The 45937-nt window shown below is 71.7% G+C and carries 32 protein-coding genes and 1 riboswitch; of the genes, 16 read left to right on the forward strand and 16 right to left on the reverse strand.

The features are described 5' to 3' along the window. Nucleotides 1–145: 145 nt before the first annotated feature. The 5 genes from AB0M29_RS38400 to AB0M29_RS38420 form a co-directional block, all read right to left on the reverse strand. Entirely contained in the window at nucleotides 146–1168 is a 1023-nt protein-coding gene (locus tag AB0M29_RS38400) for a dipeptide ABC transporter ATP-binding protein (protein ID WP_365391475.1), read from the reverse strand. A 44-nt stretch (nucleotides 1169–1212) separates the two neighbouring features. Further along, nucleotides 1213–2256, reverse strand: coding sequence for an ABC transporter ATP-binding protein (locus AB0M29_RS38405; RefSeq protein ID WP_365391476.1), 1044 nt, complete (start codon nucleotides 2254–2256; stop codon nucleotides 1213–1215). A 59-nt stretch (nucleotides 2257–2315) separates the two neighbouring features. Continuing rightward, nucleotides 2316–3329 (reverse strand): ABC transporter permease, encoded by a 1014-nt coding sequence (locus tag AB0M29_RS38410; RefSeq protein WP_365391448.1) that lies wholly within the window; start codon nucleotides 3327–3329, stop codon nucleotides 2316–2318. A 102-nt stretch (nucleotides 3330–3431) separates the two neighbouring features. Beyond that, nucleotides 3432–5204, reverse strand: a complete 1773-nt coding sequence (locus AB0M29_RS38415; protein WP_365391449.1) for an ABC transporter substrate-binding protein — start codon at nucleotides 5202–5204, stop codon at nucleotides 3432–3434. 70 nt (nucleotides 5205–5274) lie between these two features. Beyond that, a complete protein-coding gene (locus AB0M29_RS38420; protein WP_365391450.1) occupies nucleotides 5275–6273 on the reverse strand; it encodes an ABC transporter permease in 999 nt (332 codons plus the stop codon). A 291-nt stretch (nucleotides 6274–6564) separates the two neighbouring features. Here AB0M29_RS38420 and AB0M29_RS38425 point away from each other — a divergent pair, with 291 nt between their 5' ends. Beyond that, the gene (locus tag AB0M29_RS38425; protein ID WP_365391451.1) at nucleotides 6565–8133 is read left to right on the forward strand and encodes a DUF885 family protein; all 1569 of its coding nucleotides are present in this window, start codon (nucleotides 6565–6567) and stop codon (nucleotides 8131–8133) included. Here AB0M29_RS38425 and AB0M29_RS38430 read toward each other — a convergent pair. Both AB0M29_RS38430 and AB0M29_RS38435 read right to left on the reverse strand, forming a co-directional pair. Continuing rightward, entirely contained in the window at nucleotides 8122–8847 is a 726-nt protein-coding gene (locus AB0M29_RS38430) for an enhanced serine sensitivity protein SseB C-terminal domain-containing protein (protein WP_365391477.1), read from the reverse strand. The two genes, AB0M29_RS38425 and AB0M29_RS38430, sit on opposite strands and share 12 nt — an antisense overlap. A 191-nt stretch (nucleotides 8848–9038) precedes the next feature. Beyond that, complete coding sequence (locus AB0M29_RS38435) at nucleotides 9039–9800, reverse strand: enhanced serine sensitivity protein SseB (protein WP_365391452.1); 762 nt, start codon at nucleotides 9798–9800, stop codon at nucleotides 9039–9041. 116 nt (nucleotides 9801–9916) lie between these two features. Further along, nucleotides 9917–10016: riboswitch (glycine riboswitch) on the forward strand. A 180-nt stretch (nucleotides 10017–10196) separates the two neighbouring features. On the opposite strand from AB0M29_RS38435, the gene gcvT reads away from it, so the two are divergent. From gcvT to AB0M29_RS38455, 4 genes are all read left to right on the forward strand, one after another. Beyond that, nucleotides 10197–11324: a glycine cleavage system aminomethyltransferase GcvT gene (gcvT, locus tag AB0M29_RS38440; RefSeq protein WP_365391453.1), complete on the forward strand. Its 1128-nt coding sequence runs from the start codon at nucleotides 10197–10199 to the stop codon at nucleotides 11322–11324. Nucleotides 11325–11432: 108 nt separating this feature from the next. Further along, nucleotides 11433–11813 carry a glycine cleavage system protein GcvH gene (gene gcvH, locus AB0M29_RS38445; RefSeq protein ID WP_365391454.1) on the forward strand — a complete coding sequence of 127 codons (381 nt, stop codon included), beginning with the start codon at nucleotides 11433–11435 and terminating at the stop codon, nucleotides 11811–11813. 10 nt (nucleotides 11814–11823) lie between these two features. Next, complete coding sequence (glyA, locus tag AB0M29_RS38450) at nucleotides 11824–13104, forward strand: serine hydroxymethyltransferase (RefSeq protein ID WP_365391455.1); 1281 nt, start codon at nucleotides 11824–11826, stop codon at nucleotides 13102–13104. A gap of 103 nt (nucleotides 13105–13207) precedes the next feature. After that, a complete protein-coding gene (locus AB0M29_RS38455; protein ID WP_365391456.1) occupies nucleotides 13208–14590 on the forward strand; it encodes an L-serine ammonia-lyase in 1383 nt (460 codons plus the stop codon). Between the two features lie 68 nt (nucleotides 14591–14658). On the opposite strand, the gene AB0M29_RS38460 is transcribed toward AB0M29_RS38455, so the two are convergent. Further along, nucleotides 14659–16413: a ricin-type beta-trefoil lectin domain protein gene (locus tag AB0M29_RS38460; protein ID WP_365391457.1), complete on the reverse strand. Its 1755-nt coding sequence runs from the start codon at nucleotides 16411–16413 to the stop codon at nucleotides 14659–14661. Nucleotides 16414–16768: 355 nt separating this feature from the next. Between AB0M29_RS38460 and AB0M29_RS38465 the strand changes: the two genes are divergently transcribed. The 3 genes from AB0M29_RS38465 (at nucleotide 16769) to AB0M29_RS38475 (ending at nucleotide 21893) form a co-directional block, all read left to right on the forward strand. Further along, nucleotides 16769–17578: a DeoR/GlpR family DNA-binding transcription regulator gene (locus AB0M29_RS38465; protein WP_365391458.1), complete on the forward strand. Its 810-nt coding sequence runs from the start codon at nucleotides 16769–16771 to the stop codon at nucleotides 17576–17578. A 180-nt stretch (nucleotides 17579–17758) separates the two neighbouring features. Then, entirely contained in the window at nucleotides 17759–20266 is a 2508-nt protein-coding gene (locus AB0M29_RS38470; RefSeq protein WP_365391459.1) for an endonuclease/exonuclease/phosphatase family protein, read from the forward strand. 190 nt (nucleotides 20267–20456) lie between these two features. After that, nucleotides 20457–21893 (forward strand): discoidin domain-containing protein, encoded by a 1437-nt coding sequence (locus AB0M29_RS38475; protein ID WP_365391460.1) that lies wholly within the window; start codon nucleotides 20457–20459, stop codon nucleotides 21891–21893. A 147-nt stretch (nucleotides 21894–22040) separates the two neighbouring features. Here the strand turns inward: AB0M29_RS38475 and AB0M29_RS38480 are convergent, their stop codons facing one another. The 3 genes from AB0M29_RS38480 to AB0M29_RS38490 all read right to left on the reverse strand — a co-directional run bounded on the left by AB0M29_RS38480 (nucleotide 22041) and on the right by AB0M29_RS38490 (nucleotide 25972). Beyond that, a complete protein-coding gene (locus AB0M29_RS38480; RefSeq protein WP_365391461.1) occupies nucleotides 22041–22619 on the reverse strand; it encodes a GNAT family N-acetyltransferase in 579 nt (192 codons plus the stop codon). Next, the gene (locus tag AB0M29_RS38485) at nucleotides 22609–24966 is read right to left on the reverse strand and encodes a penicillin acylase family protein (RefSeq protein WP_365391462.1); all 2358 of its coding nucleotides are present in this window, start codon (nucleotides 24964–24966) and stop codon (nucleotides 22609–22611) included. Before AB0M29_RS38485 ends, AB0M29_RS38480 begins: the two co-directional genes overlap by 11 nt. 79 nt (nucleotides 24967–25045) lie before the next feature. After that, on the reverse strand, nucleotides 25046–25972 hold the full coding sequence (locus AB0M29_RS38490) for an NADP-dependent oxidoreductase (RefSeq protein WP_365391463.1): 927 nt from the start codon (nucleotides 25970–25972) through the stop codon (nucleotides 25046–25048). A 160-nt stretch (nucleotides 25973–26132) separates the two neighbouring features. On the opposite strand from AB0M29_RS38490, the gene AB0M29_RS38495 reads away from it, so the two are divergent. After that, the gene (locus AB0M29_RS38495) at nucleotides 26133–27452 is read left to right on the forward strand and encodes a LuxR C-terminal-related transcriptional regulator (RefSeq protein ID WP_365391464.1); all 1320 of its coding nucleotides are present in this window, start codon (nucleotides 26133–26135) and stop codon (nucleotides 27450–27452) included. 25 nt (nucleotides 27453–27477) lie between these two features. Here the strand turns inward: AB0M29_RS38495 and AB0M29_RS38500 are convergent, their stop codons facing one another. From AB0M29_RS38500 to AB0M29_RS38520, 5 genes are all read right to left on the reverse strand, one after another. Next, nucleotides 27478–27924 (reverse strand): hypothetical protein, encoded by a 447-nt coding sequence (locus AB0M29_RS38500; RefSeq protein WP_365391465.1) that lies wholly within the window; start codon nucleotides 27922–27924, stop codon nucleotides 27478–27480. Between the two features lie 482 nt (nucleotides 27925–28406). Then, nucleotides 28407–28901 (reverse strand): ATP-binding protein, encoded by a 495-nt coding sequence (locus AB0M29_RS38505; protein ID WP_365391466.1) that lies wholly within the window; start codon nucleotides 28899–28901, stop codon nucleotides 28407–28409. A gap of 264 nt (nucleotides 28902–29165) precedes the next feature. Beyond that, nucleotides 29166–29933, reverse strand: coding sequence for an enoyl-CoA hydratase-related protein (locus AB0M29_RS38510; protein ID WP_365391467.1), 768 nt, complete (start codon nucleotides 29931–29933; stop codon nucleotides 29166–29168). A gap of 223 nt (nucleotides 29934–30156) precedes the next feature. Next, a complete protein-coding gene (locus tag AB0M29_RS38515) occupies nucleotides 30157–31383 on the reverse strand; it encodes an Ig-like domain-containing protein (RefSeq protein ID WP_365391468.1) in 1227 nt (408 codons plus the stop codon). Nucleotides 31384–31923: 540 nt separating this feature from the next. Continuing rightward, nucleotides 31924–33114 (reverse strand): Ig-like domain-containing protein, encoded by a 1191-nt coding sequence (locus AB0M29_RS38520; RefSeq protein WP_365391469.1) that lies wholly within the window; start codon nucleotides 33112–33114, stop codon nucleotides 31924–31926. Nucleotides 33115–33430: 316 nt separating this feature from the next. On the opposite strand from AB0M29_RS38520, the gene glgX reads away from it, so the two are divergent. The 7 genes from glgX (at nucleotide 33431) to AB0M29_RS38555 (ending at nucleotide 45909) form a co-directional block, all read left to right on the forward strand. After that, the gene (gene glgX / locus AB0M29_RS38525) at nucleotides 33431–35611 is read left to right on the forward strand and encodes a glycogen debranching protein GlgX (RefSeq protein ID WP_365391478.1); all 2181 of its coding nucleotides are present in this window, start codon (nucleotides 33431–33433) and stop codon (nucleotides 35609–35611) included. A gap of 122 nt (nucleotides 35612–35733) precedes the next feature. Then, the gene (locus tag AB0M29_RS38530) at nucleotides 35734–37026 is read left to right on the forward strand and encodes an MFS transporter (RefSeq protein ID WP_365391470.1); all 1293 of its coding nucleotides are present in this window, start codon (nucleotides 35734–35736) and stop codon (nucleotides 37024–37026) included. Between the two features lie 63 nt (nucleotides 37027–37089). After that, nucleotides 37090–38967, forward strand: a complete 1878-nt coding sequence (locus tag AB0M29_RS38535; protein ID WP_365391471.1) for an ABC transporter ATP-binding protein — start codon at nucleotides 37090–37092, stop codon at nucleotides 38965–38967. Next, a complete protein-coding gene (locus AB0M29_RS38540) occupies nucleotides 38964–40850 on the forward strand; it encodes an ABC transporter ATP-binding protein (RefSeq protein WP_365391472.1) in 1887 nt (628 codons plus the stop codon). The genes AB0M29_RS38535 and AB0M29_RS38540 overlap by 4 nt, the downstream gene beginning before the upstream one ends. 391 nt (nucleotides 40851–41241) lie before the next feature. Continuing rightward, entirely contained in the window at nucleotides 41242–43650 is a 2409-nt protein-coding gene (locus AB0M29_RS38545; protein WP_365391473.1) for a M4 family metallopeptidase, read from the forward strand. Nucleotides 43651–43976: 326 nt separating this feature from the next. Next, entirely contained in the window at nucleotides 43977–44180 is a 204-nt protein-coding gene (locus tag AB0M29_RS38550; protein ID WP_365391474.1) for a cold-shock protein, read from the forward strand. A gap of 97 nt (nucleotides 44181–44277) precedes the next feature. Further along, nucleotides 44278–45909, forward strand: coding sequence for a DEAD/DEAH box helicase (locus AB0M29_RS38555; RefSeq protein ID WP_365391479.1), 1632 nt, complete (start codon nucleotides 44278–44280; stop codon nucleotides 45907–45909). Nucleotides 45910–45937 lie beyond the last annotated feature (28 nt).

Genomic DNA, 45937 nt, shown 5'->3' on the forward strand with positions numbered 1-45937 from the left:
GGGACGCGCTGGAGCGGAAGGTCGCCGACGGCACCGCGCTGCCGGCCGACGTGGCCGCGCACGGCCGTGCCGCCCGTACCGCGGCCGGTGAGCTGGGCGGGGGCATAGGGGACCACACGGGAGAGCCGCCCCGAAGGGCGCGCCCTCAGGCCGCGTCGGCGTTCTCCGGGTGGTGGCACGCCACCTGGTGCCCGGTCGCCAGCGCCGTGAGCTTGGGCTCCTCCGTCTTGCACACCTCGGTCGCCTTCCAGCACCGGGTGTGGAAGCGGCAGCCCTTCGGCGGCGCGATGGGCGACGGCACGTCACCGGTGAGCAGGATGCGCTCACGCGACTGGCGCCGCTTGGGGTCGGGCACCGGCACCGCGGACATCAGCGCGTTGGTGTACGGGTGGAACGGCTTGGTGTAGACCGACTCGCGGTCACCGATCTCCACCACCTTGCCCAGGTACATCACCGCGATACGGTCCGAGACGTGCCGGATGACCGACAGGTCGTGCGCGATGATCACATAGGTGAGGCCGAGCTCCGACTGGAGGTCGTCCAGCAGGTTGACCACCTGGGCCTGGATCGACACGTCCAGCGCCGAGACCGGCTCGTCCGCGACGATCAGCTTCGGCTTGAGCGCCAGCGCGCGGGCGATGCCGATGCGCTGCCGCTGGCCGCCGGAGAACTCGTGCGGATAGCGGTTGTAGTGCTCGGGGCTGAGGCCCACCAGCTCCAGGAGGTTCTGCACCTCCTTCTTCACCCCGTTCTCGGTCTGCACGTTCTGCAGCTTGAACGGGGCGCCGACGATGGTGCCGATGGTGTGCCGCGGGTTCAGCGACGAGAACGGGTCCTGGAAGATCATCTGGACGTCACGCCGCATCGGGCGCATCGCCCCGGTGCTCAGGTGGGTGATGTCCCGGCCCTCGAACTCGATCGAACCGCCGGTCGGCTCCAGCAGCCGGGTGATCAGCCGGCCCATGGTGGACTTGCCGCAGCCCGACTCGCCGACCACACCGAGCGTCTCGCCGGCCGCGACCTCGAAGTCGATCCCGTCGACGGCCTGGACGGCGCCGACCTGGCGGCGCAGCAGCCCCTTGGTGATCGGGAAGTGCTTGACCAGCCCGGTCACCTTCAGCAGCGGCTCGCCTGATGCCTGGTGCGGCACCTTGACGTTCTTCTCCAGCGAGGTACTCGCCGACGTTTCGCTCACGGCTTCGTCCTGGCCCTTCACAGCTTCGGCTCTATCTCTTCGGTCCAGATCCGGTTCCGGTCGTCCTCGCTCAGGTGGCAGGCGGCGACATGGCCGGGGGCCACCTCGTGCAGCGCGGGGACGAGCGTCTCGGAGGAGCCGCCGGTCAGCGTGGCGTACGGGCAGCGCGGGTGGAAGGCGCAGCCGGACGGCACGTTGATGAGGCTGGGCGGGGAGCCCTTGACCGGGTTCAGCCGGTCGGTGCGCTCCCGGTCCATCCGCGGCATGGAGCCCAGCAGGCCCCAGGTGTACGGGTGCCGCGGCTCGGTGAAGAGCTTCTGCGCCTCGCCGCGCTCCACGCAGCGGCCCGCGTACATCACCAGCAGGTCGTCGGCGACCTCGGCGACCACGCCGAGGTCGTGCGTGATCATGATGACCGCCGAGCCGAACTCCTTCTGCAGGTCCCGGATGAGGTCCAGGATCTGCGCCTGCACGGTCACGTCGAGCGCCGTGGTGGGCTCGTCCGCGATCAGCAGTTCGGGGTTGTTGACCAGGGACATCGCGATCATCGCGCGCTGCCGCATACCGCCGGAGAACTGGTGCGGGTAGTCGTAGAAGCGCTTGCTGGGCTCGGGGATGCCGACCCGGTCGAGCATCTCGACCGCGCGCGCCGCGGCGACCTTCTTGGGCACCTTGTGGTGCACCCGGTACGCCTCGACGATCTGCGAACCGACGGTGAAGTACGGGTGCATCGCCGACAGCGGGTCCTGGAAGATCATCGCCATCTTGCGGCCCCGCAGGGTCCGTACGTGGTCGGGGGCGGCGTGGACGAGTTCCTCGCCGTCGAGCCAGACCTCGCCGGAGATCTTCGCGCGGGCCGTGCGGTGCAGGCCCATGATGCCCAGCGACGTCACCGACTTGCCGGAGCCCGACTCGCCGACGATGCCGAGGGTACGGCCGCGCTTGAGGTCGAAGCTGAGGCCGTCGACGGACTTGACCAGACCGTCGTCGGTCTCGAAGTGGATCTTCAGGTCACGTACCGAGAGGAAGGCGTCGGTCTGCGCCGCGGGCGCGTCGAGCACCGGCTCGCCGACGGCCTCCTTGACGAGGCTCGCCTTCTCGGGCGTGTTGTCGGCCGTGCTCACGAGAACCTCACCCGGGGGTCGATGGCGGCGTACACGAGGTCCACCAGGAGATTGCTGACGACGATGAAGAACGCGGCGACGAGCGTCACGCCCAGCACGATCGGCAGGTCGTTGTCCTGGACCCCGGCGATGGCGTAGGCACCGATTCCCTTGAACGAGAAGACGTTCTCCGTGATGACCGCGCCGCCGAGGAGCAGGCCGAAGTCCATACCGAAGATCGTCACGATCGGGGTCAGCGCGGCACGCAGCGCGTGCTTGCCGACGACATTGCGTTCCCGCAGGCCCTTGGCTCTGGCGGTACGGATGTAGTCCTCGTTCATCGTCTCCAGCATGCCTGCCCGGGTGAGCCGGGCGTACAGCGCCGAATAGAGGAAGGCGAGGGAACACCATGGCAGGAGGAGGTTCCATGCCCAGTCCGCCGGGTTCTGGGTGAACGGCACATAGTTCACGCCGTTGCTCCACACCGGCCAGGTCACGGTGAACACGCTCAGCGCCAGGATGCCGGTGAAGAAGATCGGCAGGGAGACACCGGTCAGGGCCACCGTCATGGACAGGCGGTCGAAGATCGTGCCCCGCTTGAGCGCGGAGACCACACCGATGGCGACACCGCTGATCAGCCAGATCACCGCGGCACCGATGGCCATCGAGAAGGTGACCGGGATGCGGTCCTTCAGCTGGGGCCACACCTCGACGTGGGACTTGAAGGAGTAACCGAAGCAGGGCGCGTTGCAGTGGGTCGCGTCGGGCCCGAACTTGTAGTCGGCGCCGACGAAGAGCGCCTTGAGGAAGTGCCAGTACTGCTCGTACAGCGGCAGGTCGAACCCGAGGTTCTTCTTGACCGCCAGGATTGATGCCGGGTTGGCGTCCTTGCCCACGTACTGGGTCGCCAACTGAGTCGTGGTCTGCCCGCCCAGGCGGGGGACCAGGAAGAAGATCGCGAAGGTGACTGCGCTGACGACCAGCAGCAGGATCACCGCGGCGAACACGCGTCGAATGATGTACGCAGCCACAACCGTGCGGCGTTCGGGCCCGCCGGGCCGGGGGTCACCCGGCCCGGCGGGACACCGAAGCCTTCACCTGCCTTCCGCTTACTTGGTGGAGGAGCCCGTCAACTACTTGGAGGAGCCCATCAGCAGGTAGTCGTACATACCCAGGTACGCCTGCGTCACCGTGACGTTGGTCGCCGAGGCCGGACGGTAGAGAAGGTTCTTGCGGTACAGCAGCGGCACCACCGAAGCGTTCTCCAGCACCATCTTGTCGATGTCGCCCCAGGCCTTGGTACGGGCCGTGGCGTCGGTGTTGGCGATCGCGTCGGACAGGGCCTTGTTGATGCCCGGGTCGTTCAGCTCCATCAGGTTGTTGCCACCCGAGGGCTTGATCGCGCTGCCGTCGACGATCTGGTCGAGGAAGCCGTAGCCGGTCGGCCAGTCGGCGCCCCACGCCATCATCATCAGGCCCAGCTTGTGGTCGTGCACGTAGCTCGGCACACCCACGTAGTTGGAGAAGTACTTACCGGCCGGGAAGGTCTTGATGTCGGCGTTGATGCCGACCTTCTTCAGCGACTGCTGGATGGCGGTGGCCATCGCGACCTCGGACGGACGGTCGGTACGCGCGGTCAGCGTGGTGCTGAAGCCGCCCGGCTTGCCGCACGCGGTGAGCGCGGCCTTCGCCTTGGTGGCGTCGCCCTTGTTGTCCGCGGACGGGTACAGGTCGAACTTGCTGTAGCCGTTGACCGACGGCGGGAGCAGCGTCGAGGCGATGTCGCCCTTGACGGCGCCACCGGCCGCGTCCTGCACCGAGGACTTGTCGATCGCCCACTGGACGGCCTTGCGGCAGTCCGGGTTGTTGAACGGAGGAACGTTGACGTTCATCGCCAGGTACGAGGTCGCACCGGCGATGGAGTTGTCGCTGCTCTTCTTGTTCTTGGCGCTGGTGAGGATCTTCGGCTGGGTCTGCGGCTGCACACCGGCACCGGCGGCGTCGACAGTGGTGTTGTCGGCGAGCAGGTTGTTGTCGATGGTCAGCGGGTTGACCTTGAACTTCATGACGTACTTGTCCGGCAGCGCGGTACGGACCGGGTCCGTGGACTTGTCCCACTGCGGGTTGCGGACCAGCGTGGCGCCCGAGCCCTCGGTGTACGAGGAGAACATGTAGGGGCCGGTCGACTGGATGTGCTGGACGTACGTCGCGCCGGTGTCCTTCGCGGCCGGCACGGGGGCCGTCTGCGAGAACGTGGCGAGGTAGTCGAAGTCAGCGAAGGGCTTCGCCAGGTGGAAGACGATGGTGGAGTCGTCCGGGGTCTCGATGGACGCGAGCCCGTTGGGGTTCTTGTCCTTGTACGGACCCTGGTACTTGTCGCCACCCGCGAGGTAGGCCTTGAAGTACGTCGGGCCGTTGGCCATGACCTCGGGCGCGAAGTTGCTGCGCTCGATCGCGTACTTGACGTCCTTGGACGTCACCGGGGTGCCGTCCTGGAACTTGACGCCCTTGCGGAGCGTGTAGGTCCAGGTCTTGGCGTCCGGGCTGGCCTTGCCCAGGCCCGTCGCCAGGTCGGGGACCAGGGTCAGGCCGTCCTTGCCCGCGGCGGGCTTGAAGGTCAGCAGGGTGCGACCGTAGAGGCGGGAGACGTTCTGCACCCAGCCGTAGTACGTGTTGCCCGGGTCCAGGGAGTCCGGCACGTCGGAGTCCTCCATCGTGACCGTCCCCCCCTTCTTGGTGGACGCGTTCACGATGCTGGTGAGCGCCGCGTCGGTGCCGGAGGCGGAGCTGCCGCCCTTCGACCCGCTGCCCTTCGAGTTGTCACTGCTGCTGCTGTTGCAGGCGGATGCTCCCAAGGCGAGTGCCGTGGCAAGCGCCAGCGCCGCTGTCGCTTTTCTGCTGTTCATGCCGAGGAAAGCCCCCTCGTTCGATGGATTGTGCATTAAAGAAAGCGGACTGCGCTGATGGCGCCGCTGGTCACTTGCTGCGGGGGTCGAGGGCGTCTCGCAGCCCGTCGCCCAGCAGGTTGAACGCCAGGACCGTGACGAAGATGGCGATGCCCGGTACGAACATGTACTGGGGATCGGCCTGGAATACGTCGACGGCGCTGGTGAGCATGTTGCCCCAGGAGGCCTGGGGCGGAGAGATACCGACCCCGAGGAAGCTGAGCGCCGCCTCGAAGAGGATGTTGGTCGGGATCAGGAGCGTGGAGTACACGAGGATCGGTGCCACGAGGTTGGGCAGCAGCTCGCGGAAGAGGATGAACGGTCCGCGGGCGCCCAGGCTGCGGGCGGCCTCCACGAACTCGCGCTCCCGGAGGCTGAGCGTCTGGCCTCGGACGATGCGGCCCATGTACGGCCAGTTGAAGAAGCCGATCACGAAGATCAGCACGCAGATCCGCAGCGGCAGCCCGTTGAGGCCGAAGGCGCCGTCCTGCAGGGACGCGGAGATGGAGATCGCGAAGAGCAGCAGCGGGAACGCCAGGAAGGTGTCCATCAGCCGGCTGATAACGCTGTCGACCCAGCCGCCGTAGTACCCGGCGATGATGCCGAGGACGGTGCCGATCACGTTGGAGAGGATCGTCGCGCCGGTGGCGACCACCAGCGAGATCCAGGAGCCCTCGATCGTGCGGGCGAGCAGGTCCCGGCCGAACTGCGGATCCACACCCAGCGGGTGGTGCCAGCTCATGCCGCCCCAGCCGCCCTTGGGGGCCAGCAGTTCGGGGTTGACCAGGTCCTGGTGGAAGTTGTTCGGGTCGAGCCCGAAGATCGACTCGATGGGCTTGGCGAGCACCGCGAGCAGCACCAGGAGGATCACGACGATCCCGCCGGCCACAGCGACCTTGTCACGTTTGAAGCGCATCCAGGCGATCTGACCGAGGGATCTGCCCTCGATCTCTTTCCGCCCGACCCCGGTGAGGATGGCTTCCGGCTGTGCCTCGGCCTGCCCGCTGGTGGTCTCTATCGGTGCGGTCATGGTGTAGCTGACCCCTCTCGCCGGCGGGTAACCGGCGCGCGCCCGCCGCTGTAGCGGCTTTACTCATCAGTAATGCTGCTGTTCAAGATCTTGAACAGCGAAGGAAGGTAGTGCGGTTGGTGCCAGGTGCTGCAGGTGACGCGGGTAGCGCTCGGAAGCGCAAGCCCTCTGCCGGTGGATTCTTCTGTGATTTCGCGATCACCCGCCAGCCCTCACAGCGAAGGGATGCATAACTGTGATGTGGTGATTCATCTACCGTTACCGACCCGTACCTCGCGGTACGGTCGGACGGTGAACGAGCGGCTGCGCGCGGTATGCGACCTGATGATGCCCATAGTGCGGGAGATGGCGGGGCGCCACGAGTACGACGGCCGGGTGCAGGACCTGTCGCCGGACGGCGTCCGCCGGTCGCTGGCGGCGATGGCTCACGCACGGCGGTCCGGGGGCCGGCTGGAGAGCCCGCACGACGACCGGCACCTCACGGTCTTCGAGGACGCGCTGCGGGTGCAGTACGCCGATCTGGAGCTGCACAGGCGCGACCCGTACCCGCATCTGTCGAACCTCGAACTCGCCTGCTACGACCGGGAGTACGCCTCCGGCAAGGAGCGGGCCAAGGCGCGCCGCAAGCATCTGGCGCAGTGGCCGGAAGCGGTCGAGGGGGCGCTCACCTCGCTGGACCGGGTGAGCGCGCCGGTGGCCGGGGCGCTGCTGGGCGCGGTCCGCGGGCTCGCCGCCGGTCTCGACCCGGCGCAGGGTCCGGAGGCCGCCGCGGCGCTGGCCGCGCACGCCCGGCTGGTCACCCATGTCGAGCGGGCCGCGGAGACCGGCGACCCCGATCCGCGGCTCGGCGGGAAGGCGCTGGCGTCCCTGATGGGCAGTCAGGAAGGGCTGCGGGTGGACCTGTCGGCGCTGGCCGCGGAGGCCCAGCGGGAGCGGGACCGGCTGACCGAGCTGCTGGCCGATTCCTGTCGTGCGTTCGACCCGCACCGCACGGTCGACGAGCTGATCCCCGCACTGCTGGCCGATCACCCGGAGGCCGACGAGGTGATCCCGGAGGCGGCCCGGCTGACCGACGAGGTGATCGCCTTCACCCGGTCCCGCAAACTGGTGCCGTACCTGGACGGGGACTGCCTGGTGGGCCCGGCGCCGCCGTCCCGCCGCTGGGCGATGGCGATGATGAGCTGGGCCGCGCCCGCCGAGGCGGACGCCGCGTCCTGGTACCACGTGACCCCGCCCGAGCCGGACTGGCCCGAGGACGAGCGCGAGGAGTGGCTGTCGGTTTTCAGCCGTACGAGCCTGCCCTCGATCACCGTCCACGAGGTGGCTCCCGGCCACTTCGCGCACGGCCGGGCGCTGCGCCGGGCCGCCACCCCGGTGCGCCGGGTGCTGCACGGGCTGTCCTTCTGCGAGGGCTGGGCGCACTACGTGGAGGAGGTCTGCCTGGAGGAGGGCTTCCGGTCGCGTGACCCGCGCTTCGCGATCGGTGTCGCCCTGGAGGCGCTGGTCCGGGTCACCCGGCTGACGTGCGCGATCGGGCTGCACACCGGGGCGATGGATCTGGAGGAGGCCACCCAGCTCTTCATCCGGGACGCGCACCTGGCGCGGGCGGGCGCCGCCTCGGAGGCCCGCCGCGGCACCTTCGACGCGGGCTACGGCCGCTACACCTGGGGGAAGCTGGAGATCATGCGGCTGCGCGAACGCGCCCGCCGCTCCTGGGGAAAGGACTTCTCCCTCCCCCGCTTCCACACCGCGCTGCTCTCACTGGGCAGTCCGCCGCTCGGGCTGATGGACGCCGCGCTCACCGCCGCGACCCCCGACCCGCGCAAGAAGAAGCACCGCCACCACGGCTCAGCGGGCTGACCCCTGCGGGCCCCAGCCCGCGCCGCCGCCGTACGCCTCGCGGTCGAAGAAGGGCTGGCCGTTGGCGCGCATCCACATGGCGACCGGGTCGTAGCCGTCGGCCATGGCGACCGTGGAGACGGCCAGGCCCTCGGGGACACCGCCGACGGCCTGCTGCATCATCAGCCGGACCGACTCGACGGCCTGCGGCGAGGCGTCGTAGACCTCGACCCCGATGGCCAGGTACGGCTCCCCCACGGCGGGCTGCACCCAGGCACGGCGCAGCGCCCGTACCGCGGGGGTGCGGTGGGCGGCCTGGGCCAGGAGCGCGTAGAACTGCGGGATCTGCAGGGACGGTTCGCCGATCTGCAGCGGTCCCGCGGGCAGCAGGTCCAGGCCGCCCGCGATCCGCCGCAGGTCGAGCCAGGGGATGCCGACGCCGCCGCCGTGGGCGTGCGGATTGAGCCACAGGCCCCAGCGGTCGGGGAACAGTGTCAGGGCGATGTCGCGGCCGGAGACCACCTCGTGGTCACGGGTCCAGCCGCTGGCGGCCAGCTCCCGCGGGGAGGTGACGCAGGGCGCGTAGCCGTGGCCGCCGATCTCCAGGTTGCCGTACTGGGCGTCGGGCGAGCCCGGCGTGCCGTGCCAGAGCAGCATCCACACCTGGCCGTCGGCCAGCGACGCGAGCAGGTTCTCGTATGCGTCGAACCGGCCGGGAGCCACCTGGAGGAGCATCTGCTCCAGGTGTCCGGCCGCCGCCGCACCGCCTTGCGCGCCCGCGATCACGTGGGACCGCTCCTTCCCCTGTTTCGGTCTGCTCGTCCGGTCCGTCCGGTCCGTGCCGTCCGTCCGGCGCACACGGGTGCGCCGGACGCCATCAAAGCAGGTCGTGTGTGCGTGGCGCAGCGGCGTCCACGCCCGGGTGCTCAGCCGTGTCCGCCGTCGCGGGCGAAGAACGGCGCCACGGTCTCCAGCATCCAGTCGGCGACCGGGTCCTGTGCCACGTCCAGCAGGATCAGATGCACCTGCCACGGGCACGGCACGGCGCCGAGCGCGCGGCCGATGGCGTCCATGGCGGCCGCCCGGTCGGCCTCCTGCCATCGGTCCAGCTCCACCCCGACGAAGAGCGCGGGTGCGTCCTCCTCGACGACGGCCAGCGCGCGGCGGGCGGTGAGCACCACGGGGGTGACGGCGAACTCGCCGGCCGCGGCGGCCAGGAAGTCCACCGGCTCCTCGTGGTGCTCGGGCTCCCACAGCCGGACCCGGGCGCCGGTCGGGCGGGCGCCGGGGTCGCCGCCGGCGCCGCGGTCCCGGCACAGGTCGGCCACGGCGGCGGGCGGCAGCGGCACGCCCACGGCGCCGCCGGGGTTCACGGCGATGCCGACCAGCGGGGGCAGCCCGCGGGCGAACTCATGGACCGGCGCGACGGCGCAGGGCATCCCGTCGGCCGCCTTCCGGAACTGGTGCTCGGAGCTGAAGACCGGCACATAGGGCGCGCCCTCCAGCTCCACGGTGGGCAGGTCGAAGCCGGGCTGGTGCGGCGCGGCGCCGTTCGGCAGCGGCACCCACACCCGGGAGCGGCCGAGCACCTCCAGCAGCCGCGGGGTGGCCGAGGGGTTGCCGAGGCTCGCGGTGAGCACCTCTTCCAGCTCGTTGGCCGGCCATACGTACGCCGCCGGATTGTCCATGTCCACCCTTGTCCCACCCTTGTGCCACAGCCCTGCCCGGAAACCCTAGCGGGCCGGGGGCCCGCCGCCCCGGCGATCGTGCAATGATGAGCGCCACAACTTGCATACCGGCCGTTGGAGGCCGCGCGGGAGAGTCCAGGCCCCCTGACCGGGGCCGGGCGCCGAAGGAGCAAGTCCTCCCTTGAATCTCTCAGGCACAGATACCGCGCGGGCGAGGCAGATCTGAAAAGCGGACGGACCCTGCGGGGGCCGTCCCACCCAAGGTGCAAGCCGCGGCCCGCGAGGGTCACGGTGAACCTCTCAGGTTCCGATGACAGATGGGGAGGCCAGGGCCCGCGGGCTCTGGCCACGCCACATCCGTCCTGTGCCGTCACTTCAGCATCTGGAGCCCCGCCGATGAGCCAGCCCCATCCTCCCCGCCGTACCGCGCTGGACGCCCTGCACCGCGCGCTGGGCGCGACCATGACCGACTTCGCGGGCTGGGACATGCCGCTGCGGTACGCCAGCGAGCGCGACGAGCACCTGGCGGTCCGCACCCGCGCCGGCCTGTTCGACCTCTCACACATGGGCGAGATCACCGTCACGGGACCGCAGGCCGGTGAGGCGCTGGACTACGCGCTGGTCGGCCATCTGTCAGCGCTCGCCGTGGGCCGGGCCCGCTACACGATGATCTGCGCGGCCGACGGCGGCATCCTGGACGACCTGATCGTGTACCGGCTCGCCGAGCAGGAGTACATGATCGTCGCGAACGCCTCCAACGCCCAGGTGGTGCTGGACGCCGTCACCGAGCGGGCCGCCGGTTTCGCGGGCGCCGAGGTGCGCGACGACCGGGACGCGTACGCGCTGATCGCCGTCCAGGGCCCGGAGGCGCCCGGCATCCTGAAGTCGCTGACCGACGCCGACCTGGACGGGCTGAAGTACTACGCGGGCCTGCCCGGGACGGTCGCCGGGGTGCCCGCGCTGATCGCGCGTACCGGCTACACCGGCGAGGACGGCTTCGAGCTGTTCTCGGCGCCCGCCGACGCCGAGAAGCTGTGGCAGGCGATCACCGAGGCGGGCGCGGACGCGGGCCTGGTGCCGTGCGGTCTGTCCTGCCGTGACACGCTCCGCCTGGAGGCGGGCATGCCGCTGTACGGGCACGAGCTGACCACCGCGCTGACGCCGTTCGACGCCGGTCTCGGCCGGGTGGTGAAGTTCGACAAGCCCGGTGACTTCGTCGGCCGCGAGGCGCTGGCGGCGGCGGCCGAGAAGGCCGCGGCGGTCCCGCCGCGCAAGCTCGTCGGGCTGATCGCCGAGGGCCGCCGGGTGCCGCGCGCGGGCCACCCGGTGACCGACGCCGAGGGCGCGGTCATCGGCGAGGTCACCTCCGGCGCGCCGTCCCCGACCCTGGGGGTGCCGCTGGCGATGGCGTACGTGGACGCCGCGCACGCCGCGCCCGGCTCGGCGGGGGTGGCGGTCGACATCCGCGGCACCCACGAGCCGCACCGGGTGGTCGCCCTGCCGTTCTACAAGCGTGAGCGCTGACCCGCGCGGCCGCGCAGGTCAGCCCACCGACCCACCGCTTCCCGTACGACCCACCGCCTGCCGTCGCCCGGCGCGCGAGCACCCCTTCACATCCGGGAGAATTCCGTCATGAGCATCAACCCTGAGAACCTGCGTTACAGCAAGGAGCACGAGTGGCTCTCCGCCGCCACGGACGGGGTCGCGACGGTGGGCATCACCTCGCACGCCGCCGACGCGCTGGGCGACGTGGTCTTCGTGCAGCTCCCCACGGTGGGCGACACGGTGGCCGCGGGTGAGACCTGCGGCGAGCTGGAGTCCACCAAGTCCGTCAGCGACCTCTACTCCCCGGTCTCCGGTGAGGTCACCGAGATCAACCAGGACGTCGCCGACGACCCGGCCCTGGTGAACACCGCCGCCTTCGAGGGCGGCTGGCTGTTCAAGGTGCGGGTCTCCGAGGACCCGGCGGACCTGCTCTCCGCCGCCGAATACGACGCGTTCATCGAGGGCTGAGGAGATTCCCGTGTCGCTGCTCGACCAGTCCCTGCACGAGTTCGACCCGGACGTCGCCGCCGCCGTCGACGCCGAGCTGCACCGGCAGCAGTCCACCCTCGAGATGATCGCGTCGGAGAACTTCGCTCCGGTCTCGGTCCTGGAGGCGCAGGGCTCGGTGCTGACCAACAAGTACGCCGAGGGCTACCCCGGGCGCCGCTACTACGGCGGCTGCGAGCACGTCGACGTGATCGAGCAGCTCGCCATCGACCGGGTGAAGGCGCTCTTCGGCGCGGAGGCGGCGAACGTCCAGCCGCACTCGGGCGCGCAGGCCAACGCGGCCGCGATGTTCGCCCTGCTCAACCCGGGTGACACCATCCTGGGCCTGAGCCTGGCGCACGGCGGCCACCTCACCCACGGCATGAAGATCAACTTCTCCGGCAAGCTCTACAAGGTCGCCGCCTACCACGTCGACGAGCAGACCAACCTGGTCGACATGGCCGAGGTCGAGCGGCTGGCCAAGGAGCACCGCCCGAAGCTGATCGTGGCGGGCTGGTCGGCGTACCCGCGGCAGCTCGACTTCGCCGAGTTCCGCCGGATCGCGGACGAGGTCGGCGCCTACCTGATGGTCGACATGGCGCACTTCGCGGGCCTGGTCGCGGCCGGGCTGCACCCCTCCCCCGTGCCGTACGCGGACGTGGTCACCACCACGACCCACAAGACGCTGGGCGGCCCGCGCGGCGGTGTGATCCTGTCCAAGGCCGAGCTGGCGAAGAAGATCAACTCCGCGGTCTTCCCCGGCCAGCAGGGCGGCCCGCTGGAGCATGTGATCGCCGGAAAGGCGGTGGCGTTCAAGGCCGCGGCCACCGACGACTTCAAGGACCGCCAGGCGCGTACGCTGGAAGGCGCGAAGATCCTGGCCGAGCGCCTGGTCCAGCCGGACCTGGCCGAGGTGGGCGTCTCCGTACTGTCCGGCGGCACGGACGTGCACCTGGTCCTGGTCGACCTGCGTGACTCCGCGCTCGACGGGCAGCAGGCCGAGGACCGGCTGCACGAGGTCGGCATCACCGTCAACCGCAACGCCATCCCGAACGACCCGCGGCCCCCGATGGTCACCTCGGGTCTGCGGATCGGCACCCCGGCGCTGGCCACCCGCGGCTTCGGCCCGGACGACTTCCGCGAGGTCGCGGATGTCATCGCCACCGCTCTGAAGGCCCCGTCGCCGTTCAGCGACGGCGACCGCACCGCGCTGCGCGACCGTGTCTCGGCACTGGCCGCGAAGCACCCGCTGTACCCCGGGCTGAGCAAGTAGCCCTGGACCCGCACCACCGGGCGGGGCCGCCGCGCACCGGCGGCCCCGCCCGACACACCCCGGCGGACAAGGGCGTCCGCATCAAGCGAGGAGTGCGTTACCCGTGGCCATTTCGGTCTTCGATCTGTTCTCGATCGGCATAGGCCCGTCGAGCTCGCACACCGTGGGCCCGATGCGGGCCGCCGGGATCTTCGTCCACCGGCTGAAGAACGAGGGTCTGCTGACCCATACCGCCTCGGTGCGTGCCGAGCTGTTCGGTTCGCTGGGCGCGACCGGGCACGGGCACGGCACGCCGAAGGCGGTGCTGCTGGGGTTGTCGGGGCGTTCACCGCGGACGGTGGATGTGGAGGCCGCCGACGACGAGGTGGCCGCGATCCACGCCTCGGGCCGGCTGTCTCTGCTGGGGGCGCACGAGATCGCCTTCGACCCGGCGACGCAGCTGGTGCTGCACCGGCGCAAGTCGCTGCCCTACCACGCCAACGGGATGATGCTCTTCGCCTACGACGCCGACGGCGGTGTGCTGCTGGAGAAGACGTACTACTCGGTCGGCGGCGGCTTCGTGGTGGACGAGGAGGCGGTCGGCGAGGACCGGATCAAGCTCGACGACACCGTGCTGCGCCACCCGTTCCGCACCGGCGACGAACTCCTGCGCCTGTCGCACGAGACGGGGCTGTCGATCTCGGCGCTGATGCTGGAGAACGAGAAGGCCTGGCGCGGTGAGGCCGAGATCCGGGCCGGGCTGCTGGAGATCTGGCAGACCATGCAGGGCTGCGTGCAGCGCGGGATGTCGCGCGAGGGCATCCTGCCCGGCGGGCTGAAGGTCCGCCGCCGCGCCGCCCAGTCCGCCCGCCAGCTGCGCGCCGAGGGTGACCCGACCGCGCACGCCATGGAGTGGGTGACCCTGTACGCGATGGCGGTCAACGAGGAGAACGCCGCGGGCGGCCGGGTGGTGACCGCGCCGACGAACGGGGCGGCCGGGATCATTCCGGCGGTGCTGCACTACTACCTGAACTTCGTCGCGCACCGCTCCACGCAGGCCGAGCAGGAGGACGCCATCGTGCGCTACCTGCTGGCGGCGGGGGCGATCGGGATGCTGTTCAAGGAGAACGCCTCCATCTCGGGTGCGGAGGTGGGCTGCCAGGGCGAGGTCGGCTCGGCGTGCTCGATGGCCGCCGGCGGTCTGGCGGAGGTGCTGGGCGGCTCGGTGGAGCAGGTGGAGAACGCCGCCGAGATCGGGATGGAGCACAACCTCGGCCTGACCTGCGACCCGGTGGGCGGTCTGGTGCAGATCCCGTGCATCGAGCGCAACGGCATGGCGGCGGTCAAGGCGATCACCGCGGCGAAGATGGCGATGCGCGGCGACGGCCGCCACCACGTCTCCCTGGACAAGGTCATCAAGACCATGAAGGAGACCGGCGCCGACATGAAGATCAAGTACAAGGAGACCGCACGCGGCGGCCTCGCCGTCAACGTCATCGAATGCTGAGGCCGTAGACCGCGCCGCCCCGCTTCCCAGGTGTCGGGAGGCGGGGCGGCGGCGTTCCCGGTCGGGCGTCAGTTGGGCAGCGACCAGACCTGGTTGACCTGGAGGTTTCCGCAGCCCCAGATCTCCAGCGGGGTGGTGTCGGCCGAGCCGCCGCCCTGGACGTCGAGGCAGAGCCCGGTGGAGGTGCGCAGGGTGCCGTCGGCGGTGGGGGTCCACGCCTGCGTGGCGGCGCCCGAGCAGGTGGCGAGGGTGGCGCGGGTGCCGGCCGTGGTGCCGTCGGCGGTCAGGCACTTGCCCAGTGACCGCACCGTACGGTCGGAGCCCAGGGTCCAGCGCTGGTTGGCCGTGCCGCCGCAGGTGTAGAGGATCACCGGGGTGCCGTCGGCGGTGCCGCTGCCGGAGACGTCGGCGCACTTGGCGCCGTTGCCGGTGAGCTGGCCGGTGGGGACGGCGGGGCCGCAGCCCTGGCCGGGGGTGATCCGCCAGATCGCGGTGCCGTGGGCGGGGACGGTCGCGGTGAGCGCGCCACCGGCAGCGACGGTGGAACTGGTCCCGGTCCACAGGTTCCTGGCGCTGACCGCGCAGCCGGACAGGCCGACACCGGACAGCGGCTGGCTCACCGTCTGCGCGGTGGAGCCGCGGTTGAGCACCGCGACCGCGCGGTCGCCGTTGGCCAGCGGCCTGGCCAGCACGTCGGTGGAGGACGAGCTGGACACCACGCCCGCTTGGTGGCCCGCGCTGTCCTGGTCGACCGCGAGCAGACCGCTGTTGCCGAGCGCCGACACGATCGCCGGGGAGAGGGCGCCCACGTCGGAGGAGAGGATCATCGGCGCCGCCATCATCGACCAGAGCGCGACCTGGCTACGGGACTCGTCGTCGGTGAGCCCGCCCGCGCCGGCGATGAGGAAGTCGGGGTCGTTCCAGTTGCCGGGCTTGGCGTAGCGGCCGATCCAGCGGTTGTAGCCGTAGTTCGCCATGACGCTCGGCCAGCGGTTGATCGTCGGCTGGGAGGCGTTGAAGATCTTGATGTCCCAGCCCTCGCGCCAGAGCTGGCCGTCCAGGCCGGTCCAGGAGAGCACCGAGAACCACGACGGGCTGCCCCACTCGCCGTTCTGGAAGTACGCGGGCGCGGACTCGGAGAAGACGATGTCGCGGCCCGAGGAGCGCAGCGCGGCCGACTGGGCGTCGTACGCCTGCCGGTACGCCTGCTCCTGGGTCTGGCCGGGAGCGACGTACAGGTTGCAGCCGTCGAGCTTGAGGTAGTCCACGCCCCAGGAGGCGTAGGTCGCCGCGTCGTGGGCGAAGTGGTCGGCGCCGCCGCCCTGCGGCTGGCCGCTGCCGGGGTAGCCGCCGCAGGTGGACGATCCGGCGTCCTCGTAGATGCCGAACTTCAGGCCGCGCGCGTGCAGATACGCGCCCAGCCAGGCCATGCCGTGCGGGAACTTCACCGGGTCGGCGACGAGGGTGCCGGAGGCGTCGCGCGCGTGCGTCATCCAGCAGTCGTCCACGGTCACCGTGCGATAGCCCTTGGCGGCGAGGCCGGTGGAGACCAGGGCGTCGGCGTTGGCGGTGACGATCTGCTCGGTGACGTCGCACTGGTAGTGGGCCCAGTCGTTCCAGCCCATCGGCGGGGTCGGCGCGAGCAGCGAGGCGGTCGCGGCGGGAGCGGCAGCCGCGGCATGAGCGGCGGGAGCCGCGGACCCGGACGACGCGGACGGAGACGTGGCACTGGCGGCGGAGGCGGTGAACGGAAGACACAGCAGCGCGGCGGTCAACGCCACCCGCGCGGTACGACGGCTTCGTGAGCGGTGGGGGCGGGGCACGGGGGTACTCCTGACGCTGGTAGCGGGCTCGGGGAGAAGCAGGCTGGAGCGTGTGCCGGTGGGGCGGACGAGGAGTGCGGTACTGCGCAATGATGCGCAGCCGCTGCGCGTAACTGTCAATATGGCGGCTTGAACGATCAAATTCACTCACGCAGTGCAGACGGGCCACGCGGCTGTATCGGCCTACGGCTCCTTCCCTCGCAGTCAGTCCGATAAATGCTGAATTGCGCTGATTGTCCTTCAGTATCAAGCAGAGTGCGGCGTACTGACGCAGGCTCACCGACTGCGTACCCCGTCATGTGCGACGCTGTGCGGACCAAAAAGCTGCGAGCAGACGCAATCGAGGAGAACGCCCGTGTCCAGGGACGCCCGGTGGACCGCACTTCTGGATCTCCTGGCCGAGCACGGTCGCTTGGAGGTGGACGACGCCGCGCTCGCGCTGAACGTCTCGACCGCCACCATCCGCCGGGATCTCGACCAGCTCTCCGAGCAGCAGATGCTCACCCGCACCCGCGGCGGCGCGGTCGCCCACGGCGTCTCCTACGAGCTGCCGCTGCGCTACCGGACGGCCCGGCAGGCGTCGCAGAAGCAGCGGATCGGCACCGCGGTGGCCGCGATCGTCACCGCCGGGGACGTCGTCGGCTTCACCGGCGGCACCACGACCACCGAGGTGGCCAGGGCGCTCGCACTGCGCGGCGACATCGCGGCGGCCGGCACCCCGGGCACGGGCACCACGGTCGGCCAGCCGGTGCTCACCGTGGTGACCAACGCGCTCAACATCGCCAACGAGCTGGTGATCCGGCCGCAGATCAAGATCGTGGTCACCGGCGGAGTCGCCCGCCCCCAGTCGTACGAGCTGACCGGGCCGCTGGCCCGGGGCGTGCTGCAGGAGATCACCCTGGACATCGCGGTGCTCGGCGTCGACGCCATCGACCCCGAGCGCGGCGCCTACGCGCACCACGAGGACGAGGCGAGCATCAACCGGCTGCTGGCCGAGCGGGCGCAGCGCGTGGTGGTGGCCGCCGACGCCTCCAAGTTCACCAAGCGGGCCTTCGCCAGGATCTGCGGCGCCGAGACCGTCGACGCGCTGATCACGGACGACGCCATCGCACCGGAGACGATCGCCCGTTTCGAGGACGCAGGGATCGCCGTCACGGTGGTCTGACCCACCGCCAGATCGGGCCGGATCGCGCCGCCGTCAACGCGTACCCGGCCGAAAACAACCCAGATTTAACCTGGACGCTCCTTCTACGACGGGGTCTACGCGCGTATCTTGAGCGATCGCGCCTCCTCCGCCACCGCGGTTGACGCGCTGTCATCTTCACTCTCCCGCAGACCGCTCCGCATGAAGGAGACCCTCTCGGTGTCGCACAACTCCGGGGCCACGCCCCGCCCCGCCAGACCCGGCTCGGCCGGGAACCGCAAGCGGCTCGTCTCGATCGGGATAGCGGGCGCTGTCGTCCTCGCGGCCGTGGGCGTGCACAGCGCCTTCGCGACGCCCTCGGCCGACGGCCTGATCTCCGAGGTGTACGGAGGCGGCGGCAACTCCGGCGCCACGTACACCAATGACTTCATCGAGCTGGCGAACGCCGGTTCCGCGCCGCTGGACCTCACCGGCTGGACCGTGCAGTATCTGCCGGGCGCCCCGACCGCCACGTCCAAGTGGCAGGTCACCGCGCTGACCGGCTCACTGGGCGCGGGCGGGCGCTACCTCGTCGGCGAGGGCGCGGGCACCGGCGGGACGACCCCGCTGCCGACGCCGGACGCGAGCGGCGCCATCAACATGTCGGGGACCACCGGCACCGTGGCCCTGGTGCACGGCACCGACCCGCTGACCTGTGTGACGGCCGCCGACTGCGCCGCCGACACCACCATCCGCGACCTGGTGGGCTACGGCACCGCGGTGGTGCACGAGGGCAGCGGCCCGGCGGCCGGGGCGAGCAACACCGCCTCCGTGGCCAGGACTTCGCCGACCGACTCGGACGACAACGCAGCCGACTTCACCGCGGGAGCGCCCACCCCGGGCGCCGCGGGCACCGGCGGCGGCCCGACGGGCACCCCGACCTCCACGCCGACCACCACCGCCCCGCCCACGACGCCGCCGCCGACCACGACGCCGCCGACCGAGGCGAAGATCCACGACATCCAGGGCATCACCCGCTACTCGCCGCTGGCGGGCAAGGCGGTCACCGGCGCGACCGGCATCGTCACGGGAGTGCGCACCTACGGCTCGTCCAAGGGCTTCTGGATGCAGGACCCGAACCCGGACGCCGATCCCCGTACCAGCGAGGGCATCTTCGTCTACACCAGCTCCGCGCCGACCGTCGCCGTGGGCGACAGCGTCTCGGTGGCCGCTACGGTCTCGGAGTTCTACCCGGGCGGCTCCTCGGCCGGTGAGCAGTCCGTCACCGAGCTGACCAAGCCGACGGTCACCAAGGTCTCCTCCGGCAACGCCGTGCCCGCGCCCGTGGTGCTCGACCGGCGCGACGTGCCGGACGCCTTCGTGCCGAGCGTCGGCGGCGGCACCATCGCCGATCTGCCGCTGCGGCCCGCGGACTTCGCGCTGGACCTGTACGCCTCGCTCGAGGGCATGAACGTGCGGATCTCCGACGCCCGCGTCGTCGGCGCCACCGACAAGTACTCCGAGCTGTGGGTGACGGTGAAGCCGGGCCAGAACCCGACCCGGCGCGGCGGCACCCTCTACACCGGCTACGACCAGCCCAACTCCGGCCGCCTGATGGTGCAGTCGCTGATCCCGACCGCCACCGAGGCGTTCCCGACGGCCAACGTCGGCGACACCCTCACCGGCGACACCACCGGGCCGCTGGACTACAACCAGTTCGCCGGTACGTACACGGTGGTGGCGAACACGCTCGGCACCGTCAGCAGCGGCGGCATCCAGCCCGAGGTCACCGACCGGGCCGCTTCCGACCAGGCGACGCTGGCGACGTACAACGTGGAGAACCTGGCGCCGGACAACGACCCGGCGAAGTTCGCCCGGCTGGCCACCGGCCTGGTCACCAACCTGCGCTCGCCCGACGTGGTGGCGCTGGAGGAGATCCAGGACAACAGCGGCGCCACCGACGACGGCACGGTCGCCGCGGACCAGACGCTGAAGAAGCTCACCGACGCCATCGTGGCGGCGGGCGGCCCGCAGTACTCCTGGCGTGAGATCGACCCGGTCAACGACAAGGACGGCGGCCAGCCCGGCGGCAACATCCGCCAGGCGTTCCTCTACAACCCGCTGCGGGTGAGCTTCACCGACCGCCCCGGCGGCGACTCCACCACCGCGGTCGGCATCACCGGCACCGGCGACAGCACCGCGCTGACCGCCTCGCCCGGCCGGATCGACCCGGGCAACGAGGCGTGGAACGACAGCCGCAAGCCGCTGGCCGGTGAGTTCACCTTCCGCGGCAAGAAGCTCTTCGTGATCGCCAACCACTTCGACAGCAAGGGCGGCGACCAGGGCATCGACAGCCGCTTCCAGCCGCCGGTGCGCAGCTCCGAGGTGCAGCGGGTGAAGCAGGCCATCGCCGAGCACGACTTCCTCCAGCGGCTGGAGAGCGCGGACCACAACGCGCGCGTCGTCGTCCTGGGCGACCTGAACGACTACCAGTTCTCGCCCGCGGTGCAGAGCCTGACCGGCAACGGCTCGGTCCTCACCGACCTGGTGAACACGCTGCCCAAGCAGGAGCGTTACTCCTACGTCTACGAGGGCAACTCGCAGGTGCTCGACCACATCCTGGTGAGCCCGAACCTGCGGCACGTCGAGTACGACGTGGTGCACATCAACTCGGAGTTCGCCAACCAGACGAGCGACCACGACCCGCAGGTGGTGCGGTTCAAGCCGTGACGTACGGCAGTTGAGGCGCCAGGCGGGCGGACCGGGGTTTCCCGGTCCGCCCGTCGCCTTCTGACGTGCGGGTGTTGAACGAATTCTTGACGCGAGCATTCAAGGGTTATAGACATCATCCTGACTGAGAGAGCGCTCTCACAGCGCCCACCTGCACGGTCCCCCACCCGGTCAGACAGGAGTACCCCGCATGTCCACCGGACACGCATCAGGTCAGGAACAAACCGCCGCCGGGAGCCCCTCCCCCGGACGGCACCGCGGTCGCCGTTCCCGGGTCCGCCTCACCCTCGCGGCGCTGGCCGTCGGCGCGTTGAGCGTCACGGGCCTCACCGTCGCGGCCTCGCCCGGCGGCGCGGCCGTCCCGGCGGCGGGCGTCCACCCCGCGGCGGCCGCCGCGCCGGGCGCCGTCCCCGGACCGCCCTCCGGCTTCACCACCACCTGGAGCGACGACTTCAACGGCGCCTCGGGCACCGGGGTCGACGGCGGCAACTGGAAGTACGACACCGGGCCGGGCAGCAGCTTCGGCACCGGTGAGATCGAGACGATGACCAACAGCACCTCCAACGTCTACCAGGACGGCAACGGCCATCTGGTGCTGAAGGCACTGCACTCGGGCACCGACCCGCGCTCCGGCTGGACCTCGGGCCGGATCGAGACCCAGGCGGCGACCTTCGGGGCGCCTCCCGGCGGCGTCGTGATGATGCAGTCGTCGATCCAGCAGCCGAACCTCACCACGGCCAACGGCGCCGGGTACTGGCCCGCGTTCTGGATGCTCGGCTCGCCGCTGCGCGCCGGGGTCTCCTGGCCGGGCTCCGGCGAGGTCGACATCCTGGAGGACATCAACAGCCGCAGCTCCGTCTTCGGCACCCTGCACTGCGGGGTGAACCCGGGCGGGCCGTGCAACGAGTCCACCGGTATCGGCAGCGGTGAACGTGCCTGCTCCGGCTGCCAGTCGGCGTACCACACCTACGCGGTGCAGATCGACCGCTCGGTCTCGCCCGAGCAGATCCGCTGGTACCTGGACGGCAACAACTACTTCACCGTCAACGCCAACCAGGTCGACGCCACCACCTGGGCCAACGCGGTCGACCACCCGTTCTTCATCATCTACGACCTGGCGATGGGCGGCGGCTTCCCCGACGCGTTCGGCGGCGGCCCCAACGCGGCGACCGTCTCCGGCGGCCAGATGAACATCGACTACGTGGCCGTCTACAACAAGACCCCCGGCGGCAGTGGCGGCGCGACGCTGCTCTCCCAGGGCCACCCGGCGACGTCGTCGTCCACCGAGAACGCGAGCTTCCCCGCCTCGGCCGCGGTCGACGGCAACACCGGCACCCGCTGGTCCAGCGCCTTCGCCGACCCGCAGTGGCTCCGGGTCGACCTCGGCGCCACGCACAGCATCAGCCAGGTGAAGCTGAACTGGGAGGCCGCCTACGCCAAGGCGTTCCAGATCCAGACGTCCAACGACGGCACCAACTGGACGACGGTCTACTCCACGACCACCGGCACCGGGGGCAACCAGACCCTCAATGTCAGCGGGTCGGGCCGCTATGTGCGGATGTACGGCACCCAGCGCGGCACGCCGTACGGCTACTCGCTGTACGAGTTCCAGGTGCTCGGCAGCTGACCGCACCCTCACGTCGGCCGACCCCGTCCCGACCGCGTCCGGGGTCGGCCGACCGTACGACCGCTGTGACGGGGAGGGCGGGCCGGACCTGGTGTCCGGCCCGCCTCGGCGTTTTCCGCCCGCTCGCCCGCTCGCCCGCTCGCCCGCTCAGCGCGGGGCGCGGTCCGGCGCTTCGAGGAAGGCGAACTGGGCGCACTTGCCGGGCACTTCGGCCTGCGGCCCGAGGGTGAAGCCGGTCCTGACCAGGCGGTCGACGGCGCGGGCGTTGCGGGCGTCGGGTTCGACGACGATCCGGCGGCAGTCCGGGTCCGACAGGACGAAGGCCAGGAAGACCGACAGCAGGGCGGCGGTGAAGCCGGGTTCGCGCTCCCCCGCCGCCGGGCCGATCAGCAGATGGACGCCGACGTCGCCGGGACGCGCCGCGTAGCACTCGCCGATCGGGTCGGCCTGCGGCAGATAGGTCTGGAAGAGCGCGGCGGGGGCGTCGTCGCGGTACGCCAGATAGGCGTGGTGGGTGCTGAGCGCGTCGAGGGAGGAGTAGATCTCGTGGACGCGCGCCCGGTCGGCGCCGCCCATCCCCCAGAACACGGCCCGCTCCTGGGTGACCCAGGCGTGGATGAGCGCGCTGTCCCGGTCGGGGTCGACGGGGGCGAGGTGTACGGTGCCGAAGCCGTCGACCTGCCGTACGTACACGGGGGCGCGGCGGGCGCGGGGGTCACTGGTCATGGTGCTCCTGCCGGAGAAGGGCCCAGTCGGTGACGACGGGGACGAGGTCGCCGCGCAGCCACAGCGGCAGCTGGTCGCGGTGGTGGGGCGTGCCGGGCACACCGCTCGCGCCGAACGGCACGATCCAGCGGCTCTCCGCGCGGTCGGCCAAATCCCAGACGTAGCGGGCGGCGGGTCCGCGCGGGCTGTGGTGGGTGACGCCGGGGACGCTGCTGGTGGACAGCACGCAGTCGTGGTCGCCGGCCAGGCCGGGTTCGGCCGCGGGACCGTCCGGGGGGAGCGCCCGCCAGGGTGCCAGCCGGTGCAACTCGCCCCACGGCGCCTGCTCGCGGCAGTCCGGCGCGACCTTCTCCAGCGCCGCGGCGACCAGCCCGGGCAGGGCGGCGGCGGGCAGCGGGCCGCCGGTCAGCAGGGACTCCAGCGCGAAGGCGACCCGCGGCAGCAGGGCCAACCAGGGCAGGAAGAGGTCGGGACACACCGCCCCGTCGCCGCCCGGCCGGTCCATGCCGGTTGCCAGGGCGGTGAGTTCGGGGCGGGCGGCCACGGCTCGTACGACCTCGGCGCGCAGCGTGGCGTAGGCGGCGGCGTCCGCGCTGTCGGCGGCCATCCGGCGGTCCCAGCGCAGCAGCCGCTCCCGCAGCCGGGCGGCGTCGTCGCTGAGCGGTCCGGGCAGCGCGGCGACCAGGTCGAGCAGCGTCGCCGCGGAGTCGAGCCGGGTGTCGGTGTGGACCGCCGCCATGTCCTTCGCGGTCCAGGTGGCCGACCCGGCCAGCAACCGCCGGATGCGGCGGGCCCGGTGGGGTGCGGCGAACTCCACGCCGAGCGGTGCGGCGAACCCTCGCTCGTTGGCCATCACCGCGAGCCCGTCGGTGACGGCGGCGCGCGGCAGCGGGGTGTGCCAGCCGCGCCAGGCGTGCCCGGGTTCCCAGGCCGGGACCACCCGCAGCCCGTTGTCGCGGTGGCGGACCGGGACCAGGCCCGCGACGCGGTGCAGGACGCCACCGCGGGTGTCAGCGGCCTGGACCACGTTGACCGGCTCCACCCAGCGGTCCATGGCCCGGTCGACGTCCGCGACGGTGGTCGCCCGCAGCAGCGCGGGGAGGGCGGCGAACCCGAGCGCGCCGCTCACCCGCGCCGGGCAGCGCAGACTGACGGCGGTCGCGGTGCCGACCGTCCCCGGACCGTCCGGTTCCGGGCCGTCCGGCCAGGCGTTGCCCTGCCCCGGACCGTCCGGTCTCGGGCCGAACAGCCCCGGATCGTCCAGCCAGGCGTTGCTCTGCCCCGCGGCGTGCAGCCGCGCGCCTTCCCGCCGGGCGCCCTCCGGTCCCGCGGCTTGCGGTAGCGCGGCGTCCAGCCAGGCGCCCTCCAGTCCCGCGGCGTGCAGCCGTGCGGCGTCCAGCCCTGCGGCGTGCAGCCCGGAATCGTTCACCCCGCCGATCACGACCGGGCCGCGGGCGGTCTCGATCACCTCGCAGCTGACCGGGGCGGCGCCCGCGACCTCGATGGTCTCGGTGCGGGACAGCTCCACCGGCCGCCAGCCGTCGGGGCCGAGTGCCTCGACCACCGGCTCGCCGCCGTGGTCGCGGCGGCGCAGGCGTTCGCGGTAGAGGTCCTGGTAGTCGGCCATGGCGTGGGTGATCGACCAGGCGACGCCTCCGGTGTGGCCGAAGTGCGCGATGCCGGGGACACCGGGGACGGCCAGGCCGACGACGTCGAACTCCGGGCAGGCCAGATGGATCTGCTGGTAGACGCCGGGTTCCTCGATGAACCGGTGCGGGTCCCCGGCGAGCAGCGCCCCGCCGCCGGCCGTACGGTCGCCGGTGACCAGCCAGCCGTTGCTGCCCGCGGTGCCGGGGCCGTCGGTGGCGAAGTGCGGTACGGCGTCGGCGCCGAGCCGCCGGGCGACCGCGTCGCGCCAGAGCTTGGCGGGGAAGCCCGCGAAGAGGATGTGGGCGGAGAGCCAGAGCGCCAGCGGCGTCCAGGGGTGCCAGCGGCCGGGGCGGAGTCCCGCGGCGGCGAACTCCGGTGCGCGGGCGGCCCCTTCGGCGAGTCCGGCGTTGACCCCGTCGGCATAGGCGCCGACCCAGGCGGCGGTGGCCGGGTCGAGGGCGCGGTGGCAGCGCCTGGCGGTGTCGTCGAGGAGCGCCCTGCGGGCGAAGCGGTCCCAGTCCACGGCGTCGGGGCCGAGGAAGGCGGCGGTGGTGCCCTGCGCCCGGTGTCGCTCGACCTCGATCTGCCAGGCCCGGTCGGCGGCGGCGTTACGGCCCTGGAGGTGGGCGAGTTCCGCGGCGTTTCCGGCGCGCAGATGCGGTATCCCCCAGGCGTCCCGGTACACCTCGCCGCCCACCGCGACCACCCCCCTTGAGTTAGGTAAGGCTACCCTAACTCAAGGGGGTGGTCACACCGCGGGCACCCGACCGCGGTGCTCAGACCGCGATCACGATCTTGCCGGTGAGGTGGCCCGCCTCGCTGGCGCGCTGGGCGTCGGCGGCCTGCTCCAGCGGGAAGGACGCGTGGATCGGCAGCTCCAGCTTGCCCTCGCCGAGGAGGGCGAGCGCCTCCTCGAAGGCGGGACCGCCGCGGTACTCGTCCGCGCCGCCGGAGGTGAAGCGGACGCCGTGCCTGCCCGCGCCCATCGCGTCGGCGATGGTCACCACGCGCGCGGTGCCGCCGGTCAGCTCGATCGAGTCCGGGATCACGTCGCCGCGCCCGGCCGCGTCGAGGGCGGCGTCGATGCCGTCGGGGGCCGCGGCCCGCACCCGCTCGACCAGCCCGTCCCCGTACAGCACCGGGATCGCGCCGAGCGCCCGCAGGTGGGCGTGGTTGCCCTCGCTCGCGGTGCCGACCACCCGCACACCGCGCGCCACGGCGAACTGCACGGCGACCGTGCCGACGCCGCCCGCGGCGCCGTGCACCAGCAGGGTCTCACCGGGCTTCAGGTCCAGCAGCTCCAGCGCGCGGTAGGTGGTCTCCGCGGCCACCGGCAGCGCGGCGGCCTGCTCCCAGCCGAGCGAGGCGGGCTTGCGGCCCAGCGTGGCCGCCGCGGCGAGCGCCTGTCCGGCGTAGGAGCCGGTCACGGTCGGGCCGAAGACCTCGTCGCCCACGGCGAAGTCGGTGACGCCCTCGCCCACGGCCTCGACGACCCCCGCCGCCTCGACGCCGGGGACCTTCGGGAAGGTGACGGGGAAGACCTGCTGGAGATAACCGGCACGGATCTTGGTGTCGAGCGGGTTCAGGCCCGCCACCCGCACGGCGATCCGCACCTGGCCGGGGCCGGGCTCGGGCACCTCGGTCTCGGTGACCTGCAGGACGTCGGCGGAACCGTACTCGGTGAAGACAACGGACTTCGTCATGGTGTTCACAATCCTTGGGTGCGGTCGGGGTGTTGACCCCTCGGTGGTGACGTGTTCCAGCATGGACAGGTGAGCGCGACGATCCGGCCCGCCCTTCGGACGGTTGTGCCTGGCCGAAAGTACAGTCCGCGCCGGCCGTGATCGCCGTACCGTGGACAGCATGCTGACGAATGGCTGGAATCGCCCGGAGGACGCGCTCGAACGTGCCCTGCACGTGCTGGGCGCGCCGCTGCCCGACACCCTCGGGCGGCTGTCGGGCGTGCTCGCGGACCTGGTGCCGCACCGGGTGCTGGCCCGGCTGAGCGCGGTCTGCTCGTACACCCCGCGGCTGGCCGTCGGTGACGAGGAGCTGGCCGACCGGATCACCAGCGCGGAGCTGGGGCGGCTGGCCGGCCAGGTGCCGGTGGGCAGCCCGTGGCAGGGCGAGGCGGAGATGGGCGGCACGCCGCGGCCGGTGCTCGCGGTGGCGTCGGCGCCCGAGGGCATGGACGTCGGCGGCGGTTCGCTGCTGGTGGTGGTCCGCACCTCGGACGAGCCGCTGGACCCGCGGACGCTGGCCGTGGTGCAGCGGATGTGGGACCTGGTGACCCTCAACATGGGCCGCCGCACCGCCGACGCGGAGCCCGCCCAGGCGGCCAGTTCCCGGGCGGCGGCGGGAGCCAGGGCGCGGGTCATCTCGGAGCTGACCGACGCGCACTCCACCTCGCTGTCGGCCATCCTCGGCACCCTGCGGGCCGCGTCCCTGGACGACGCCACCGCCCGTCGCGGCGCGGTCGACCTGGCCGTCGCCGCGCTGGTGGAGCTGCGCGCGGAGGCGGATCTGGACCGCGAGATGAGCGAGCAGCCCGCCGACGCGGCCTTCGGCCGCCTCACCGACGAGCTGCGCCCGCTGCTGCGCTACAGCCCCGTCGAGCTGGATCTCCGCCCGCCGGGCTCACGCCGCTCGCTCCCCGCCGACCTGGCCAACGGAGCGCGGGCCGCGGTCCGCGGCGCGGTGCTCGCCATGCTCGAACAGGGCGATCTGCGGCGGCTGCACGTGAGCTGGCAGCTCGACGACGACACGCTGCGCGCGGTGGTACGGGACGACGGCCCCGGGCGGCTGGCGGGCGAGGCGTTGGCGGTGCACCGCATCACCGACCGGCTCGGTGCGCTCGGCGGGCGGCTCGCGCTGGACGCGCTGCCCGGCTGGGGCAGCACCATCACCATCACCCTGCCGCTGGGCGTCCCCGCCGCCTCCGCGCCGGCGGAGCCGCTGGACGGGCTGCACCCGCGGGAGCGCGAGGTGCTGCAGCAACTGGCGCTCGGCCGCCGCAACCGGGAGATCGCGCAGGCGCTGCACATCAGCGAGTCGACGGTGAAGTTCCATGTCGCCAACATCCTGGGCAAGCTCGACGTCGGCTCCCGCGGCGAGGCGGCGGCCTTCGCGCACCGCGCGGGCCTGGCCCCGGCCCGCCCGATGCGCGCGGTCAGCGGGGGCTGACGCACACACCCGGGGTGCCGCGGGGTCAGGCCGCGACCGTGACCGCCTCGCGGGCCAGCCGCGGCGAGACGGCCGCCGGGCGGGAGGCGAAGACCACCAGGCGCAGCAGCAGGAAGCGGCCGATGCCGGCCAGCCCGGACGCGGTGAGGTAGACCGCCTGGCCCAGCAGCGCGCTGCCCCCGGGGTGGACGGCCTGGTAGCCGAGCAGTGCGCCGGTGGTGAACAGGTACGAGACCAGGACGGTGAGTCCGGAGGCGCAGTGGTCGCTCCAGCTCGCGCCGCCGCGGCCGAAGGTGAACCGGCCGTGCAGTTCGGTGGCGAGCGCGGTGGAGGCCACGGTCACCACGGCGTTGGCGGCGGCCAGCGGGACGCGGTCGCCGATCAGCAGCAGCACACCGCTGGCCAGCAGGGTCACCCCGCCGCCGCACACCACGAATCGCGCGAACGAAGCGAGCGCCTTCGTGGCTGCCATCGTCAACTCCTCTGCCGGGGGCGGCCGCTGGGCGCGGTCCGCCGTGTCGTCACCGACTCTCCCGCGCGGCGGCGGCCCGGCCCATCCGGCGTCTCCCCCATTGCGGGTGGGGGCTACCCCCACCCCCGCCTCAGGGACGGGTCGGGGTCACTCGCGGGGGCCCCATGACAACACTCAACATATTAGAAGATCATGAGAGTCTTTGGCCATTGTTTAAAAGGCGGGTGGCGCACATCACCCATGGATTGCGAAACAAGATGAGGCTTTTCATCCCTCATTACCGGAATGTCCATTTGCCCCTGCGGGTCCCGTCGTGCCAGAGTCTTTCCAACGGCCCCCTCAGACCCGGGCTCGGCCGTTCCACAGGCGCCACGAGCCACACCCCCCTTGGCTCGTGGCGGTACGAAGAGGCCCTCGACGCAGTCGCACAACGACGCGGAGGGCCTCTTCACTTTTCCGCCGGGCGCGGAGCCCGGCTCGCGCTACTGCCGCTCGATGACCCGCAGTTCGAACCAGGTGGTCTTGCCGCGCGCCTGGAGGTCGACGCCCCAGCGGTCGGAGAGCTTGTCGACCAGGAAGAGGCCGCGGCCGCTGATGTCCATGTCGCGGACCGGCAGCAGACAGGGCAGCCCACGCGAGGGGTCCCGCACCTCGACCCTGATCCAGCCGCGGCGGCGCTGCATCCGCAGCCCGAACGACCGGGCGCCGGTGTGCCGTACGGCGTTGCCGACCAGTTCCGACACGAGCAGTTCGACGGTGTCGGCGATCTGCGGCAGCGCCCACACTCGTACCACCGACAGCGATAACCGCCGGGCGGTGGAGGCGGATTCGGGGCGGGAGGTCAGATGGACCTCGTTCACGGACGGGTCGCCGAGCAGATCGAAGGCGCTGGCCGCCTCATCCTCAAGCTGGAGCGGCGTTGTTCCCGCGGCGGCGTTCGCCCGCTGCGGCTGCTCAGATCCTGCCCGGCCCGCCATGAGTTCATGATGGCGTCACACAGCGGGTTCCGGGGGGTAACCCGGAGAATTGACAATGCGGAACGGTGTGTTCCATACGGAAGTTTCGGCATATGCATATGGCATGCAACGTACCGGAACACCCATACCGGCCTGCGGAGTTGATGGTGTCAACCATCACAGCGGATGGTGGCGGCCCGAATTTTCTTAAGGTTTCCATAAGGTTGCCTTAAGCCGGACCGCCCACCCTCCGTCACCGCCGATGTCACTCCAACGAGAGCCGGTTCAGCGGAACTTGGCCTTCCCCGGGCCGTCCTCGACGAAGCTGCGCATGCCCGTGGTGCGGTCCTCGGTGGCGAACAGCCCGGCGAACAGGGTGCGTTCGATCGCGAGCCCGGTGGTCAGATCCGTCTCCAGACCGCCGTCCACCGCCTCCTTCGCCGCCCGCAGCGCGTACGCGGGTCCGCGGGCCAGCCGCTCGGCCCACTCCCGGGCCCGCCCGTAGACCTCGGCGGCCGGTGCCACCTGGTCGACCAGGCCGATCGCGAGCGCCTCCTCGGCCGTCACCATCCGCCCGGTGAAGATCAGGTCCTTGGCCTTGGCGGGGCCGACCAGCCGGGCCAGCCGCTGGGTGCCGCCGGCGCCGGGGATCAGCCCGAGCAGGATCTCCGGCTGGCCCAGCTTGGCGTTGTCGGCCGCGATCCGGATGTCCGCACACATCGCGAGTTCGCAGCCGCCGCCGAGGGCGTACCCGGTGACCGCCGCCACTACCGGCTTGGGGATCCGCGCCACGGCCGTGAAGGCGTCCTGCAGCCCGCGCGACCGGTCCACCATGTCCTCGTACGACATGGCCTGCATCTCCTTGATGTCCGCGCCCGCCGCGAACACCTTCTCGCCGCCCCACACCACCACGGCCCGCACGTCCTGGCGGCCGGACGCCTCCTCCGCCGCCTCCTTGAGCAGATCCTGCGTGGCGCTGTCCAGCGCGTTCATCGGCGGCCGGTCCAGCCGGAGGGTACCGACGCCATTGTCGACTTCGAGGGTCACAGTCATCCCCGGAGCGTACGACGCACGGGCCGCCCCCGCGAGAAGGGGGCGGGCCGTGCGGCTCCTTCAGCCCCGCCCAGCCGTGAGCGAGCCAAAGGGCGCGCCGGTGTCGAAAGCGACGATGAGCAGGGAGCGAGTGGGGGCACCCCCGGACGGAGTCTGGGGGAGAGCGACCGTCGAAGAGGACCGTCGACACCGGGTCTAAGCGCCCGGAGGCGAGCGAACACAATCAGGCAGTCCACTCGCTCCAGGGGAGGTTCCAGCCGTTGAGGCCGTTGTACCACTGGACCGTTTTGTCGTGGGAGTTGATCACCTGGACGACGTCGCCGATCAGGGAGTTGTTGTAGAACCAGGCGGCCGGGGTGGTCGGGTCGCCCGCGCCGCGGACGTCGTGCAGGCCGACGCAGCCGTGGCTGGTGTTGCTGCTGCCGAACACCGACGTGTCGGCCCAGTAGTTGCCGTGGATGAAGGTGCCGGACTCGGTCAGCCGCATCGCGTGCGGCACGTCCTTGATGTCGTACTCGCCGCCGAAGCCGACGGTGTCGCCGTTCATCCGGGTGCTGAGGAACTTCTCGGAGATCACCATCTTGCCGTTGTACGTGGTGTGGTCCGGCGCCCCGGAGGAGATCGGGATGGTGCGGATCGGCTTGCCGTCGCGGTAGACCGTCATCGAGTGCTTCGCGGCGTCCACGACGCTCACCTGGCTGCGCCCGACGGTGAAGCGCACGGTCTTGTGCTGCTTGCCGTAGACGCCGGGGGCGGCCTCGACACCGTTGAGGTTGAGGTTCAGCGTGACCTTGGTACCGGCCGCCCAGTACGACTGCGGGCGGATGTACAGCCGCTGGTCGCCGTACCAGTGGGCGGCCACCGGGACCGACGGGGATGCGGTGACCTGGACGCCGTCCTCGACGGCCTTCTTGTTCCTGATCGGCCGGTTGAAGTCGAGGTAGACCTCCATGCCGACGCCGACGGTCGAGCCGTCCTCGGGAGTGAAGAAGCCGACGAAGGTGTCCTTGGGGGTGACCGTGGTGAAGCTGGAGTGCTTGTCGGAGTCGTGGCCCGCGGAGTCCTTGGCGACGGCGTCCACCGTGTACTGGGTGGCGGTGTCGAGGTGGCCGGTGGGCGTCCAGCCGCTGCCGTCCGCGGTGATCGCGCCCGGCACCGCGGTGCCCTTGTCGTCCTTGACGACGACCGACGACAGCTTGCCGCCCTGTGCGGCGACCCGCAGGGTGCCGGTGGTCGCCACGTCGCTCGCGCCGTCCGCGGGCAGGATCGTCACGACCGCGGTCGAGGCGACGGTGTCCGACGTACCCGCCGAACCGCTGGGGCCGCCCTTGGCGTCACTGCTTCCGCCCTTGCCCCCGCCGCCGCACGCGGTCACCAGCAGCAGCAGCGCACCGAGCGCCAGCGCCGTGACGTTCCTTCTGACACCCGTCGCCGCGAGTATCGGCTTCAACTTCTCTACTCCCCTACCACCCTGAACTCCCCCCTGCAGCGCAAGACAATCACACGAATCACGGGCTCAGGGGTCCGGGATTGTCACTGTTCCGTCCCAGATGACTGTGTACCCGCCGTGAGCCCGCGGTGCACCCGCCGTGACCCGGCGATCGACGGGGGCCGGGCCCGGAGACGCCGAAAGCCCCGGCTGCCACGCGGGAGAGCGCGGGCAGCCGGGGCGCGAGCGGCGGGTGGTTCAAGGGGACGGGTCGTGGGCGGGGTCCGGGCCCGAATGCCGCGGCCGCAGCCGGGCGGGTTCAGTGCTGACGGGTCTTGCCACCGGCCGGCGTCGGACGCGGGTCGGTGGTGCAGCCACCGCGCCGGCACTCCGGGTTCTCGCACGACATGGTCACTCCTTTCTCTCCCTCCCGGCCGGGGGTGTGCCCTGATCTGAACTCGGTTTCGAGAGCGCGCCGTTGGCCGTTCGGGACGTACGGATGTCTGTTCGTCTGTGGAGGAGACGGATCAGCGCCCGATACCGTTCCGCGACCCGCGGGACTCACAGGCTCGAACCGGCCGTCCAGTCGTCCCAGGAGAGGTTCCAGCCGCTCATGCCGTTGTCCGCGGCGACGGTGCGCTCGTGCGAGCCGATGACCCGGATCGGGTCGCCGACCAGGGAGTGCGCGAAGAACCAGCCCGCCGGGGTGGCCGCGCCACCGCCCTTGGTGTCGCGCAGCCCGATGCAGCCGTGGCTGACGTCGGTCCTGCCGAAGACGTCGGGCGAGGACCAGTAGTTGCCGTGCACGAAGGTGCCGGAGCGGGTCAGCCGCATGGCGTGCGGGACGTCGGGGATGTCGTACTCCGCACCGAATCCGACCGTATGACTGTTCATCCGGGTCAGCGTGAACTTCTCGGCGATCACCATGATGCCGTTGTACGTGGCGTGTCCGGGGACGCCGGTGGAGACCGGCAGCACCCGCAGGACGTCGCCGTCGCGGCGGACGGTCATGGTGTGCGCGGCCGCGTCGACGGTGGAGCGCTGGTCACGGCCGATCGAGAAGTGCACGTCCTTCCACTGGGTGCCGCGGATGCCGGGAGAGCCCTCGACGCCGCGCAGCCGCAGCCGCAGGGTGACCTGGGTGCCCGGCGCCCAGAACAACCGCGGCCGCAGGTCGAGCCGCTGGTCGCCGAACCAGTGGCCGACCACCGGCACCGCCGGGTCCGCGGTGACGGTGACGCCGCGTTCGACGGCGGCCCGCGCGGCCACCGGGTGGCTGAACCGCAGCGAGATGATCATGGCGGTGCCGACGGTGCTGCCGTTCTCCGGGCTGAAGAAGCCGATGAGGGCGTGCGCGGGCACGAGCGTGGTGAAGACCGCGTGCTTGGCGGCGGGGCGTCCCAGCGCGTCCACCGCGTAGGCGTCCACCGTGTACTGGGTGCCGAGCGCCAGCGACCCGCTGGGGTGCCAGCTGCGGGCGTCGGCCGAGACCGCGCCGGGCACCGGGACGCCGTCCGCGCTCTTCGCGACGACCTCGGTGAGCGTGCCGCTGCCGACGGTGACGGCGAGGGCGCCGCCGGTCGGTACGTCCTTGGCGCCGTCGCCGGGCGCGACCGCGATCACGGCCTGCGACTGCGCGGCGTTGAGCGGCGGCTTCGCGTCATGAACGCCCCCGCCGCCGCGGCCGGGACCACCGGCTCCGCACCCGGCGATCAGCATCGCGCCCAGCACCGCACCCACGCCCGCGCGCATCGCGCACCTCAGCCCTCTCGTCACGCACCGTCAACGACGCCACCACCACCGGGGAAACGCGCACTTGGGACGAGTCCGGACCGATCAACCGTGTGACTCCGTACCCCCAGGTGGGAAGGAATGGTGCAGGGACACGACGCGCGCCGGGCCGGGACGCCGGGCGCGGGTCCGGTCCCGCCGCCGAGCCGCGGGAGGCAGACACGTGTCAGAGACACGCGAACACGGCGCCTCCGGGCGCCCCGAGGCGTTCCCGCCGCCCGGCCCCGAGCAGGCGGTGGTGACCGCGCCCCCGCCGCCGCGGACCGCGCCCGAACCCCTGGAGGGCCTCGTCGCGCGCCGGGCCGCGCCGCGCGGCACCACGGTGTGGCCGGGCTCGCCGCAGCCGCTGGGCGCCCGCTTCCGTACCGGGCCCGACGGCCGCACCGGCACCAACTTCGCGCTGTGGGCGGGCGGCGCGGAGTCGGTGGAGCTGTGCCTGTTCGCCCCGGACGGCACCGAGACCCGCGCGCCGCTGACCGAGCTGACGCACGAGATCTGGCACGGCTTCGTCCCCGGTGTGCTGCCGGGGCAGCGGTACGGCTACCGGGTCGGCGGCCGCTGGGACCCGTGGACCGGGGCCCGCTGGAACCCGGCGAAGCTGCTGCTCGACCCCTACGCGCGGGCGGTGGACGGCGATTTCGTGCTGGTGCCCGAGGTCTACGGGCACGTCAGGGACTGGCCGGAGCCGCATGTCGCGGACACCGTACGGGACAACCGCGACTCCGCCCCGTACGTGCCCAAGGGCGTCGTGGTCGATGACGACGACGACTGGGAGGACGACCACCGGCCCAAGACGCCGTGGTCGGACTCGGTCATCTACGAGCTGCACGTGCGCGGCTTCACCCGCACCCACCCGGACGTCCCGCCCGAACTGCGGGGCACCTACGCCGGGTTGGCGCATCCCGCGGCGCTGGCCCATCTGACCCGGCTGGGCGTCACCGCCGTCGAGCTGCTGCCGGTGCACCAGTTCGCGCACGAGGAGCACCTGGAGCGGCGGGGTCTGCGCAACTACTGGGGCTACAACTCGATCGGCTACTTCGCCCCGCACGCCGGGTACAGCGCGAGCGGCACCCGCGGCGGGCAGGTCGGCGAGTTCAAGCGGATGGTGCGGGCGCTGCACGCGGCGGGCATCGAGGTGATCCTCGACGTGGTCTACAACCACACCGCCGAGGGCGGCGAGGGCGGCCCGACGCTGTCGCTGCGCGGTATCGACAACCGCGGCTACTACCGGCTCCAGCCCGACGCCCGGCGCTACGCCGACTACACCGGCTGCGGCAACACGCTCAGCGTCGTCCAGCCCCATGTGCTGCGGCTGATCACCGACTCGCTGCGGTACTGGGTCACCGAGATGGGCGTGGACGGCTTCCGGTTCGATCTGGCGGCGGCGCTCGCCCGCTCGATGCACGACGTGGACATGCTCTCGCCGTTCCTGGCGGTGATCGCCCAGGACCCCGTGCTGCGCCGGGTGAAGCTGATCGCCGAACCGTGGGACGTGGGCTCCGGCGGCTACCAGGTCGGGGCGTTCCCCCCGCTGTGGACCGAGTGGAACGACCGGTTCCGCGACACCGTACGGGACTTCTGGCGGGGCGCGACGGGGGACGTCCGCGATCTCGGCTACCGGCTGTCCGGCTCCAGCGACCTCTACGACTGGGGCGGCCGCCGCCCGTACGCCTCGGTCAACTTCGTCACCGCGCACGACGGTTTCACCCTGCGCGACCTGGTCAGCCACGAGCGCAAGCACAACGACGCGAACGGCGAGGACGGCAGGGACGGCACCGACGACAACCGCTCGTGGAACTGCGGCGCCGAGGGCGGCACCGACGACCCGGCGGTCCGGGCGCTGCGGCTGCGCCAGCAGCGCAACCTGCTGGCCACACTGCTGCTGTCCACCGGAGTGCCGATGCTGGTGGCGGGCGACGAGATGGGCCGCACGCAGGGCGGCAACAACAACGCGTACTGCCAGGACAACCCGGTGAGCTGGGTCGACTGGTCACTGCTCGACGACCCGGACTGGCGCGCGATGGCGGAGCTGGTGTCGCGGCTGATCGCGCTGCGCAGGACGCACCCGGTGCTGCGCCGCGGTGGCTTCTTCTCCGGGCTCGCGCACACCCCCGAGGGGCTGCGCGACCTGGCGTGGTTCGGCGCCGACGGCGAGGAGATGCGCGACGAGGACTGGTTCGCGTCCTCGGCGACGCTGGGGATGTACCTGTCGGGCCGGGACATCCTGCAGCGCGACGCGCGGGGCAGGCCGCTGGTCGACGACAGCTTCCTGGTGATCGTGCACGCGGGCTCCCGGCCGGTCGCCTTCACCCTGCCCGGCGCCCCCTGGGCCTCGTCGTACGAACTGCTGCTGGACACCTGCCTGGAGGACCAGTCGCGGGCCCCGGGCACCGCGGCGGCCCCCCGCGAGGAAGTGCCGGTGGCGGCGCGGTCGGTGCGGATGTACCGGGCGAGGTGAGGTGCCTTCGGTGAGGTGGTCGACGGCGTGAGGTGGGCCACGGCGAGAGGTGGTCCACGGTGTGAGGTGATCCCGCCGATATCGCCTGGACGCCGCCAAGTGGTCCAGTCCAATATGGCACGGTGACCTCTTCCTCGCCGTGCCAGGACCCGACCGCGACCGCCGGGCCCGGCACCGGGGGCAAGGACACCGCCGAGCTCCCGGGGGACCGGCTGTGGTCGCGGAACTTCCGGCTCTACTTCACCGCCCGCTCGGTCGCCACCCTCGGCGACACCATGCTGCCGGTCGCCCTCTCCGCGGGCCTGCTGTCGTACGGCTACTCCGCCGGTGACATCGGCCTGGTGATGGCCGCCTCCACCGCCTGCTTCGCCGGACTGGTGATCTTCGGCGGGGTGTTCGCCGACCGCTTCAACGCCCGCGCCATGATGATCGGCGCGGACCTGGCACGGGTGGGCACCCAGTCGACGGCCGCGGTGCTCTTCCTGACCCACCAGGTGCGGCTGTGGGAGATCGTGGTCATCGCGGTGGTCAACGGCACCTGCGCGGCGATGTTCCAGCCCGGGGTGGCGAGCACGGTGGTGCGGGTCGCCACCGACGTGCAGGGCGCCAACGGTGTGACCCGTACCGCGGAGTCGGTGGCGGGCCTGGCGGGTCCCGCGCTGGCGGGCGTCCTGATCGGGTTCGTCTCCCCCGGCGCCGTCTTCGCCGTCCACGCCTCCACGTACCTGGTCAGCGCGGTCAGCCTGATCCTGCTGCGGCTGGCCCCGCTCCCGCCGCGCCCGGCCGCCACCCGCGGCGGGCCGAGCACCTTCCGCTCCGACCTCGCCGAGGGCTGGCGGGAGTTCCGGGCCAGGACCTGGATGTGGGGGGTGATCGTGATCTGGATGGGCTACATGGTCTTCGTCATCGGCCCCTACGTCCCGCTGGCCGCCGGCCAGATCATCCCCGAACACGGCGCGGGCGCCTACGGCCTGGTGAACTCCGCCCTCGGCGGCGGCACCGCGGTGGGCGCGCTGTTCGCCATCCGGGTGCGGGCCCGGCATCCGCTGCGCGCGGGGGCACTGGCGCTGTTCGCCGCCGTCCTGATGCCCGGCTCGGTGGGCCTGGACCTGCCGGTGCCCGTGGTGGTCGGCTGCGTCTTCCTCGCCGGTACGGGCTGGGCGGTGTGGAGCGTGAACTGGGCCACCACCGTGCAGACCCAGGTGCCCGGCGACATCCTCAACCGTATCCACGCCTACGAGGTGGCCGGGTCGCTCGCCATGCTGCCGGTCGGCCAGGCGCTGGCGGGCCCCGCCTCCGCCGCGTTCGGCGCCCGCCATGTGCTCCAGGCGGGCGCGGTGGTCGCCCTGCTGGTCTGCGTCGCGCTGCTGGCCGTCCCCGCCGTCCGCGACCTCCGACGCGCCCCGACCGCGTGATCCCCCGGGTCGGCCGAAAAACCGGATGAGGGCTGTCAGTACCCGCCCGTAGTGTCAGGAGTGATGCCTGCCACGACCCCTGACCCCGCGCCCGCTGTCCGTTCGAGATCGGTGATCCGCTCGCTGTTGCGGCTCTGGCCGTATGTGCGCCCTGTGCGGACGCGGCTGGGGCTGTCGGCGGTGGTGGCCGTGGTGGCGTCCTGCATGGCGCTGCTGATCCCGCTGGTGCTGAAGTGGATGGTCGACGGGCCGGTCACCGACCACGACCCGTCGGGGGTGTGGCTGGGCGGCGGGCTGGTGCTGCTGCTCGGCCTGCTGGAGGCCGGGCTGTTCGGCGTCCGCCGCTGGCTGGTGGCAAGGCCCCTGGCCGGGGTCGAGGCGGCGATGCGCGCCGACCTCTACCGGCACCTGCAGCGGCTGCCGGTCGACTTCCACGACCGCTGGGCCTCCGGCCAACTGCTGTCCAGGGCCACCATGGACCTGCAGATCCTGCGGATGTTCCTGGCCTTCCCGCTGGTCTTCCTGGTGGTGAACGGCGCCACGATCCTGATCGGCTTCACGATCCTCTTCGGCCAGAGCTGGCTGCTCGGCCTGGTGCTGCTCGGCCCGGTCGTCCCGCTGGTGATCGTCTGCTCCTACTTCGAGTCGCGGTACGCCCTGCAGGCGCGCGCCGCGCAGGACCAGGCGGGCGATCTGGCCACCGTGGTCGAGGAGTCCGTGCTGGGCATCCGGATCATCAAGGCGTTCGGCAGGCACCGCAGCCAGGCCCGCGCCTTCCACGCCAAGGCGCACGAACTGCGGCTGACCGAACTGCGCAAGGCCCGGCTGCTGTCCGACATCTGGGCCGTCATCATGACGCTGCCCGAGCTGGCGATCGGCGCGGCGCTGGTGGTCGGCGTGCTGCAGGTCTCCGACGACAGGCTGTCGTCCGGCACCCTGGTCGCCTTCCTGACCACGGCGCTGGCGCTGCGCTGGCCGGTGGAGTCGATCGGCTTCCTGCTCGCGATGAGCAACGAGTCGGCGACCGCGGCCGACCGGTACTTCGAGGCGATGGACGCCGTGGAGTCCGACACCGGCGGCAGCGTGCCGACGCCGCGCACCGACGGCCTGCGGATGGACGGTGTCCGCTTCCGCTACCCCGACGCGCCCGAGGGCACCCCGGATCTGCTGTGCGGCGTCGACCTGCACATCCAGCCCGGCGAGACGATGGCCCTGGTCGGCGCGACCGGCTGCGGCAAGACGACGCTCACCGCGCTGCTGCCCCGGCTGCACGACGCCACCGGCGGCCGGATCACCCTGGACGGCGCGGACATCGCGGAGCTGCCGGTACGCCGGCTGCGCGAGCTGCTCGCGGTGGCCTTCGAGGAGCCGACGCTGTTCTCGGCCACCGTGCGGGAGAACGTGGCGATGGGCGCGGGCCCGGACGGCGCCTCCGAGGCGGAGGTGGAGCGGGCGCTCGCCATCGCGCAGTGCGACTTCGTCGCCGGGCTGCCGCGGGGCATGGACACCGAGGTCGGCGAGCAGGGCCTGAGCCTGTCCGGCGGGCAGCGGCAGCGCCTGGCACTGGCCCGCGCGGTGGTCGGCCGCCCGCAGTTCCTGGTGCTGGACGACCCGCTGTCGGCGCTGGACGTGCACACCGAGGCGCTGGTGGAGGGCGCGCTGCGCGAGGTGCTCGCGGAGACCACCGCACTGGTGGTGGCGCACCGCCCCTCGACCGTCATGCTCGCCGACCGGGTGGCGCTCCTCGCCGACGGCCGGATCTCCGCGGTCGGCACCCACGCGGAACTGCTGCGCGGCAGCGCCGAATACCGCCATCTGATGTCGGGCGGTGACGAGGACGACGCCCTGCGGGCCGGGTCCGCGCCCCCGCCGGGGATCGGCCTGAGCGCCGCACTCGACGACAGCGCACTCGACCTCGCCGAAGGGAGCGACGCCCGATGACGTCCGCGACGGACCAGGCAGCGACGCGGGACGCCGCGGGCGAAGAGGCGGAGGCGGCCGCCGTGCCCGCCACCGTGCCCGGCGCCCCGGCGACCGACCCCTTCGCCCAGGACGTGCTGCCCGCCCCGAAGAACGCCCAGCTCACCCTGTTGCGGTCGCTGGTGCGCCCGCACACCCGCCGGGTGTGGCTGGCCACCATCCTGCTGCTGGTCCAGCAGGCGGCGGTGCAGGCGGGCCCGCTGCTGGTCGCGTACGCCATCGACCGGGCGATCCCGCAGGTGCGCGACGGACGGCACGGGGCGCTGATCGCGGTCGCCTGCGGATATCTGGGTTGCGGGCTGGCCGCCGGCATCCTGCAGCGCGCCTTCATCCGGGTCGCGGCCTGGATCAGCCAGGACGTGCTGATCGATCTGCGCGGCCGGATCTTCCGGCACGCCCAGTCGCTGAGCCTGGACTTCCACGAGCGGTACACCTCGGGGCGGTTGATCTCCCGGGCGACCTCGGATGTGGAATCGCTGCGCGAGCTGCTCAGCGAGGGCCTGGAGGAGCTGATCGGCGTCGTCCTGTCGGCGCTCTACATCACCGTCCTGCTGCTGTTCCTCGACTGGGAGCTGGGCCTGGCGGTGCTGGCCTCCTGCGGCCCGCTGTACGTGGCGATCAGGATCTTCCAGCGCCGCTCGATGGTGGCGTACCGGAAGCGGTCGACGGCCATCGCGGCGGTGATCGTGAAGTTCACCGAGACGATGAACGGCATCCGCCCGGTGAAGGCGTTCCGCCGCGAGGAGCCCAACGACGAGGCGTTCTTCGAGCTGAACCGCCGGCACGAGCGGGCGAACGGCGACGCGATCCTGGAGATGGCCCGCTATGTGGTGGGCTCCCGGCTGATCGCCAACTTCACCATCGCCGCGATCGTGCTGTGGGGCGCCTACCGGGTCGCCGACGGCGGGATGGCGCTGGGTGTGCTGGCCGCGTTCGTGCTCTATCTGCGGCGGCTGTACGACCCGATCGACCGGCTGGGGATGTTCCTCAACTCCTACCAGTCGGCGGCCGCCTCGCTGGAGAAGATCGCCGGGCTGCTGGCGCAGGCGCCGACCGTACCGGAACCGGAACGGCCGGTGCCGCTGCCGGAGCGGGCGGGCGACCTGCCGGGCCGCGAGGTGGTCTTCGACGAGGTGCGCTTCGCGTACCGGACCGGCGGCGAGGTGCTGCCCACCTTCGGTCTGCGGGTGCCCCCGGGGCAGACGGTGGCGGTGGTCGGGGCGACCGGCGCGGGCAAGTCGACGCTGGCCAAGCTGCTGGCGCGGTTCTACGACCCGACGAGCGGCCGGGTGCTGCTCGACGGCGTGGAGCTGCGCGACCTGGCCCAGGCCGATCTGCGGCGCGGGGTGGTGATGGTGACGCAGGAGGCGTTCCTGTTCTCCGGCACGGTCGCCGAGAACATCGCGATCGGCCGCCCGGACGCCACCCGGGCCGAGGTCGAGGCCGCCGCGAAGGCGATCGGCGCCCATGACTTCATCGCGGCGCTGCCGGACGGGTACGACACGGACGTCCGCAAGCGCGGTGGCCGGATCTCCGCGGGGCAGCGGCAGTTGGTGGCCTTCGCCCGCGCGCTGCTGGCGGACCCCGCGGTGCTGATCCTGGACGAGGCCACCTCGTCGCTGGACATCCCTGGTGAGCGGGCCGTGCAGCACGCGATGCACACCGTGCTGCGCGGCAGGACCGCGGTGATCATCGCCCACCGGCTGTCCACGGTGGAGATCGCCGACCGGGTGCTGGTGATGCGCGACGGCCGCGTGGTGGAGGACGGCACTCCGGCCGAACTCATCGCGGACGACGGCCACTTCGCGGGTCTGCACCAGGCGTGGCAGGACAGCCTGGTCTGATCCGGGCTGACTGCCGGTCAGATCGCGCCAGACCACGGCCGGTTCTCCGCTGTCCCCTCCAGCCACCGTTCCGAGTGCTGGATTTGACAGCGGAGGACCGGCCTCTCCACTTTCCGGCACGTTATGTCCGGATTCATCGGCTCATGGAGTGCCGGAATCTTCTTCCGCGCGCAACACGCCCATCACAACCGCCCGTTATACGAACACGCGTCACCGAAGAACGAACTATTTTCAGCCAAGTTTATGCCATGGCAATGACATGTACCAGTAAAGGGTGTCACCCTGTGGCCGTTCCACAGCAACGCCACAGCTCTACCCGGGCAGCTCACCAACCCCACCTGCCCGGACTGTCACCGGTCGCCACCCGCGACCGCCGCAGAAGGAGTGACGAGTGCGACGATCCCCCCGCACGGCAGCAGCGGCAGGAACGCTGATTGCCGGTGCCGCGATGTTGGCGGTGACGCTGCCGGCCGGTACGGCCTCAGCCGGCGTCCCCGACAAGGTCGGTACGGCCACTTCGGCCAGTACTCACGTCCAGCCGCGAGCGGGCGCCCTGCCCGCCTCGCTCTCCCCCGCGCAGCAGGACGCGCTGGTCACGCAGGCACGGTCGAAGACCGCCGCCACCGCGGCCTCGCTGCACCTGGGCGCGAACGAGAAGCTGGTCGTGAAGTCGGTCCAGAAGGACGCCGACGGCAGCACGCACACCCGCTACGAGCGTACGTTCCAGGGCCTGCCGGTCCTCGGCGGCGACCTCATCGTGCACACCGCCCCGACGGGGGCGACCACCGGTGTGGACAAGGCGACCAACGCGTCGATCGCCGTCGCCAGCACCACCGCGGTGAAGAGCGCCGACTCGGCGAAGACCACCGCGCTGGCCCGCGCCAAGGCCGACGGGGCGGCCTCGCCGTCCGCCGTCGGCGCCCCCCACAAGGTCGTCTGGGCCGCCAACGGCGTTCCGGTACTGGCCTGGGAGTCGGTCATCGGCGGTGTGCAGGACGACGGCACCCCGAACCAGCTCCATGTCATCACCGACGCCACCACCGGCAACCGGCTCTTCGAGTACCAGGGCATCGAGACCGGCGTCGGCAACACCGAGTACAGCGGCCAGGTCACCATCGGGAGCACGCAGTCGGGGTCGACGTACACCCTGACCGACGGCACCCGCGGCGGCCACAAGACGTACAACCTCAACCACGGCACCTCCGGGACCGGGACGCTGTTCTCGCAGTCGAACGACACCTGGGGCGACGGCAACGCGACGACGGCCGCGACCGCCGGCGCCGACGCCGCCTACGGCGCCCAGGAGACGTGGGACTTCTACAAGAACGTCATGGGCCGCAACGGCATCAAGAACGACGGTGTCGGCGCGTACTCCCGTACGCACTACGGCAGCAGCTACGTCAACGCCTTCTGGGACGACGGCTGCTTCTGCATGACGTACGGCGACGGCTCGGGCAACGCGCACCCGCTGACCGCGCTGGACGTGGCCGGGCACGAGATGAGCCACGGCGTCACCTCCAACACCGCGGGCCTGGAGTACAGCGGTGAGTCCGGCGGCCTCAACGAGGCGACCTCGGACATCCTCGGCACCGGCGTGGAGTTCTACGCCAACAACACCTCGGACCCCGGTGACTACCTCATCGGCGAGAAGATCAACATCAACGGCGACGGCACCCCGCTGCGCTACATGGACAAGCCGAGCAAGGACGGCGGCTCCAAGGACTACTGGGACTCCAGCATCGGCGGCCTCGACGTCCACTACTCGTCGGGCCCGGCGAACCACTTCTTCTACCTGCTCTCCGAGGGCAGCGGCGCCAAGGTCATCGGTGGCGTGAGCTACGACAGCCCGACCAAGGACGGGCTGCCCGTGCCCGGCATCGGCCGGGACAACGCCCTGAAGCTCTGGTACAAGTCGCTCTCCGAGCGCTTCACCTCCACCACCAACTACGCGGCGGCGCGCACCCAGTCGCTGCAGGCCGCGGCCGACCTGTGGGGCGCGGGCAGCGCCACGTACAACACGGTCGCCAACACCTGGGCCGCGATAGGCGTCGGCAGCCGCGTCTCCACCAGCGGTGTCACCGTCACCAAGCCCGCCGACCAGTCGACCGTGGTGAACACCGCCGCGAGCCTGCAGATCCAGGCGAGCACCACCAACGGCGGCGCCCTGACGTACTCGGCCACCGGCCTGCCCGCCGGGCTGTCGATCAACGCCTCCTCCGGCCTGATCTCCGGCACCCCGACGGCCACCGGCACCTCGAACGTCACCGTCACGGCGAAGGACTCCACCAACGCCACCGGCTCGGCGTCCTTCACCTGGACTGTCAAGCCCGCGGGCGGCGGCGGCTGCACCAGCGCCCAGCTGCTCGGCAACCCCGGCTTCGAGACCGGCAGCGCCGCGCCCTGGACCGCCACCTCCGGAGTCGTCGACAACAGCTCCGGTGAGGCCGCCCACTCCGGCTCCTGGAAGGCCTGGCTGAACGGCTACGGCTCCACCCACTCCGACTCGGTCTCGCAGTCGGTGACCATCCCCGCCGGGTGCTCCGCCACCCTCACCTACTACCTCCACATCGACACCGCGGAGACCACCACCACGACCGCCTACGACAAGCTCACCGTCACGGCGGGCTCCACCACCCTGGCCAGCTACTCCAACCTCAACAAGGCCACGGGCTACGCCCAGAAGTCCTTCAACCTGTCCTCCTTCGCCGGACAGACCGTGACGCTGAAGTTCAGCGGCACCGAGGACTCCAGCCTCCAGACCTCGTTCGTGATCGACGACACAGCGCTGAACGTCAGCTGAGTCCGTCGCAACCATAGAACCCCAGGTCAGCCGCGTGAGGCGGCGATAACGGGACCCGGGCCGGCCCCCACAGCCGGCCCGGGTCCACCGCTTCCACGGCCCCCCGGGCAGCCCGCGGGGAGCAAGATCGACCACTGCCGGTACGACTCTGGTAGAGTGGTTCCCGTTGCAGTTGTGGTACCCAGAACTTTTTGTGCGCCTGGATGATTGCGATTCCAGGCGCACTTTTGTTTTGCCGGGATTTCTCCGGTGTGGGGTGATCATTTACAGCGACCCTGGGCCCGTACATCGCGGGTCTGGAAACTGCCCCACCTAAGGAGATCATTATGGCTACCGGAACCGTGAAGTGGTTCAACTCTGAAAAGGGCTTCGGCTTCATCGAGCAGGACGGCGGCGGCGCCGACGTCTTCGCCCACTACTCGAACATCCAGGCGCAGGGCTTCCGCGAGCTCCTCGAGGGCCAGAAGGTCGAGTTCGACGTCACGCAGGGCCAGAAGGGCCCGCAGGCGGAGAACATCCGCCCCATCTGATCTGCGTCGCCGGGCACCACGCTCGGTAACGAGAGGCCCGCACCGCACGGTGCGGGCCTCTCGCGTGCAGTCGCCGCTGACGCGGCCCGAGGAAGGAATCCCTCTTTTGTCACCCGTGTCCCCCGTAAAGCTGTTCTCCGACCTGCCGCTCGCCCCCGCGCTGGTCGCTGCCCTGAACGCCGACGGGGTGACCGAGCCTTTCCCGATCCAGGCCGCCACCCTCCCGGACTCACTGGCAGGCCGCGACGTCCTGGGCCGTGGCCGTACCGGCTCCGGCAAGACGCTCGCCTTCGGACTTCCCCTGCTCACCCGCACCGCCGCGCTCGGCCGCCGGGCCGACGCCAAGCGCCCGCAGGCGCTGGTGCTGGTGCCCACCCGCGAGCTGGCCACCCAGGTGACCGACGCGCTGACCCCGTACGCCAAGGTGCTCGGCCTGCGGACGACCGCGGTCGTCGGCGGCGCCTCGATCACCAAGCAGATGGCCGCGCTGCGCTCCGGCGCCGAGATCCTGGTCGCGACCCCCGGGCGGCTCTTCGACCTCATCGAGCGGCACGCCTGCGCGCTGGACCAGGTCGGCATCACCGTGCTCGACGAGGCCGACCAGATGGCCGACATGGGCTTCCTGCCGCAGGTCACCCGGCTGCTGGAGCAGGTGCGGCCGGGCGGCCAGCGGATGCTGTTCTCCGCCACCCTCGACCGCAATGTCGACAAGCTGGTGAAGCGGTTCCTGAGCAGCCCCGTGACACACTCGGTCGACCCGTCCTCCGCGACGGTCACCACCATGGAGCACCACGTGCTGCACGTGGACGAGGGCACCAAGCGCGCGGTGATCGCGGAGATCGCCGCCCGCCAGGGCGGCGTGATCATGTTCGTCGGCACCAAGCGCGGCGCCGACCGGCTCACCAAGCACCTGCTCGGCATCGGCGTGCGGGCGGTCGCGCTGCACGGCGGCAAGTCGCAGCCGCAGCGCAACCGGGCGCTCGACCAGTTCCGTACGGGGACGGCCGACGCGCTGGTGGCCACCAACGTGGCGGCCCGCGGCATCCACATCGAGGGCCTCGACCTCGTGGTGAACGTGGACCCGCCCACCGAGGCGAAGGACTACCTGCACCGCGGCGGCCGGACCGCCCGCGCGGGCGAGTCCGGCACGGTCGTCACCCTGGTGCTGCCCGAGCAGCGCCGGGAGAACGCCCGGCTGATGAGCGAGGCCGGGATCCGCCCGCACACCGCGCGGGTCCGCCCGGGCGACAACGACCTGGTCAGGATCACCGGTGCCCGCAAGCCCACGGGTACGCCGGTGACGCTGCCCGCCGCCGAGCCCGCCGCCCCGGCCCGCACCGCGAAGACCGGCTCCGCCCCCTCCCGCCGCCGGCGCGGCGGCGGCGCGGGCCGCCCCGACGCGGCGCCCGGCGCGTCCACCCCGCAGACCACCGGCACCCGCGCCCCGGGCCGCCGCACCGGCGCCCCCGCCGGCGAGGCCACCCCCGGCCGCGCCCGCCGCGGCGCAGCCCCCACCGAGACCGGCGGCCGCACGGGCCAGCAGCCCGCCAAGGCCGCCGCCAAGCGGGGCGGCAATCCCAACAGCCGTGCCCGCACCGGCGCCTCCGCGAACGAGGGCGCCGCGGGCCGCGGCCGCCGCACCGGCCCGGGTGCCGCCGCCGGCCGCGGCGGCGCGGTCGGCCGCCGCGCCCGCGGCCAGGACACCACGGGCCGCGGCCGCGCCGCCTGAGCCTGCCGCTCCTCGACACGACGGCGCC

This window comes from Streptomyces sp. NPDC051976, assembly GCF_040680795.1.
Taxonomy (GTDB): Bacteria; Actinomycetota; Actinomycetes; order Streptomycetales; family Streptomycetaceae; genus Actinacidiphila.

Excerpts from the sequence above, each read along its gene's own strand:
- AB0M29_RS38470 (WP_365391459.1), top strand. The coding sequence starts at position 17,759 with ATGAAGGAGACCCTCTCGGTGTCGCACAACTCCGGGGCCACGCCCCGC.
- AB0M29_RS38480 (WP_365391461.1), bottom strand. The coding sequence starts at position 22,619 with ATGACCAGTGACCCCCGCGCCCGCCGCGCCCCCGTGTACGTACGGCAG.
- gcvH (WP_365391454.1), top strand. The coding sequence starts at position 11,433 with ATGAGCATCAACCCTGAGAACCTGCGTTACAGCAAGGAGCACGAGTGG.
- AB0M29_RS38495 (WP_365391464.1), top strand. The coding sequence starts at position 26,133 with ATGCTGACGAATGGCTGGAATCGCCCGGAGGACGCGCTCGAACGTGCC.
- AB0M29_RS38535 (WP_365391471.1), top strand. The coding sequence starts at position 37,090 with ATGCCTGCCACGACCCCTGACCCCGCGCCCGCTGTCCGTTCGAGATCG.
- AB0M29_RS38430 (WP_365391477.1), bottom strand. The coding sequence starts at position 8,847 with ATGCTCCTCCAGGTGGCTCCCGGCCGGTTCGACGCATACGAGAACCTG.
- AB0M29_RS38510 (WP_365391467.1), bottom strand. The coding sequence starts at position 29,933 with ATGACTGTGACCCTCGAAGTCGACAATGGCGTCGGTACCCTCCGGCTG.
- AB0M29_RS38540 (WP_365391472.1), top strand. The coding sequence starts at position 38,964 with ATGACGTCCGCGACGGACCAGGCAGCGACGCGGGACGCCGCGGGCGAA.
- AB0M29_RS38500 (WP_365391465.1), bottom strand. The coding sequence starts at position 27,924 with ATGGCAGCCACGAAGGCGCTCGCTTCGTTCGCGCGATTCGTGGTGTGC.
- AB0M29_RS38415 (WP_365391449.1), bottom strand. The coding sequence starts at position 5,204 with ATGAACAGCAGAAAAGCGACAGCGGCGCTGGCGCTTGCCACGGCACTC.
- AB0M29_RS38420 (WP_365391450.1), bottom strand. The coding sequence starts at position 6,273 with ATGACCGCACCGATAGAGACCACCAGCGGGCAGGCCGAGGCACAGCCG.
- AB0M29_RS38505 (WP_365391466.1), bottom strand. The coding sequence starts at position 28,901 with ATGGCGGGCCGGGCAGGATCTGAGCAGCCGCAGCGGGCGAACGCCGCC.
- AB0M29_RS38520 (WP_365391469.1), bottom strand. The coding sequence starts at position 33,114 with ATGCGCGCGGGCGTGGGTGCGGTGCTGGGCGCGATGCTGATCGCCGGG.
- AB0M29_RS38550 (WP_365391474.1), top strand. The coding sequence starts at position 43,977 with ATGGCTACCGGAACCGTGAAGTGGTTCAACTCTGAAAAGGGCTTCGGC.
- AB0M29_RS38490 (WP_365391463.1), bottom strand. The coding sequence starts at position 25,972 with ATGACGAAGTCCGTTGTCTTCACCGAGTACGGTTCCGCCGACGTCCTG.
- gcvT (WP_365391453.1), top strand. The coding sequence starts at position 10,197 with ATGAGCCAGCCCCATCCTCCCCGCCGTACCGCGCTGGACGCCCTGCAC.
- AB0M29_RS38435 (WP_365391452.1), bottom strand. The coding sequence starts at position 9,800 with ATGGACAATCCGGCGGCGTACGTATGGCCGGCCAACGAGCTGGAAGAG.
- AB0M29_RS38475 (WP_365391460.1), top strand. The coding sequence starts at position 20,457 with ATGTCCACCGGACACGCATCAGGTCAGGAACAAACCGCCGCCGGGAGC.